This is a genomic window from Sanguibacter sp. Z6_81 (genome assembly GCF_057180625.1).
The window spans coordinates 57,672-114,964 of the sequence record NZ_JBXUFV010000005.1 but is presented as its reverse complement, the minus strand read 5'-3'; the positions used below and the strand labels follow the sequence as shown (position 1 = coordinate 114,964).

The following is a 57,293-nucleotide window of genomic DNA, read 5'->3' as shown; positions in this document are numbered from 1 at the left end:
CCCTCGCGCACCGGGCTGCCGCTGGTGACCGGCACCTGCTCGTCGTGTGCCCCGCGAGCGTCCTCGTCGGATGGCTGCGCGAGATCGCGACGCACTCGCACCTCGTCGCGCACCGCGTGCACGGCCCCGACCGGGAGGCGGCGGCCGCCGCATGGCTGGCGAGCGGCGGCGTCGCCGTGACGACGTTCGACGGGCTGCAGCACGTGCCCGAGCCCGGGCCGGACGACACCTGGGAGGTCGGCATGCTCGTCGTCGACGAGGCCCACCTCGTGAAGAACCCGGCCGCGCAGCGGTCCCAGGCTGTGGCGCGACGTGCCACGGCGTGCTGGCGGGTCCTGTTCCTCACCGGCACCCCCATGGAGAACCGGCTCGAGGAGTTCCTCGCGCTCGCGCGCTACCTCCAGCCCGGCCTCGTCGACCGGGTGCCGAGGCACCTCGCCCTCGTCGGCGCCGACCGGTTCCGTCAGGAGGTGGCACCGGTGTACCTGCGACGCAACGCCGAGGACGTCCTCGTGGAGCTCCCGGAGCTCGTGCGGGTGGACGAGTGGGAGGAGCTCACCGAGGTTCAGGAGGCGGCCTACCGGGCAGCGGTCGCCGGCGGGAACCTCATGGCGATGCGCCGCGCCGCCTACGCCGGGCACGGGGACCGCACGTCCGACGCAGCGACGTCTCCCGACGAGCCGTACGGCCCGGGGAAGCTCGGGCGGTTGCTCGAGATCGTCGCGGAGGCGCGCGACACCGGCCGCAAGACTCTCGTCTTCTCGTTCTTCCGTGACGTCGTCGACGTCGTGGCGGCTGCAGCCGCGGACGTGACGACCGTGCACGGCCCCCTCACGGGTTCTGTGCCGGCCGCACGACGGCAGGAGGTCGTCGATGCCTTCTCCGCGGCTCCGCCCGGCGCCGTGCTCGTCGCCCAGGTGCAGGCGGGCGGGGTCGGGCTCAACGTCCAGGCGGCCAGCGTCGTCGTCCTCTGCGAGCCGCAGCTCACCCCCACGACCGAGGCCCAGGCGGTCGCGCGCGCCCACCGGATGGGCCAGGTCCGCACCGTGCACGTCCACCGCCTGCTCGTCGAGGGCACCGTCGACGAGCGTCTCCTCGAGATCCTCGAGGAGAAGGAGCGGGTGTTCGACGAGTACGTGCGGGACTCCGACCTCGCGGCGAGCACCACCTCCGCGGTCGACGTGACCGAGGCGCAGCTCGCCCGCGAGGTCGTCGCTGCCGAGCAGGCACGCTGGGGATACGGCCCGGTCTGGGACGAGCTGCAGGCCTGAGCGCTCTACGATGGGGGCCATGGCCACCGCAGGAAACCCCGACTCCGCAGACCGGGGCGACGCCCCCAGCAGCCCCGCGTCGTTCTACCTGACGACCCCGATCTACTACGTCAACGACGCCCCGCACATCGGTCACGCGTACACGACCGTCGCGGCAGACGTCCTCACCCGGTGGCACCGGCAGCGCCAGGAGGACGTCTGGTTCCTCACCGGCACCGACGAGCACGGCCAGAAGGTCATGCGGACCGCCGAGGCGCACGGCGTGTCACCGCAGGAGTGGGCGGACCGGCTCGTCACGACGTCGTGGCAGCCCGTCCTCGGCACGCTCGACGTGCGCAACGACGACTTCATCCGCACGACGCAGGCGCGCCACACCACCCGGGTCCAGGCGTTCATCTCCGAGCTCTACGCCAAGGGCGAGATCTACGCGGGGTCCTACGAGGGTCCCTACTGCGTGGGCTGCGAGGAGTACAAGCTCCCCGGGGACCTCGTCGACGGCACCGGTGACCTCGCGGGGGAGAAGCTCTGCCCGGTCCACGGCCGTCCGGTCGAGATGCTCTCGGAGCAGAACTACTTCTTCCGCATGAGCGCCTACGCGGACCGCCTCCTGGCGCTCTACGAGGAGCACCCGGAGTTCGTGCAGCCCGCGAGCGCACGCAACGAGGTCATCGGGTTCGTCAAGCAAGGGCTGCAGGACCTGTCGATCTCCCGGTCGACGTTCGACTGGGGCATCCCGATCCCCTGGGACTCCGAGCACGTCCTGTACGTGTGGTTCGACGCTCTGCTCAACTACATGACGGCCGTCGGGCTCGGTGCGACGCCGGAGGACGACCCGGAGGCCGCTGCGCAGTTCGCCCGGCGCTGGCCCGCCGCGGTCCACCTCGTCGGCAAGGACATCCTGCGGTTCCACGCGGTCATCTGGCCGGCGATGCTCATGGCGGCGGGGCTGCCCCTGCCGGGCACGGTGTTCGCGCACGGCTGGCTGCTCGTGGGCGGCGAGAAGATGAGCAAGTCCAAGCTCACGGGTATCGCACCGAGCCAGATCATCGACCACTTCGGCTCCGACGCGTTCCGCTACTACTTCATGCGGGCGATCCCGTTCGGGTCGGACGGCTCGTTCTCGTGGGAGGACCTCTCCGCCCGGTACAACGCCGAGCTCGCCAACGGGTTCGGCAACCTCGCATCCCGCGTCGCGGCCATGATCGGCAAGAACTTCGGCGGGGTGCTGCCCACGGCTGGTCCGGCGACCCCCGCCGAGGAGGCGCTGCAGGCCGTCGCGGAGAAGGCCGTCGCCGACGCGGAGGCTGCCATCGACGCGATCTCGCCGAACGAGGCGATCAACGCCGTCTGGACGCTCGTCGACGCCACGAACATGTACCTCACGGAGACCGAGCCGTGGAAGGTCGCCAAGCAGCCCGGCGAGACGACGCCGGACGGCGGTGTCGACGGCGGGCGGCTCGCGACGATCCTCGTCACGGCTGCCGAGGCCCTGCGGGCGCTCGCGGTGCTCCTCAACCCGGTGGTGCCGCGCGCTGCGGAGCAGCTGTGGGTGCTGCTCGGCGCGGAGGAGCCGCTCGGCCCGCTCGGTGCTCAGCCCGTGGCGTCCGCGGCGCGGTTCGGGCTCCTGCCGCCGGGGACCCGGGTGACCAAGGGCGCTTCGCTCTTCCCGAGGCTCGAGGAGCCGGTGGACGCGACCGCACCTGCCGCGGACTGAGCGTGGGACGACGACGCGAGCGGGACCTCAGCTGGCCCCCGGCGCCCGACGCCCTGCCGCACCCGGTCGTCGACAACCACACCCACCTCGAGTCGATCAGCCACGTCCTGCCGGACACGGTGACCGCGCCGACGGTCGCGGAGCACGTCGCCGATGCGGCGGCCGTCGGGGTGACCCGCATGGTCCAGGTGGGGTGCGACCTGCCCTCGGCCCGGTGGACGGACGCGGTCGTCGGTGAGCACGGGGCGCTCCTGGGTGCCGTCGCGATCCACCCCAACGAGGCCCCGTTGCATGCTGGTGTCCGGGAGGTCGGCCCGGACGGGCTCGAGCCCGCGCCCGCCGAGCACCACACCACGGGGCTCGACGACGCGATCGCAGAGATCGCACGGATCGCTCGTGGCAACGATCGGGTGCGGGCGATCGGCGAGACGGGCATGGACCTGTTCCGTACGGGAGAGCGAGGTGCCCTGGTCCAGCGGGACGCCTTCCGTGCGCACATCGCCCTGGCGAAGGAGCTCGGACTGGCCCTGCAGATCCATGACCGCGAGGCCCACGCGGAGGTCCTCGACATCCTCGAGGCAGACGGAGCCCCCGAGCGGACCGTGTTCCACTGCTTCTCCGGCGACGCGCAGATGGCCGAGCACTGTGCCGCCCGCGGGTGGTACCTCTCCTTCGCGGGTCCCGTGACCTTCGCCTCGAACGACGGGCTGCGGGAGGCGCTGCGTCGCACGCCGCCCGGCCAGGTGCTCGTCGAGACCGATGCCCCGTACCTCACACCGCACCCGTTCCGGGGACGTCCGAACGCGCCCTATCTCGTCCCGCACACCGTGCGCACCGTGGCGGCCGTGCACGGCCGGCCCCTGCACGACGTGTGTGCGAGCCTGTGGCAGACCTCCCACGAGGTGTACGGCGAGTGGTGAGCCCTCCGCGGACCCCTCCGCAGGGCCCTGAGGGGGGAGCGTCGGGGGCGCTGTACCGGCTGGCCGGTCGTCGGTTACCTTAAAGTGCCGGCCGCACCCGCCGATGAACCGGTAGGCCCAGAGAGAAGAAAGGACACCAGCGCCCGTGAATCCGATGCGTCCTGCTCGACGCACCGTCGCCATCGCTACGCGGACGCTGGTGGTCGCAGCGCTCGTGTCGGGGACGGCAGCGTTCACCTCCCTGCACAAGGACATCATGATCGAGGTGGACGGCGAGGCTCGCACGGTGACGTCGTTCGGACGGACGGTCGACGACGTGCTCGCGAGCCACGACGTCCGGGTCGGGGAGCGGGACGAGGTGGTCCCGGCGCACGACGCCACCGTCGCGGACGGTGACGTCATCGTCGTCCGGACGGTGAAGGACATCTCGGTGGAGATCGACGGACGTTCCCAGACGATCGAATCGACGGCGCTCACGGTCGGTGAGGTGCTCGACGACCTCGGGCCGCGCGTCGAGGGCGCGAGCGTGTCAGCCTCCCGGTCGGACTCCGCCGGTCGCGAGCCCCTGAAGATCTCGACCGTCAAGAACGTCGTCGTGGCGGTGGACGGCCAGCAGATCCCGGTGACGAGCAGCGCGTCGACGGTCCGTGACATGCTCGCCGAGCTCGGGGTGGTGCTGGATCCGGGGGACACGGTGTCGAGCGACCTGGACAGCGTGCCCGTGGACGGCCAGACGGTGACGATCGGGCGTGCGGCCTTCGGCAGCACCTCCGTCACCGAGGTGATCCCCTTCGCCGTCGAGGAGGTCCAGGACCCCGAAGCCCTCGCCGGCACCCGCACCGTGACGCGCCCCGGCCGGGTCGGCCGCGCTGTGACGACCTACGACGTCACCGTCGTCGACGGCGTCGAGACCCAGCGCACGGTGACGGCGCAGAGCGTCATCGCGGAGCCCGTCAACGAGATCGTGGCCGTGGGCACGCTCGTCCTGCCGGACCCGGCGAGCGTCGTCGTCGACCCGGACTCGGCACGCCAGCTGGGCAGGTCCCTGGCGGCGGAGGCCGGCTGGGACGAGGCGCAGTTCCAGTGCCTCGACTCCTTGTGGACGAAGGAGAGCAACTGGCGCGTGACGGCGGACAACCCGTCGAGCAGCGCGTACGGGATCCCGCAGGCACTGCCGGGCAGCAAGATGGCGAGCGCCGGACCTGACTGGGAGACGAACGCCGCGACGCAGATCACGTGGGGCCTGGGGTACATCGAGTCGCGCTACGGCACGCCGTGCAGCGCGTGGGCACACTCGAAGGCCCACAACTGGTACTGAGGCGGGTGAAACCGCAGTGTGGTGAAGGCCACACCGCGGCGCCCGGGTGAGCAGAGGCGATCGGCGGTAGCGCTGTGGCCTGCACTGCTGGCCCGCACGACCGGTGCCTGCGCGCCGCCCGGACCCGCCCGTCGTGGTGCCGCCGGTGTGACCGGGACCGCTTCCCCCTTGGCTCATGGTCACAGATCGGTTACGGTCGATTGTCGGCCTGGCGCCCGTCTGTGCAGATCTGCAGAGCGGACGAGGGCGACACCGGTGTGGCCGCAGTCGCGGACGAGCACACCGCACGATGGCCGGATCAGGACTGTGGTGCCTCCGCCAGGAGGCCGCGGCGTGCCGCGACGACAGCCCTGTGCCCGGAAGGCTCCACGTCTGGACACCTGTGAAGAATCCTGTGAGCGCACTGCGCGCCAGTCTGACCCGCTCCACCCCCGCGCCCGCTGCAGGCGCGCCCGACGACGCGGACCTCGCGCCGGGCGCCACGCCGACCGCCGTTGCTGCGGCCGAGGACGCCGCGCTGCACGACGCGCCGTCCGGTGCCCACCGTCGTACCTCGCGCCGCGCCCTGCCCATCGTCCTCGGCGGCCTCGTCCTCGCGCTCGGCGCAGGCGGATCCGCCGTCTACGCGGACGCCCACAAGACCATCACGCTGGACGTCGACGGCCAGCTCACCACCGTGACGACGTTCGCCGGCTCCGTCGAGGGCATCCTCGACGAGCAGGGCGTCGCCGTGGACGACGGCGACGTCGTCGCACCGTCCCTCGACGCGGAGCTCACCGAGTCCTCGGACGTGGTGGTCCGGTACGCCCGTGACATCACGCTCCTCGAGGACGGCCAGCCCACGACCCTCACGACGACGGCCGTGGACGCCGACGAGCTCCTTGCCTCCTACAGCGGCCGCGGCACCGACGTGCGCCTCGTCGCCTCGCGGTCGGACGCCGCCGGTCGCACCGACCTCGGGCTGCGCCTGAGCGTCGATGGTCCTGTCAACCTCGACGTGGACGGCGAGACCCGCACGGTCGAGGACGGCTCCGTGGGGGTCGACACGATCCTCGAGGACGAGGGCATCGAGCTCGGCGAGCTCGACCGTGTCTCCGTCCAGCACCTGCCGACGCCTGAGGCGCTGCGCGCCCAGGAGCTCCTTGCCCAGCGTGAGGCGCAGGAGGCCGCCGCTGCGGCGGTGGACCCGGCCGCCCCTGCCGACCCCGCTGCGCCCGTCGACCCCGCCGCTCCTGTCGACCCCGCGACGCCCGCGGCCGACGAGCCCGCGGACGTCGTCGCCGACCCCCGCGTGAACGAGACCGCCCTGACGATCGTCGTCGACCGCGTCGCCGTCGTCGAGGAGGTCGTCACGACCCCGGTGCCGTTCGAGACGGTCACCCAGGAGGACCCGGAGCGGTTCAAGGACCTTCCGGTCGTCACTGCCACCGAGGGTGTCGAGGGCGTCCACACGACCGTCCACAGCGTGACGATGGTCGACGGGGTCGAGGAGTCCCGGACGCTCGTGTCCGATGCTCAGACGACGCCGCCCGTGGCCAAGGTCCTCGTGCAGGGCACCAAGGAGCGGCCGAAGCCCGCTCCCGCAACCCCGAAGCGCTCGACGACCAGTGACGCGACGACGGCTCCGTCGGGTGGCTCGTCCACCACGACCCCCACCCCGGCCGCTCCCGCCGAGCCTGCCCCGGTGAGCGGTGACGTGTGGTCGCAGCTCGCGCAGTGCGAGTCCGGTGGCCGCGCCGACGTCGTGAGCTCGAACGGCCTCTACCACGGCCTCTACCAGTTCTCGGTAGGCACGTGGAAGTCCGTCGGCGGCACGGGGCTGCCGTCCCAGGCGAGCGCTGCCGAGCAGACCCGCCTCGCCCAGGTCCTGCAGGCGCGTTCCGGCTGGGGCCAGTGGCCGCACTGCTCGTCGAAGCTCGGGCTGCGCTGACCCGCACCCCACGGTGATCGACGGGGGCATCGACCCTCTAGGCTCGTGACCATGAACGACACCCCAGGCGCCCTGCTCGGTCCGGTACAGATCCGCGACCTGGCAGGGCGTCTTGGCGTCCGACCCACGAAGACGCTGGGCCAGAACTTCGTGCACGACGCCGGGACGGTCCGCAAGATCGTGCGCTCCGCGGGGCTCCGGCCCGGCGAGCGCGTCGTCGAGGTGGGACCGGGACTGGGGTCGCTCACCCTCGGGCTCCTCGAGGCAGGAGCGAGCGTCGTCGCCGTCGAGATCGACCCGGTGCTGGCCGCCGAGCTGCCCACGACGGTCGCGCGCATGGCGCCTGCCGAGGCCGACCAGCTCACCGTCGTGCTGCAGGACGCGCTCACGGTGCGGGAGCTGCCCGGCCCGCCCCCGACCGCTCTCGTCGCGAACCTTCCCTACAACGTCGCCGTCCCGGTCCTGCTGACGTTCCTCGAGCACTTCACCTCGCTCGAGCGGGTTCTCGTCATGGTCCAGGCGGAGGTCGCGGACCGGCTGGCGGCCCCGCCCGGGAGCCGCACCTACGGCATCCCGTCGGTCAAGGCGGCGTGGTACGCATCCGCGCGGCGCACGTCGACGATCGGCCGCTCGGTGTTCTGGCCCGTGCCCAACGTCGACTCGGCGCTCGTGCTGCTCGAGGCACGACCGCACCCGACGACGACAGCCACGCGTGAGCAGGTGTTCCGCGTCGTCGACGCGGCGTTCGCCCAGCGGCGCAAGACGCTGCGCGGTGCGCTCGCGGGGATCGCGGGCTCGCCGGCGGCTGCCCAGGCCGCCCTCGAGGCGGCAGGCGTCGACCCGGGCGCCCGCGGAGAGCGACTGACGATCGAGGAGTTCGCCCGGGTGGCGGAGGCGCTGGCCGCCGCCGGGGCGCCCGCGACGGCCCGACCTGGCACAGTGGACCAGTGACCCCGCACCCGCACCTGACGAGCGTCGGGCCTCCGACGGTCCGGGTCCGCGCTCCCGGCAAGGTCAACCTCTCGCTCCACGTCGGATCGCCCGGGCCGGACGGGTACCACCCTCTGACGACCGTGTTCCAGGCGGTCTCGCTCTTCGAGGACGTCACGGTCGCCGAGGCGGACGACCTCACCGTGAGCGTCACGGGTCCCGGGGCGGACGACGTGCCGCTCGACGAGACGAACCTCGCGCTCCGCGCTGCTCGTGCGCTCCTCGAAGCGACGGGCGTCGAGCGTGGCGCCGCACTCGAGATCGTCAAGGGCGTGCCCGTCGCCGGGGGCATGGCAGGAGGCTCCGCGGACGCGGCCGCCACGCTCCTGGCGCTCGACGCGCTCTGGTCGACAGGTCTGGGGCGCGAGGAGCTCACCGAGATCGCCAGCACCCTCGGCGCGGACGTGCCGTTCGCGCTGCACGGGCACACCGCGGTGGGCACCGGTCGCGGCGACACGCTCACGGCGGCGATGGCCCGCGGCCAGTTCCACTGGGCGTTCGCCCTGCGCGCGCAGGGGCTGTCCACGCCCGAGGTGTTCCGGCACTTCGATGCGTCGGATCGCCGGCCCACGGAGCCGGACCCGAGCGCGGACACCGAGCTCATGGCGGCGTTGCGGGCAGGTGACGCCGTCCGGCTGGGGCTGGCCCTGTCCAACGATCTCCAGGAGTCCGCCGTGGATCTCGCACCCGACCTCGCCGACACGCTCGGCGTCGCACGCTCCGCCGGCGCGCTCGGTGCGATCGTCTCGGGCTCCGGCCCGACGGTCGCCGCTCTCGGGCGCACGAGGCAGCACGCGCTCGCCCTCGCGGCAGCCATGACCCTCGAGGGCGTCTGCGCGTCCGCGGTCTGTGCCGCGGGCCCCGTGCCGGGCGCCCGCATCCTCTGAACCGACCCATCCCCGCGCGCCTCCGGGCGCGCGCGACGAAAGAAGCACATGGCTCACCTCCTGGGCGCTGACGGCATCCGTGTCGTCGCGGGAACCCGCACCCTCCTCGACGACGTCAGCCTCGGTATCGACGACGGCGACCGCATCGGCGTCGTCGGACCCAACGGCGCGGGCAAGTCGACACTCATGCGGCTGCTCGCCGGCCACACGACACCCGATGCCGGCCGGGTCACCCAGGTCGGCGGGCTCAGCGTGGGCATGCTCGACCAGCGTGACGAGCTCGTCCCCGGCCGGTCGGTGCGTGACGTCGTGCACGGCGACGCGCCGGAGCACACCTGGGCGACGGACGCACGGATCCGCTCGGTGCACGCCGGTCTCCTCGCCGATCTCGACCTTGACCAGGACGCCGACGCCCTCTCCGGCGGCCAGCGCCGGCGCGTGGCGCTCGCGGCGCTGCTCGTCGCCGAGCACGACGTGATCTTCCTCGACGAGCCCACCAACCACCTCGACGTCGAGGGTGTGGCGTGGCTCGCCGAGCACCTGCGGGACCGGTTCTCGCGCCCCGGTGCTCGGGGCGCGCTCGTCGTCGTCACGCACGACCGCTGGTTCCTCGACGCCGTCTGCACGCGGATGTGGGAGGTCACCGGCGACGGGACCGGGGCCGTCGAGGGCTACGAGGGCGGATACGCGGCGTACGTGCTCACCCGGGCCGAGCGCGCCCGGGCGGCCGCGGTCACGGCCGACAAGCGCAACAACCTCCTGCGCAAGGAGCTGGCGTGGCTGCAGCGGGGTGCTCCGGCGCGGACGTCGAAGCCGAAGTTCCGCCTCGACGCCGCAGCGGCGCTCATCGCTGACGAGCCTGCTCCCCGGGATCCGCTCGAGCTCACCCGGATGGCCACGAAGCGCCTCGGCAAGGACGTCCTCGACCTCGAGGACGTCACTCTGCGCGTCCCGACCGCAGACGGGACGCCCGACCCGGACGGGCGGGTGCTGTTCGACCACGTCACGTGGCGCCTCGGACCGGGGGACCGGTACGGGATCGTCGGGGTCAACGGGGCCGGGAAGACGACTCTCCTCAAGCTCCTGTCCGGGCGGGCCGAGCCCGACGCGGGGCGCGTCAAGCGGGGCAAGACGATCGAGGTCGCCGAGCTCACGCAGGACGTCGACGAGCTCGACACGGTCGGCGGCATGCGGGTCCTCGAGGTCATCGAGAACGAGAAGCGGACCGTGGCTGTCGACGGCAAGGAGCTCACGGCTGCCCAGCTCGTCGAGCGCCTCGGCTTCACGCGGGACCGCGCATCGACCCTCGTCCGCGACCTCTCCGGTGGAGAGCGTCGACGACTCCAGCTCCTCCGGCTGCTGGTGGGGGAGCCCAACGTCCTGCTGCTCGACGAGCCGACGAACGACCTCGACACCGACACCCTCGCCTCGCTCGAGGACCTGCTCGACGGGTGGCCGGGCACCCTCATCGTCGTCTCCCACGACCGGTACCTGCTCGAGCGGGTGTGCGACCGGCAGGTCGCGCTCCTGGGTGACGGGACGATCCGGGACCTGCCGGGTGGCGTCGAGCAGTACCTCGAGCTGCGCCGCGGGGCGGCTCCGCGGGGTTCGGGCGGTCCGGGGAGCATGGGAGGCGCGTCCACCGGAGTCCCCGGTGCTGCGGCTCCGGCGTCCGGGGGCGGGGAGGGGACACCCGCGCCGGGTGGTGCCGAGGTGCGTGCGGCGAAGAAGGAGCTCAACCGGATCGAGCGCCGCCTGTCGAAGATCGCGGAGCTCGAGGCGAAGGTCCACGCGAAGATGGCTGCGCAGGCGACGGATCATGCCGCGGTAGCGGCGCTCGATGCGGAGCTGCGCACCCTCGCGGCGGAGAAGGACGACCTCGAGGCCGAATGGCTCGAGCACGCGGAGATCGCCGGCTGACCCTTCCGGGCGCCCGTGGGCGAGCGGTCAGCCGAGGGTGTCGAACTGGGCGACGAGGCGTCGCAGCAGGTCCGCGAGCGCGGGCTGGTCGCCGGGGGCCAGGGCGGCGAGGACCTGGTGCTCGACGTCGAGGAGGTCGCTCAGCGCGGCGTCGACCCGCTCGAGACCGCTGGGGGTCAGGCGGACGAGGACCCCGCGGCGGTCGTCCGGCGAGGGTTGACGCTCGACGAGCCCGCGGGCCTCGAGGCGGTCGATCCGGTTGGTCATGGTCCCGCTCGTCACCATCGTCTGGGTGACGAGGGCGCCGGGGGACAGGACGTGCGGGGGCCCCGTTCGTCGCAGCGCGGAGAGCACGTCGAACTCCCACGGCTCGAGCTGGTTGCCCGCGAAGGCGCCGCGGCGTGCGACGTCGAGGTGCCGGTCGAGGCGGCTCACCCGGGACAGGACGGCGAGCGGTGTGATGTCGAGGTCCGGGCGCACCCGTCCCCAGGCCGCGATGATGCGGTCGACCTCGTCCTCGTGCGTCGGCTCCATGGGTCGAGATTACTTGACGTCAAGACTCTTGATGGCCGATCCGGAGCGCGCGGCGCCCGCACCGTCAGCTGGCGCGCAGCGCATCCCGGATCGCGACCCTGCTCCCGGTGCGGAGCACGGCGTTGCCGTAGACGCGGCCGGCGAACCACACGAGCAGAGGGATCACCGCGACATTGACGGCGAGCACGGCGAGCACCTGCCAGCCCGGGACCGTGCCCGTCGCCACCCGGATCGGCATGATGAGGGGCGCGGTGAACGGCAGGCAGGAGAGCCACTCGACGAGGGGGTTGTCGGGGGCGTACGGCGCGATCGAGATGCCGACGATGTACGGCGCCATCATGAGGACCAGCACCGGCGAGGTCACGGCAGCCACCTCCTCCTGCCGGGAGACGAGCGCCCCGAGAGCCGCGTAGAGGAGCGCATACATCGTGAAGCCCACGACGAACCACGCGAGCGACCAGGCGGCCGTGGCGCCGAGGTGCACCTCGATGTCCTCCGCGAGGCCGAACCCGAGCACCCCCGCGAGGACTGCGCCGCCGAGGATGACGATCTGTGCGAGGCCGATCACGCCGATCCCGACGACCTTGCCAGCCATGAGCTGCCAGGGGCGGACGGTGGAGAGCAGCAGCTCCACGACCCGGCTCGTCTTCTCCTCGACCACACCCTGGGCGACCATCTGCCCGCAGATCTGGAGGGCGAGGAAGAGCAGGATCCCCGAGATCAGCCCGAACGCCGTCTGGGATCCGTCGACCTCGCGCGGGGGGTCGAGGCGCTCGACATCGAGCGCGACCGACGCCATCGCGGTCCCGACCGCGGTGGGGTCCCCGCCGAGCGCCTCGATCTCGTGCGCGAGAGCGGACTGCTGAGCGACCGCCGTCAGCACGGTCTCGAGGGACGGGTCGAGCTCGGAACGCGTGACCACGGTGACGTCCTCGGGGGTGCCGACGAGGAGCGCGTCGAGCTCCTCGTCGCTCACCATGTCCCGTCCCTCGTCCTCGGTCACGATCTCGGTCTTCACCGTGACCCCGAAGGCCTCCGCCGTGGACGTGAGCGCCTGGGTGAGCTCGCCGTCCTGGGTGACGCCGACCGCGAGGGTGTCCTCCGCGGACAGGATGAGCTTCGCCGCGAAGCTGCCGGCGAGGATGAGGGCGACGAGCACCACCGTCGTCCACAGGAGGGACTTCGTCCGGGCACGCTGGACGATCTCGCGCCCGGCGACGAGCCGGACCGAGGGCCACGCGTCGAGCGGGCGGCCTGCGCGGCTCATGAGCGGACCCCCTCGGTGGTGGTGTGCGCGGGACCTCCGGTGCTCACCACGTCGCGGTACAGCTCGGTCAGCCGGGGGCGCTGCCGGGAGAACTCCAGGACCGGGCCGGTCGCGAGGGCGCCGCGCAGCAGCACCTGCTCGGCGTGCGGGGCGGGCGCGACCTCCGCGACGGTACGGGAGCCGGTCTCGGACAGGACGGTCACGCCGGGCAGCGAGCGTGCCCAGCCGGCCTGCGCGCCGGGGGCGTCGACGACCCAGCGCGGTGCGCTCGTCGAGCGCAGCTCGTCGACGGAGCCGACCGCGACCATGGACCCGGCGGAGATGATCCCCACCCGGTCGCACAGGCGCTCCACGAGGTCGAGCTGGTGGGACGAGAAGATGACCGGCGCACCCGCGTCCGCGCGGCGCCGCAGGACCTCGCTCATGACGTCGACGGCGACGGGGTCCAGGCCGGAGAAGGGCTCGTCGAGGACGAGCACCTCGGGGTCGTGGACGAGGGCCGCGGCGAGCTGGACGCGCTGCTGGTTGCCGAGGGAGAGCTTCTGCACCTCGTCGTCGCGTCGGGCGGCGACGCCGAGCGTGTCGGTCCACGTCTCCATCGCTGACCGGGCCTGCGGCGCCCCCAGGCCGTGCAGGCGGGCGAGGTACACGAGCTGCTCGCCGACCTTCATCTTCGGGTAGAGACCCCGCTCCTCGGGCATGTACCCGACGCGCCGTCGTGCAGCGAGGTCGAGCGGCGTGCCGCCGAGCCGGACCTCGCCGGAGTCGGCTGCGAGGACCCCCAGGATGATGCGCATCGTCGTCGACTTGCCGGCGCCGTTGGAGCCGACGAAGCCGAAGATCTCCCCGGGAGCCACGGTGAAGGACACCGAGCGCAGGGCCTGCAGGGACCCGTAGGACTTCGTGACGCGGTCGACCTCGAGAGCGGGCACGGGCGTCCTCCCATCGGGGGTCGCTACAGAGCCAAGCGCACCGACGGGTCCCTGCGCAAGACCCTCCTCGGGGCGGGGCCGCGGGGTCAGCGCGTCGCGCCGGGCCGCAGGATGGGGTCGCGCTCGAGGCCGGCCAGCCCGTTCCAGGCGAGGTTGACGAGGTGCGCGGCGACCTCGGCCTTGTCCGGGCTGCGCGCGTCGAGCCAGTACTGACCTGTGAGCGCGACCATGCCTACGAGCATCTGTGCGTACAACGGCGCGATGCCGGGATCGAGGTCCCGTCGGTCGAACTGCTCGGCGAGCAGGTGCTCGACCTGGGTGGCGACGTCACCGATGAGGCTGGAGAAGGTTCCGGTGGCCTGGGCGACGGGGGAGTCACGGACGAGGATGCGGAACCCGTCCTCGGAGGACTCGATGTAGGCGAGCAGGGCGAGCGCGGTGCGCTCGACGAGCACCTTCGGGTGGCCCCCGGCGGTGAGCGCCCCGGTGAGCGCAGCCGTGAGCCCTTCGATCTCGCGGTCGACGATGACGGCGTAGATCCCTTCCTTGCCGCCGAAGTGCTCGTACACGACGGGCTTGGACACCTCGGCGCGAGCGGCGATCTCCTCGACGCTCGTCCCCTCGAAGCCCTTCATGGCGAACAGGGAGCGGCTGACGTCCAGCAGCTGTTCGCGGCGCTCCTTGGCTGTCATGCGGGCGCGGGGAGCGCGCTTGTTGTCCGGAGGCACGCATACATCATGCCGGACGTCGATCGATCCCGAGCGTTTGGACGGACCAAAAATCCTGGCAGAATGAGTGGCGGACCCTCGACGGGCGGTGCCCTCACGGCGTCCGGACCGCCACCTGATCGAAGGTCGTCCTTCCGCCTTGGTGTAATCGGCAGCACAAGGGTTTTTGGTGCCTTTAGTCCAGGTTCGAGTCCTGGGGGCGGAGCTGGCGTCGCGGTCGCGGCGCTTCCAGGCAGTTGATCTCGAGCACCCGGGAGTCCATTCGTGACCACCGCTCAACCGGCGGCAGTAGTCGTCCTCGCTGCAGGCGAAGGGACGCGGATGCGTTCCTCGATCCCCAAGGTCCTGCACACCCTCGGCGGCCGGAGCATGCTCGGCCACGCCCTCGCTGCCGCTCGCGGCCTCGACCCCGCCCGCGTCGCGGTCGTCGTCCGGCACGAGCGTGACGCCGTGGCCGAGCACGCCACCACGGTCGACCCGCAGGTCCTCGTCGTCGACCAGGACGACGTGCCCGGCACCGGCCGGGCCGTGCAGTGCGCGTTGAGCGTGCTCGACGCCGCCGCCCACGCGCAGGCTGCCCAGGCGGGAGTGCCTGAGGGGGCCGAGGGGCGCGGTCTCGGGGACGGCGTCGAGGGGCCGGTCGTCGTCATCGCGGGCGACATCCCGCTGCTCGACTCCGGCACGCTCGCGGAGCTGCTCGCCGCGCACGTCGCGGACGGCAACGCCGTCACCGTCCTGACGACCGAGGTCGACGACGCGACCGGGTACGGGCGCATCGTCCGCGACCCGCAGACCGGCGAGGTCCTGTCGATCGTCGAGCACCGGGACGCCAGCCCGGAGCAGCGCAGCATCCGTGAGATCAACTCGTCGATCTACGTCTTCGACGCGAAGGTCCTGCGCCACGGGCTCAGGGGCCTCGACCGGGACAACTCGCAGGGCGAGGTCTACCTCACCGACGTCCTCGCCATCGCCCGGGGCGAGGGCGGTGCGGTCCGCGCGGTCCGCACGGACGACCCGTTCGTCGTCGAAGGCGTCAACGACCGCGGACAGCTCGCCGTCCTGCGCGCCGAGCTCAACCGGCGTGTCCTCGCCGACTGGATGACGGCGGGTGTCACCGTCGTCGACCCCGGCACGACGTGGATCGACGTCGACGTCGAGCTCGAGCGTGACGTGACGATCCTGCCCGGCACCCAGCTGCTCGGCTCGACCGTCATCAGCGAGGGTGCGACCGTCGGACCCGACACGACCCTCACCGACGTCCGGGTGGGCGCCCACGCCACCGTCGTGCGCACCCACGCCACCGGCGCGGTCGTCGGTGACGACGCGAGCGTCGGCCCGTTCGCCTACCTGCGGCCGGGCACGGTGCTCGGGACGAGCGGCAAGATCGGCACCTTCGTGGAGACGAAGAACGCGACGATCGGCGACGGCTCCAAGGTCCCGCACCTGTCCTACGTCGGCGACGCGACCATCGGCGAGCACACGAACATCGGCGCGGCCACGATCTTCGTCAACTACGACGGCGTGAGCAAGCACCACTCGACCGTCGGGTCGTTCTCCCGGACGGGCGCGGACAACCTCTTCGTCGCCCCCGTACACATCGGCGACGGTGTCTACACGGCCGCCGGTTCGGTCATCCGCAACGACGTGCCCTCCGGGGCGCTCGCCGTCTCGGCCGGGACGCAGCGCAACATCGAGGGCTGGGTCGAGCGCCGTCGTCCCGGGACCGACGCTGCCCGGGCCGCGGAGCGCATGCGCGCCGAGATCGACGGTCCGGTCTCCGCCCTCGGAGCCCAGGCGCGCGCGGAGCGCGCCCAGGCGGACCACCAGGCGACCCTGCCCGTGCCCACCCCCCCGACCGCTACCCACGAGCAGGCGACGCCGTCGTCCGCGACCGGTGGCACCACAGAAGGACGCCGCGACTGATGGTCACCGGAATCACCTCTCCCGACGGCGAGAAGCGCCTCGTGTTCGTCTCCGGACGGGCCCACCTCGAGCTTGCCCAGGACGTCGCCCGCGAGCTCGGCACGGCGCTGCTCCCCACCACGGCCTACGACTTCGCGAACGGCGAGATCTACGTGCGGTTCGGCGAGAGCGTGCGCGGGGCGGACGCGTTCGTCCTGCAGTCGCACACAGCGCCGATCAACCAGTGGATCATGGAGCAGCTCATCATGGTCGACGCCCTCAAGCGGGCGTCCGCCAAGACCATCACCGTGGTGCAGCCCTTCTACGGCTATGCCCGCCAGGACAAGAAGCACCGTGGGCGCGAACCGATCTCGGCGCGACTCATGGCGGACCTGTTCAAGACGGCCGGGGCGGACCGGCTCATGAGCGTGGACCTGCACACCTCGCAGGCGCAGGGGTTCTTCGACGGCCCCGTCGACCACCTGTGGGCCATGCCGCTGCTCACCGACTACGTGCGCACCCGCGTCGATCTCGCGAACGTCGCGGTCGTGTCCCCGGATGCCGGACGCATCCGGGTGGCGGAGCAGTGGGCCGCGAAGCTCGGCGACGCCCCCCTCGCGTTCATCCACAAGACGCGCGACATCAACGTGCCGAACCAGTCCGCAGCGAACCGCGTCGTCGGTGAGGTCGAGGGGCGCAGCTGCGTCCTCGTCGACGACCTCATCGACACCGGCGGAACCATCGCTGCTGCCGTGCGGGTCCTGCTCGACGCGGGCGCCAAGGACGTCATCGTCGCCGCGACCCACGGCGTGCTCTCGGACCCGGCCGCGCAGCGCCTGAGCGAGTGCGGCGCCCGCGAGGTCATCGTCACGGACACGCTGCCGATCACCCCGGACAAGCAGTTCGACAAGCTCACCGTCCTGTCGATCGCGCCCCTGCTGGCCCGTGCTATCCGCGAGGTCTTCGACGACGGGTCGGTCACGTCGCTGTTCGAGGGCAACGCCTGACAGCTGCTGCCACGTGCGGTGACGCCGCACCGTCCCGCGCCGGGCTGTCCCGCCCCGTCCCCCTGCCGTCCGGAGTTCGACGACGCAGGGGCGGGGCGGGTACAGTGATGCGGTTGCCTCGGCGAGGGACGTCTGACGGGCAGGTGCTGCGAGCACCGCCACTGTCAGGACGGTGACGGCTCGACCGTCACGGATTCCGTAATCGACTGGGCGGTCGCATCCTGCGCGTCCGTCATGTGTCCCGCGCCGATGCAGCCGCCCACCATCGAGGGGCCCGGCGAGGACGTCGCGCACCCGCCCCCGAGCACCTTCCCGCTGTCAGTCGACGACCCCCCACCGGTGGTCCGCCCGTCCCACACTTCTTGGAGTTCCTGTGTCAGAGATCAAGCTCGTCGCCGAGGCCCGCACCGAGTTCGGCAAGGGCGCTGCGCGCCGCGTCCGCCGCAACAACCAGGTCCCCGCCGTCCTGTACGGCCACGGCACCGCGCCCCTGCACGTCGCCCTGCCCGGCCACCAGACGATGCTCGCGCTCAAGCACGCGAACGCCCTGTTCGAGATCGAGCTCGACGGCGCGGTCGAGCTGGCCATCGTCAAGGACGTCCAGCGTGACCCGGTCAAGTCGGTCATCGAGCACGTCGACCTCCTCATCGTCAAGCAGGGCGAGAAGGTCAACGTCGAGATCGCCGTGAACATCGTCGGTGAGGCCGCTCCCGGCACCATCCACATCGTCGAGATCCAGACGCTCCTCGTCGAGGCGCTCGCCACGAACCTCCCGGAGTCCATCGACCTGTCGATCGACGGCCTCGCCGCAGGCGCGCGCGTCCGCGCAGGGGATGTCGCGCTGCCCGAGGGCGCGGTCCTCATCGGCGACCCCGAGCAGACGATCGTCACCGTCACGGCACCGCAGGACAACTCGGCCGACGACGAGGCCGCTGCCGAGGTCGCCGCGACCCAGGCCGCTGCCTCCGCCTCCGCTGCCGAGACCGCTGCCGGCCTCTGATGCCAGCGGGCTGCCGCTGACCCCCGGGTCCGCAGCAACCCACCGCGGGGCGCGAGCCCCGGGATGATGCGCCCGGTGCCGATGGTGCCGGGCGCATCGTCGTCCTTGACGAGTGACGCGGGAGCAAGAACATGTCGGATGAGCTGTGGCTCGTCGTCGGGCTGGGGAACCCCGGTCCGCAGTACGCGGGCAACCGGCACAACGTGGGCCAGATGGTCCTGGACGTCCTCGCGGAGCGGTACGGGGCGCGGTTCGCCGCCCACCGGGCGCGGGCGCTCGTGGCCGACGCCCGGCTCGGCACGCTGCCGGGCGGTGCGCCGGGACCACGAGTGATCCTCGCCAAGCCGAGCACGTACATGAACACCTCGGGCGGTCCGGTGGCTGGCCTCGCCCAGTACTTCGACGTCGCTCCGGCGAACGTCCTCGTCGTCCACGACGAGGTCGACATCGGGTTCGGTGACATCAAGTGCAAGGTCGGCGGCGGCGAGGGCGGCCACAACGGTCTGCGGGACATCACGAAAGCGCTCGGGACGCGCGACTACGTGCGGGTCCGCGCCGGGGTCGGGCGACCACCCGGGCGCATGGACACCGCGGACTTCGTCCTCAAGGACTTCTCCGCGGTCGAGCGCAAGGAGCTCCCGTTCCTCCTCGACGATGCGGCGGACGCGGTCGAGATGATCCTCACGCAGGGGTTGCTGGCCGCGCAGGGGAAGTTCCACACGAAGGCGTGATCGGACGCACGGGGCGGCTGCTCGGAACCGCCGTGGCGCGTTCCGTCCGGCGGTGAAACGGAGTCCCACCGACCGCGTGCTGCAGGTCGGTGACCGGACGTAGGCTTGGACGAGAGCCGGGATCGATCGAGATCCGGGCTTCTTCGCGTGCCCGGACCGTCTGTCGTCGACCACAAGGACATCATGAACCTCACGGGAATCCTGCCGGCTCTCCTCGCTGACCCCGGCGCGGCCGCCGCCGTCGAGCAGGTGCCGGCGCGGGGCTTCCTCGACGTCGTCGGACCGGTCGGGGTGCGCCCGCCGCTGCTTGCGGCGATGGCCGGGGCGAGGGCGAGCGACGGCCCGGTCCCGGCTGCCGGGGCGGCCGGGTCGCGGCCGCTCGTCGTCGTCACCGCCACGGGGCGGGAGGCGGACGACCTCGCCGCTGCTCTGCGGTGCTACCTCCCGTACGACGACGTCGCGGTGCTGCCCGCCTGGGAGACGCTCCCGCACGAGCGGCTCTCGCCGCGGTCGGACACCGTGGCCCGGCGGCTCGCGGTCTTCCGGCGGCTCGCCCACCCCTCGGCCGACGGCGGCATGACGGGGGCGATCCGCGTGCTCGTCATGCCTGTGCGTGCGCTGCTGCAGCCGGTCGTCGGTGGGCTGGGCGACCTCGAGCCGGTGCGCCTGGAGGTCCGGGACCGAGCGGACCTGTCCGAGGTCGCGGACCGGCTCTCCGCGGCCGCCTACGCGCGCGTGGACATGGTCGAGCGGCGCGGCGAGTTCGCCGTGCGCGGTGGCATCCTCGACGTCTTCCCGCCGATCGAGGACCACCCGCTGCGCATCGAGTTCTGGGGCGAGGACGTCGAGGAGATCCGCTGGTTCGCGGTCGCGGACCAGCGCAGCCTCGAGGTCGCCGACCACGGGCTGTGGGCCCCGCCCTGCCGGGAGATGCTGCTCACGGACGAGGTGCGGGACCGGGCGGCGGCGCTCGTCGAGCAGCTCCCGGGGGCGGAGGAGATGCTCACGAAGATGGCCGCGGGCATCGCCGTGGAGGGCATGGAGTCGCTCGCGCCGGTGCTCGTCGACTCGATGGTCCCCGTCCTCGATCTCGTGAGCGACGAGAGCCTCGTCGTGATCTCCGAGCCCGAGAAGGTCCGGCGCCGTGCGTTCGACCTCGTCTCGACGACCGAGGAGTTCCTCGCCGCGGCCTGGACGGGCGCGGCCGCGGGCGGCAGCTCGCCCATCAACCTCGGCGCGGCGTCGTTCGCGACCATCGAGCAGGTGCGGGACACCGCTGCCCGGCGCGGGTTCGGCTGGTGGACGCTCAGCGCGTTCGCACTCGACGACCCCTCGGCGCCGGACGTCTCGGACGGCGCGGACGACCTGCGGCCCGGCCTCCAGGACGGCGCGCAGACGCTCCGGATCGCCGCCCGGGACGTCGAGAGCTACCGCGGCGACGTGCAGCGCGCGCTCGACGACATCCGCGGGCTGCAGAGCGCCGGTTGGCGCCTCGTGCTCACGACCGAGGGCCACGGCCCCGCCAAGCGCATGGTCGAGCAGCTCAGCGGGGCGGACACACCGGCGCGCCTCGTCGGCGAGATCACGGCCGAGCCCGAGGGCGGCGTCGTGCTCGTCACGCCCGCCCCGGTCGGACCCGGTTTCGTCGCACCCGAGCAGCGGCTCGCCGTGTTCTCCGAGTCCGACCTCACGGGGCGCTCGGGGTCCTCGACGCGGGACATGCGCAAGATGCCCTCGAAGCGGCGCAACGTCGTCGACCCCTTGCAGCTGCGGCCGGGCGACTTCGTCGTCCACGAGCAGCACGGCGTCGGCCGGTTCGTGGAGCTCGTGCAGCGCACGCTCGGCGCTGGTGCGAACGCGGCCGTGCGCGAATATCTCGTCATCGAGTACGCGCCGTCGCGCAGGGGGCACCCGGGGGACCGCCTCTATGTGCCGACGGACCAGCTCGACCAGGTGACGAAGTACACCGGTGGCGAGTCGCCGTCCCTCAACAAGATGGGGGGCTCCGACTGGGCGAAGACGAAGGGCCGGGCGAAGAAGGCGATCAAGGAGATCGCGAGCGAGCTCATCCGCCTGTACTCCGCGCGCATGGCGACGAAGGGGCACCCCTTCTCCCCGGACACCCCCTGGCAGCGTGAGCTCGAGGACGCCTTCGCGTACATCGAGACCCCCGACCAGCTCGCGACGATCGACGAGGTCAAGGCGGACATGGAGAAGACGGTCCCGATGGACCGTCTCGTGTGCGGTGACGTCGGCTACGGCAAGACGGAGATCGCGGTGCGCGCGGCGTTCAAGGCGGTGCAGGACGGCAAGCAGGTCGCCGTCCTCGTGCCGACGACGCTCCTCGTCCAGCAGCACTACGACACGTTCTCCGAGCGGTACGCGGGCTTCCCGGTCGTCGTCAAGGGACTGTCCCGCTTCCAGACCGACAAGGAGGCCAAGGAGGTCATCGACGGCCTCGCGGAGGGCACGGTGGACGTCGTCATCGGCACCCACCGCCTGCTGTCCGGGGCCATCCGCTTCAAGGACCTCGGCCTCGTCGTCGTCGACGAGGAGCAGCGGTTCGGCGTCGAGCACAAGGAGAAGCTCAAGCAGCTGCGGACCAACGTCGACGTCCTTGCGATGAGCGCGACGCCGATCCCGCGCACGCTCGAGATGGCCGTGACGGGTATCCGGGAGATGTCCACCCTCGCGACGCCACCCGAGGAGCGCCACCCGATCCTCACGTACGTCGGCGCGTACGACGAGAAGCAGATCAGCGCGGCCATCCGCCGCGAGCTGCTGCGCGAGGGTCAGGTGTTCTACGTCCACAACAAGGTCGAGTCGATCGACCGGACGGCCGCGCGCCTCCACGAGCTCGTCCCGGAGGCCCGCATCGAGGTGGCGCACGGGAAGATGGGCGAGCACCAGCTCGAGCGCGTGATCATGGACTTCTGGGAGAAGAAGTTCGACGTGCTCGTCTGCACGACGATCATCGAGACCGGGCTGGACATCTCCAACGCCAACACCCTCATCCTCGAGCGCGCCGACATGCTCGGCCTGTCACAGCTGCACCAGCTGCGCGGACGCGTCGGGCGCGGTCGGGACCGCGCGTACGCGTACTTCCTCTACCCGCCCGAGCGGCCTCTCACGGAGACCGCGCACGACCGCCTCGCGACGATCGCCGCGAACACCGACCTCGGGTCGGGCATGGCCGTCGCGCTCAAGGACCTCGAGATCCGCGGCGCGGGGAACCTGCTCGGTGGTGAGCAGTCGGGGCACATCGCGGGGGTCGGGTTCGACCTCTACATCCGCATGGTGGGGGAGGCCGTCGCGTCCTTCCGCGGGGAGGTCGAGGAGGAGGCGCCGGAGGTGACGATCGAGCTGCCCGTCGATGCACACCTGCCGCACGACTACATCGCGCACGAGCGGCTCCGCCTCGAGGCGTACCGCAAGATCGCTGCCGCGCAGGACGACGCGGCGCTCGCGGACATCCGCGCGGAGCTCGTCGACCGATACGGACCGGTCCCGGAGATGGTGGGGAACCTGTTCGACGTCGCGGCGTTCCGCAACCATGCGCGCGCGGCGGGCCTCTCGGACGTCACGTCCCAGGGGAAGTTCGTGCGGTTCGCGCCGGTCGATCTCGCGGAGTCGGCGGAGCTGCGCCTCAAGCGCCTCTACCCGGGCGCGATGGTCAAGCCAGCGACCCGGACGATCCTCGTGCCCTTCCCGACGACGGCGCGGATCGGTGGGCGACCGTTGCGCGGGGCGGAGATCCTCACCTGGGCGACCGAGCTCATCGATGCCGTCATCGTCGGGAAGGTGGGTGCCGCTGCGGCCGTCGGCACGCGGTAAGGCGGCGATGAACGTCGAACTGTCCGGTATGTGGTAGCAGAATCGAAGCGAAACTTTCGGGTTCGTCACGGGAGGGTCACGCGCTCTTGCGGGGGAGTTTTCACCCCCGTAAGGTGCCCCGTGTCCCCTTTTGGGCATCGGACTCGCAAAGGAGCGTGTGATGATCTCGCCCGCACAGATCGAAACTTTCGGAAAGGGTAGAGCTGAGCCGCGACACGCACGCGCTCAAGCCTCCTCCGGAAGAAGCAGGATCGCGGCCCTCGTGGCTGCCGCAGTCGTAGCAGCGCCCCTCGCAATCCTTCCCATCACCTCGGCGCAGGCTGCTGACGTCGACATCCTCTCCAACGACTTCGAGACCACCTACGAGCCGTGGGCACCACGGGGTGCCGCGAAGCTGGCACTCTCACCCGAGGCGCACACGGGCAGCAGCAGCCTGCTCGTCACGGACCGCGCCGACACATGGCAGGGCACCGCTACCTCCCTCACCGGTCTGCTCGCGCCCGGCGAGGAGTACGACGTCTCCGCCTGGGTCCGGCTGCCGGCCGGCTCCACCGCGGACACGCTGAAGTTCACCGTCGAGGAGACCCCCTCGGACTACGTCACGGTGGCCGAGGCCACGAACGTCGGCGACTCGTGGGTCGAGCTCTCCGGCACCTACACGATGCCCGCCACAGCGACCGGCGCGCTGCTCTACCTCGAGGCGGGCAGTGCAGCCACGTCGTTCATGGTGGACGACGTCGTCATCAACGGCCCCGAGCGTCCCGCCGGCGGCGGCGAGGCTCCCGCCGAGCCCACGAGCCCTGTCGTCACCCCGGTGACCGCCGCACGGGGCTCGGGCAACGTGTCCGCCCTGACGTTCGACGACGGTCCCAACGGCCAGACCACGGCTGACCTCCTCGACTTCCTCGAGACGCAAGACATCCAGGCGACGTTCTGCGTCATCGGCGAGAACATCCAGAAGCCGGGCGGCGCGGAGCTGCTCCAGCGGATGGTCGACGAGGGCCACGTCCTGTGCAACCACACGACCGGCTACGCCGACCTCGGCAGCGCGTCCGAGGCCGACATCGAGGCCGACCTCCGGGAGAACCTCGACATCATCCGCGAGGCGCTCGGCGACCCGACGGCGCCCGTACCGTTCTTCAGGGCGCCCAACGGCAGCTGGGGTGCGACCCCGGCCGTCGCCGTGCGCCTCGGCATGCAGCCGCTCGAGGTCACGAACACGATCAGCGACTGGGAGACCCAGGACCTCGCCACGCTGACCGCGAACCTCCGCGCCAGCATGAGGGCGGGCGAGATCGTGCTCGTGCACGACGGTGGCGGCGACCGGAACAACAGCGTCGCCGCGGTGCGGACCGTCGTGGCGGAGCGTCTCGCTCAGGACTGGGAGTTCACCCTCCCCGTCGGAGCCGACGCGACCGGAATCCCGGCCGAGCCGGAGACTCCCGTGGCAGACCCCGGGCTCAGCAACGACTTCGAGACCGGGCTCGGTGCCTGGGGCGTGCGCGGTGAGGGCGGCGACGCCCAGGCCGTCGCTGCGCTCGACGACGACGGCCGCAACGGTGGGCAGGCAGCCCTCGTGTCCGGTCGCACGAACCCCTGGAACGGCCTCCAGGCAGACGTCGTCGACGTCCTTCAGCCCGGAGCCTCCTACAGGGTCTCCGCCTGGGTGAAGATGGCGGCGGGGGCCAGTGCCGCCGACGTCAACCTCAGCCAGCAACGCGGTCTCGCGGACGCCACGACCTACTCGCAGGTCGCTTCCGCGACCAACGTCCAGAGCGGCGCGTGGCAGCAGATCTCCGCCACGTACACGGCCCCCTCCACCGCCGACCAGCTGCTGCTCTACTTCGAGACGGCGGCAGGGACGTCTTCGTTCCTCGTCGACGACATCGTCGTCACCGCGATCAACCCCGGCGACGAGACTCCCGTGCAGACGGACATCCCGTCCCTGAACGACCTCGACGACCCGCTCCCGTGGCCCCTCGGCGTCGCGATCGACGCTCGCGAGACCGACGGGCAGGGCGAGGTCCTCGTCACGAAGCACTTCGACCAGATCACGGCCGAGAACGCGATGAAGCCTGAGGCGATCCAGCCCACCGAGGGTGAGTTCAACTTCGCTGGCGCAGACGCGCTGGTGGACTTCGCGGTCGAGAACGACATGCGCGTCTACGGGCACACGCTCGTGTGGCACAGCCAGACGCCTGAGTGGTTCTTCAACAACGCTGCCGGTGAGCCCCTGACCAACAGCGCAGCAGACCAGGCGATCCTCCGTGACCGCATGAAGACGCACATCGACACCGTGGCGGACCACTACCGCACGAAGTACGGGGAGTTCGGCTCCGCCACCAACCCGATCGTCGCGTTCGACGTCGTCAACGAGGCGATCGACGAGTCCCAGTCCGACGGCCTGCGCAAGAGCCGCTGGTTCCAGGTGCTCGGCGAGCAGTACCTCGACCTCGCGTTCGAGTACGCGAGCGACGCGTTCAACGGCGGCCAGGTGGGCGGACCCGTCACCCTGTTCATCAACGACTACAACACCGAGCTGCCCGGCAAGCGCCAGGCGATGGTCAACGTCGTGGAGCGCATGCTCGAGCGTGGCGCGCCCGTCGACGGCATGGGACACCAGTTCCACGTCAGCCTCGCGACGCCGATCGCCCAGATGAAGGCCAGCATCGACGCCTTCGCCGAGACCGGCCTCGTGCAGGTCGTCACCGAGCTCGACGTCGGGGTCAACGGCGAGGCGACCCCCGAGCGGCTCGTCCAGCAGGGGTACTACTACGCGGATCTGTTCGACATGCTCCGTGAGTACCCCGACCTGTTCTCCGTCACTCTCTGGGGACCGGACGACGCGCGCACCTGGCGCACCGGGGAAGCCCCCCTGGTGTTCGACGAGGAGCGCCAGGCCAAGCCCGCCTTCTGGGGCATCGCCGACCGCAGCGAGCTGCCGGCTCTGACCCGCCAGGTCACCACCCACCAGGCCGACCTCACGGTCGAGCCCGGCGTGGTCGACGACATCGAGTGGGCGCTGCTCCCGCTGACGGAGATCGAATCGAGCGACGCGGGGACCACCGGCTTCCAGCTGCGCTGGGACGAGGGTCGACTTCTGGCCTACGTCCAGGTGCAGGACCCCACGGACGACGGCGCCGCCGACACGGTGACGCTGTTCGCCGGTGACACCTCGCTCGAGGTCGCGCGTGACGGATCCACCGCCGGCACCCAGGTGGTCAGCACGGAGACCGGGTACACCGTCGTCGCCGAGCTCGCCGTCGACGGCATCACCCGTGACTCCACCGTGCCGTTCGACGTCCGCATCGCGGACGGTGGCACCGGTGAGCTCGTGTCGTGGAACGACCTCACGCACAACCAGGAGGACGGTTCCGCGCTCGGCACCGCCGTGCTCGTCGAGCCCGTCGGCTACGTGGCCATCCCGCGTGCCGAGGGCGACGTGACCATCGACGGTGAGATCGAGGAGGCCTGGGCCGGTGCCGCTGTCGTGAGCACCGACACCCAGGTCGAGGGCGAAGCAGAGGGTGGAGCGACCGCCACGGTCCGCACCCTGTGGACGGAGGGCGTGCTGCACCTCCTCTTCGAGGTCACCGACGACGAGCTCGACAAGTCGGCCATCGACGCCTACCTGCAGGACTCGGTCGAGTTCTTCGTCGACCCGACCAACGCGAAGTCCGGTCCGCTCAACCCGGCGGACGGCCACTACCGGGTCAACTTCGACAACGAGCAGTCGTTCGGCGGTGACCCCACCGTCATCGGCGACAACCTCCAGAGCGCGACGGCGATCACGGACACGGGGTACATCGTCGAGGCGTCCGTCCAGCTCACCGAGCCGGAGGAGGTCGCCCTCGCCGCAGCGGCGGAGGACGGCCCGTTCATCGGTGTCGAGTTCCAGGTCAACGACGCGACGCCCGGCAACACGGCGCGCACCTCGGTGCGGTCGTGGAGCGACCCGACGGGCAACTCCTACCAGGACACGAGCCGTTGGGGGGTGGGGCAGCTCGTCGAGACCCTCGACGTCGTGGTCCCGACCGACCCGACCGACCCGACCGACCCGGTCGTGCCGCCGGAGGACCCGACCGACCCGGGCACGGCCCCTGCGGCGGGTCCTGCCGGCCCCGGAGCTGGCGACGCGCCGCGCTCGGGTGGATCGCTCGCCCTCACCGGTGCCGAGCTCACCGGGGCGCTCCTCGCCCTGGCGCTGCTCGTCGGTGTCGGCGCTGCCCTCGTCCGGTACCGACGTCGGGGGCTTGACGGCGCGTAGGTGGTGACACCTGCCCTGACCGAGTGACACCGCGGGCCCTGACCTCATCCGAGGTCAGGGCCCGCGGTGCGTCCGGAGGAGGGCTGCCGCGGGAACCACGGGACGAACATCCCGACGCTCCCGGCTGCGATCCAAGTACGCTGGGAAGGTAAACCCCAAGTCCTTCCCAAGGAGCATCTGTGGCCAGCATCGAAGTTGTGTACGCACGCGAGATCCTCGACTCGCGCGGAAACCCCACCGTCGAGGTCGAGGTCGTCCTCGATGACGGTTCCTCCGCCCGCGCGGGCGTCCCCTCCGGTGCGTCGACGGGTGCCTTCGAGGCCGTGGAGCGCCGCGACGGCGACAAGGGCCGCTACCTCGGCAAGGGCGTCCAGCAGGCTGTGGACGCGGTCAACGAGGAGATCGCCCCCGAGCTCATCGGCCTCGAGGCCGAGGAGCAGCGCGAGATCGACGCGACGCTCATCGAGCTCGACGGCACGCCCAACAAGGGCAAGCTCGGCGCCAACGCGATCCTCGGTGTCTCGCTCGCCGTCGCGCAGGCCGCTGCCGAGTCGGCCGGCCTGGAGCTCTTCCGCTACGTCGGTGGCCCCAACGCCCACGTGCTGCCCGTCCCCATGATGAACATCCTCAACGGTGGGTCGCACGCCGACTCCAACGTCGACATCCAGGAGTTCATGGTCGCCCCCATCGGCGCCACGACGTTCCGTGAGGCCCTGCGCACCGGCGCGGAGGTCTACCACTCCCTGAAGTCCGTCCTCAAGAGCGAGGGCCTGTCCACCGGCCTCGGCGACGAGGGCGGCTTCGCCCCCAACCTCTCGAGCAACCGCGCTGCGCTCGACCTCATCCTCGTGGCGATCGAGAAGGCCGGCTTCACGCCCGGCGTCGACGTGGGCCTCGCGCTCGACGTCGCAGCGACCGAGTTCTTCAAGGACGGCGCCTACCAGTTCGAGGGTGCCGCGAAGACCCCGGCCGAGATGGTCGAGTACTACCGCCAGCTCGTCGCCGACTACCCGCTCGTGTCCATCGAGGACCCGCTGAGCGAGGACGAGTGGGACAGCTGGGCCGAGCTCGTCGCGACCACCGGCGACAAGGTGCAGATCGTCGGCGACGACCTGTTCGTCACCAACCCCGAGCGCCTCGCCAAGGGCATCGCGCTGCGCAGCGCGAACTCGCTGCTCGTCAAGCTCAACCAGATCGGTACGCTCACCGAGACCCTCGAGGCTGTCGAGATGGCGCAGCGCGCCGGCTTCACCGCGATGGTGTCGCACCGCTCGGGCGAGACCGAGGACACGACGATCGCGGACCTGTCCGTCGCGACGAACGCCGGCCAGATCAAGACCGGTGCGCCCGCCCGCGGCGAGCGCATCAACAAGTACAACCAGCTCCTGCGCATCGAGGAGAGCCTCGGCGACTCCGCGCGCTACGCCGGCGCTGCAGCGTTCCCCCGCTGGAACCGCTGACCCGCTCGACCTGAGCCGTCCCGCACCACGTGCGGGACGGCACGCCAGAGCTGCCCGGTGGTCCCCGCGACCGCCGGGCAGCTCTGTGTCGTCTCCCGGTACGGCGAGTCCGTGTGTGTCGGCACGGTGGAGGCGGCGCGTCGTGGTCGGCGGGACCTGCGTGCCCGGGGGAGAATCAGGGCGTGGCTCCCGCATCCCGTCCTCCCGTCCCACGCCCCTCCGGCGCTGGGACGACGGGGCGCGCCACGCCGCGCACCCCGGCCCGCCCCGCGCCGCGGCAGGCGCCGACGGTGAAGCCCGCCACACAACCCGACCCGCGCCCGCGCCCGCGCGCGTCGACCGCCACGCCACCCGGTGGGACACCCGGGACCACCGGACCTGCCGGACGCTCCTCGCGCCGACGCCCCTCCACCCGCACCGCGTCGCCGCGCGTGCGCCGCTCGGCGGTCCGGGGTTCTGCCCGGCTCGGAGCCACCCAGGGCCGCCCCTCGGGCTGGGTGCGGATCCTCACCGTCCGTTCCGTCGTTCTCGTCCTCACGGCGCTCACGGGGTTCGTCCTCATCACCCCGACAGCGTTGCCGTTCATGAGCCAGCAGGCGGCCAACGAGGAGCTGCGCACCCAGCTCGCAGCGACGCGCGCGGCGAACGAGGAGATGCAGAACGAGCTGAGCCGGTGGCAGGACGACAAGTACGTCATCGCGCAGGCGCGCGGCAGGTTGACGTTCGTGTTCCCCGGCGAGACGCCCTACCGGGTGCTCGACCCCGAGTCCGCGGTCGAGGTCATCGACCCGGAGGCCGGCGAGGAGGTCGCCGACGGCCCGGTGACGACGGGGCTCGATGCCGACCAGACGTGGTACTCCACCGTGTGGGACTCCGTGCAGATTGCGGGCAACGCTCCGCAGTGACGGCACAATGGTTGCCGCGACAGGTTCCCGGAGGAACCCGCCCCCACCCTGATTGGACTGCTTGTGACTGACCCGGCCCCCGCCGCCGACATCGACCCGCGCGCCGTAACCCCGGCCGACCTCGAGGTGCTCGCCGAGCAGCTCGGCCGTCCGCCCCGCGGGGTCGTCGGCATCGCGGCCCGGTGCGTGTGCGGTCGCCCCCTCGTCGTGCGGACCGCGCCCCGGCTCGACGACGGCACGCCCTTCCCGACGACGTTCTACCTCACGAGTCCCGGCGCGGTCGCGGGCGCGAGCACCCTCGAGGCGAACGGTGTCATGCGAGAGATGTCCCAGCGGCTGCTGGAGGACGAGGACCTCGCAGCCCGGTACGCCGCGGCGCACGAGCACTACCTCGCCGAGCGTGAGGCGCTCGGTCATGTCGAGGAGATCGCGGGCATCTCCGCGGGCGGGATGCCTGTGCGAGTGAAGTGCCTGCACGTCCTCGTCGGCCACGCCCTGGCGGCGGGCCCCGGGGTGAACCCGCTGGGAGACGAGGTGCTCGAGCGCATGCGGGACACGTGGCGGCCGGACCGCTGCACCTGCTGAGCCCGGTCCGCTCTGCGGATCCGAGCAGGGGTGGCAGTCTTGTCCCCATGACATCGGCACCCGCTCCCCGGCTCTCCGACGCTTTCCCCGACTCCGCCGACGAGACCGCCACCGTGCGGGTCGCGGCGATCGACTGCGGTACCAACTCGATCCGTCTGCTCGTGGCGGACATCGACCCGGTGGCCGGCACGCTCGTCGACGTCGACCGCCGGATGGAGGTCGTCCGTCTCGGTCAGGGTGTGGACCTCACGGGCCGCCTCGCCCCTGACGCTCTCGAGAGGACCCTCGACGCCACGACGAGGTACGCGCAGATCTGCCGGGACCTCGGTGCCGAGCACATCCGCTTCGTCGCGACGTCCGCGTCCCGCGACGCGGAGAACCGCCAGGACTTCGTCGACGGCGTCGTCGCGGCGCTCGGTGTCGAGCCGGAGGTCGTCTCGGGGGAGGAGGAGGCAGCTCTGTCGTTCCGCGGCGCCACGGGAGTGCTCGGGACGGCGCACCCCGCGCCGTACCTCGTCGTCGACCTCGGTGGCGGGTCCACCGAGCTGGTGCTCGGGGTCGAGCAGCCCGAGGCGTCCTTCTCCATGGACGTGGGATGCGTGCGCATGACGGAGCGGCACCTCGTGCAGGACCCCCCGACGTCCGAGCAGGCCGACCGCGCCCGCGCGGACGTGCGGGCAGCTCTCGACGTCGCGGCGCAGACGGTGCCGCTCGGCCGGGCGGCGACGCTCGTCGGGCTGGCGGGGTCCGTCACGACGGTCACCGCGCACGCGCTGGGGCTCGACGAGTACGACCGGGAGCGGATCAACGGCGCCGTGCTCGACGTCGACGCGACGCTGGCGGCGTGCGAGGACCTGCTGGCGCGGACAGGCGCCGAGCGCGCGGAGCTCGGGTTCATGCACCCGGGCAGGGTCGACGTCATCGGCGCGGGTGCACTCGTCTGGTCAGAGGTCGTCGCGCGGGTCCGGGACGAGGTGGCCGCAGCGGGCGGGGAGCTCGCGACCGTCGTCACGAGCGAGCACGACATCCTCGACGGCATCGCCTGGAGCCTCGTGCCGACGAGCTAGTCGATCGGTTCCGCCAGGCGACGCGAGCGCCCCGGAGCGTCGGACCCCCGTCGAGCAGCCGTCGACGGGGGTCCTTCTGTACCCGTCCGTCTCCCTCCGGGTAGTGCGGTCTAGCCGGTAGTGCGCTGTGCGTAGTACTGTGTGTGCTGCACCACCGACCGTCCGTCCCGGATGGTCAGGACCCGGCACGGAGGATCGATGGATACCACCCAGCTGCTCAAGGGCGTGCTCGACGCGGCGGTCCTCGCCGTGGTCGCGGAGGCGGACGGTTACGGCTACGACGTCGTCCGCCGGTTGCGCGCCGCCGGCCTCGAGGGCGTGGGCGACGCGTCCGTGTACGGGACGCTCCGGCGCCTCTACTCGGCCGGGATGCTCTCGAGCTACGTCGTGCCCTCCGACGAGGGACCGCACCGCAAGTACTACGGGATCAACCCCCAGGGCCGGGCGATGCTCGAGACCCAGCGCAAGGAATGGCACGAGTTCTCGGGGGCCATGACAGCCCTCCTCGCGAGCGAAGGAGCGGCATGATGGCCACGACGATCTTCCTCTACGACCACGTGAGCGAGTACGCGACGCAGGTGCGTTCCCATCTCGCCGACCTCACCCCGGAGCAGGTGGACGACCTCACCGACGGGCTCGAGGCGGACCTCATGGAGGCTGTCGAGGATCCCGCGTCCCCGTCGGGCCCGATCCCCGTCGTCGTCCCCGCCGCCCCGCACGACGGGCAGGAACCCGGTGCCGGAGTGCCGGTCCTCGACCTCACCACCCGCTTCGGAACTCCGGCGGACTACGCCCAGGAGCTGCGCGCCGCGGCGGGGCTGCCCATGCTCGTTCCTACTCCGTCGGCGAAGCACGTGGGGCCGACCGGAGCGTTCCGGGCCGTGGGGGAGGGTCTGCGTGAGACGGCAGCGGACGCCCGACGGGCCGTCCTGCAGCACCCGCGATGGCCGGCCGTCAAGGACTTCCTCCTCGTGCTCCGGCCGGTCTGGTGGGTCGCGCGCGCCTGGGTCCTGGCCAGCATTCTCGGGGGCATGTTCGGGGGTGCGACGTTCGTGCTCGCACTCGTCGCCCTGACCGTCGTCAGCGTCCAGTACGGGCGCGGCCGGTGGACGGTCCCCGACCGGTGGTCGTGGGCCCCGACCCTGCTCAGCGCGCTGGCGCTCGTGCTCTTCCTCCCGTTCGCCGCGGCTGCCACCGACGGTGAGGGAGGGTCGAGCATCACCTCCTCCTACGACGTCCCGCCCGAGGACGGCGTGTACGTCGACGGCGAGCTCGTCGGCAACCTCTTCGTGTACGGCCCCGACGGCACCTTCCTCGACGGGGCGCAGATCGTCGACGACGAGGGCCGGCCCGTCCGCATCGGGCGGAGCGACATCTACGACGCGGAGTCCGGCTCCTCCCGCTACTTCGCGCCGCGCGAGGACGAGTACGGCCGCGCCGTCGAGAACGCCTATCCCGTCCCGAGCTTCCTCGAGGGGGACGGCTACTGGGAGGACGGGGTCGGGCGCGTGCTCCCGGAGGGCGCTGCACCCGACGTGCCCGCCCCGCCCGTCGCGCAGCTCGCGCCGCTCGCGGGAACCGGGGAGGGGGAGGTTTCCGACCCGACCGCGCCAGGGACCGACGACGCACCGGTGACGCAGGACCCCGAGCCGGTGCCCGATGCCCCTGCGCAGGACGGTGCTGAGCCTGCGCCCGAATCCCCGCCCGCGCCGCAGGGATGAGCCGGGCGGGCGCACGGTCGGCGATCCCCGGCGCGCCTGCGCCCCGGTGTGCTGGGGATCACGTCTGATGTGCCCGGGATCACGCAGACGATTGCTCGCTGGCCAAAGGTCCCGGTAATACGATGGCCGTATGCCTGATACTGACCTCTCCACGGACACGACAGACCAGACGGGCGCTGCCGTCTCCGCGAAGCCCGCGGCGCCGCGCCCTCGCAAGGTTCCCCGCATCGTCGTCCTCGGAGGCGGGTCCGTCGGCCTCTACTCGGCGCGTCGGCTCCGGCACCGCCTGGGTCGCCAGGAGGCGGCGATCGTCGTCATCGACCCGCGCCCGTACATGACGTACGCGCCGTTCCTCCCCGAGGTCGCCGCAGGCTCCATCTCGGACCGCGACGTCGTCGCTCCGCACCTCCGCGCGCTCAAGAACATCGACACCCTGCAGGGCCGCGTGACGAACATCAACCACGGCGCCCGCAAGATCGAGGTCACGCCCGAGGAGGGCGAGCCCTACGAGATCACGTACGACCACCTCATCGTCGGTCTGGGTTCCGTCGCGCGCACGCTGCCCATCCCCGGCCTCGCGGACCAGGCCATCGGGTTCAAGAACGTCGAGGAAGCCGTCGCCGTCCGTAACCAGGTGCTCAACCGCATCAACCTCGCGACCTCCACCTGGGACCAGGACGTGCGCAAGCGCATGCTCACGTTCACGTTCGTCGGAGGTGGCTTCGCCGGCGTCGAGGCGCTCGCGGAGACCGAGGACATGGCTCGCGCCGCCGTGAAGAACCTGCCGGGCGTCGAGCAGTCCGACCTCCGCTTCGTCATGATCGAGGGCACCGACCGCATCCTTCCGGAGCTCACGCTCGAGATGGCTCTCTACGCCCTCGAGCAGCTGAAGAAGCGGGGGATCGAATTCCACCTCTCCACGTTCCTCAGCTCCTGCGTCGACGGTCACGTCGTGACCTCGACGGGCGTCGAGTTCGACTCCGACACGATCGTGTGGACCGCAGGAGTCAAGGCGAACCCCGTGCTCGGTACGTCGGACCTGCCGCTCGACAAGATGGGCCGCCTCATGGTGCTCCCGACCCTCCAGGTCGCCGACGCCGACGGCAACGTCGTGCCGGACGCCTGGGGAGCGGGCGACTGCGCCGCCGTCCCGGACCTCTACAACGAGGGCAAGTTCTGCCCGCCCAACGCGCAGCACGCCATCCGCGAGGCGAAGGTCCTGGCGGACAACCTCTTCGCGGTGCTGCGCAGCGGCGAGGTCAAGGAGTACAAGCACAAGAACGTCGGGACCGTCGCGTCCCTCGGGCTGCACAAGGGCGTCGCGATCCTCTTCGGCAAGATCAAGCTCCGTGGGATGCCCGCATGGCTCATGCACCGGGCGTACCACGTCTCCGCGATGCCGACCATCAGCCGCAAGGTCCGGATCACCACCGGGTGGGTGGGTGCCTACCTGTTCCGTCGTGAGCTCGTCTCGGTCGGGGCGATCCACGACCCGCGCGCCGAGTTCCGTGCGGCGTCCGCCCCGCCCAAGCAGGCGAAGAAGCCCGAGCACGACGGATCGGCGGCCGGCGGGCCGCAGGACTCCGCGGTCCTCCCCGGCGGCAAGCCCTCCGAGGTCGCGGGCTGATCGTCCTGCGATGACGTGACGAAGGAGACGTACCCTGTGGGTGCGTCTCCTTCGTCGTTCCCGGGTCCGCCGTGGGTCCGTGCTCGCGTCGCAGGTCAACGCCGCCCCCGTAGCCCAATTGGCAGAGGCAGCCGACTTAAAATCGGCACAGTCAGGGTTCGAGTCCCTGCGGGGGCACGCTCGGTCGACCAGACCGCAGGACATGCCGCCACCGTCGGCGCACCTCGTCCAGAGATCACAGGAGATCACCATGACGACCGCCCCCACCCGTCACCCGTCGCCCGTCGTCATCGACGGCGAGACACCAGAAGCAACGGCGCTCCGGCACGTGTGGAGCTACTGCGCCGGTGCCGGACGGGCGAACGAGGCCCTCCGTGCCGACTGGCAGGGCCAGTTCCGGGAGGCCGTCGACCGGCTCGGGTTCCAGTTCGTCCGGTTCCACGGCGTGTTCCACGACGACATGTTCGTCTACCGCGGTTCCTACGGCGGCGGCTTCGGGCCGGACGTCCCCCTCGACACGCCTCAGTACACCTACTCCTACGTCGACAAGGTCTTCGACTTCCTCCTCGATCTCGGGGTGCGACCGTTCGTCGAGCTCGGGTTCATGCCCCGGGAGCTCGCCACCCAGACCGAGACCGTGTTCTGGTGGGGCGCCCACTGCAGCCCGCCCAAGGACATGGACCGGTGGGTCGAGCTCGTCGTCCGCACCGTGGAGCACTGGATCGAGCGGTACGGGCTCGAAGAGGTGCGTGAGTGGCGCTTCGAGGTGTGGAACGAGCCGAACCTCGTCCCGCACTTCTGGACCGGCACGAAGACGGAGTACTTCGAGCTCTACGCCCGCACCGTGACCGCGATCAAGGCGATCGACGCCGGGCTCAAGGTGGGTGGACCCTCGACGAGCGTGTTCGTCCCCGACGCGCGGTACGCGGGCGAGACGGAGGACCGCGCCGCAGAGGCCGCCACAGCGGCAGCGGAAGACATCGACGCCCTGGACTGGCGGCCGGTGTGGATCGAGGAGTTCCTCGTCTGGTGCGCGGAGCGCGAACTGCCCGTGGACTTCGTCACGACCCACCTCTACCCGACCGACTTCGCGTTCGACTCCAACGGGCAGGGCGTGCACCTGAGCAGGCACGCGGACGCCACGGCCGACGACCTCACCCTTCTGCGGGACCTCATCGGTGCCAGCGCCTACCCGGACGCGGAGGTCCACATCACCGAGTGGTCGAGCTCGCCCTCGAGCCGCGACCGCATGCACGACACGGTGTACGCAGCCACGTACATCACGCGCAGCTACCTGCGCTGCACTGAGCTCGCGGACTCCATCTCCTACTGGACCTTCACCGACATCTTCGAGGAGGGGGGCGCGGGTCTCGGCCCGTTCCACGGGGGATTCGGCCTCGTCAACGAGCAGGGGATCCACAAGCCGACGTTCCACGCGTTCTCGATGCTCGCGCGCCTCGGCGACCGCCTGCTCGTGGCGACCCCGCACGGGGTCATCTCCCAGGACTCGGCGACGTCGCGCGTCGCGGCGGTCTTCTACAACTACCCGGAGGAGATGGGGACGCGGTCGGTGGGATCGCGCAACTCGTTCCGCGAGACCCGGGACCTCGCGGAGCTGGGACCCGAGCGCCGTGTCCGGCACACGATCGGCGGCCTGACACCTGGCGCCGTGTTCGCGATCGAGGTGCTCGACGCCGACCACGGGAACGTCGCCGAGGCGTGGGACGCCATGGGGGCGCCGCTCAACCTCACGCGGGAGCAGACCCGGTTCCTCAGCGAGCACGCCGACGCGCTCCTGCGCCGCACGGCCGTCGTCGGCCAGGACGGCGTCCTCGACCTCGATCTCACGCTCGCCCCCTGGGCGGTGGCGTCCGTCGTCGAGCTGTGACGTGCCCTGGCGCAGGCCGACAGGACCGAGAATCGGGTGGGAACAAGCGCATGTGCTCGTCCGTTGACTACTGTGAGCACGTGTGATGATCCGGCCAGCGAGATCCCCTCGGCCGGCGTCGCAGACGTCGGACCGGAACCGCGACCAGGAGGCAGGAATGGGAAGCCCAGTATTTTCGAAGAGCGACGCGTTCAGTGCGAACGCGCGCCCCGCGCAGTATGCCGGTGCACAGCAGTACGGCCAGCCCCAGCAGTACGGGCAGCCGCAGTTCGGTCAGTACGGCGCGGCCCAGGCGGGCATGGACGCGGCGACGATGAACTCGATGTACAACGCCCCGTCCGCGACGCCGGTCCAGACGGGCCGGCTGACGTACGACGACGTCATCATCAAGACGTCGGGCCTCCTCGCGATCATCGTCGTCGTCGGTGCCATCACCTGGGTCACGGTTCCCCAACTCTTCTTCGTCGGGGCGATCGTCGGCCTCGTGCTCGGTCTCGTCAACGCCTTCAAGCGCGAGCCCAGCCCGGCCCTCATCGTCGCGTACGCGGTCGCCGAGGGTGTCTTTCTCGGGGGGATCAGCAAGTTCTTCGAGAACCAGTGGAACGGCATCGTGCTGCAGGCCGTCGTCGCGACAGTCGCAACCTTCGCCGCCTGCCTCTTCCTCTTCCGCTCGGGTCGCGTGCGGGTGACGCCGCGGTTCACGCGGTGGTTGCTGTTCTCGATGGTCGGGTACCTCGCGTTCTCGCTCATCAACCTCGTCGTCGTCCTCGCCGGTGGTGGCGGTGACTTCGGGCTGCGCAGCGGTCCGCTGGGGATCATCGTCGGCCTCATCGCCGTCGGCCTCGCGTCCGCGTCGCTCATCGTCGACTTCGACGCCGTGCAGCGGGGCGTCCGCAACGGCGTCCCGGCGAAGTTCGCGTGGACCGCGGCGTTCGGTCTCGTCGTCACCCTCGTGTGGCTGTACCTCGAGTTCCTGCGCCTCATCGCGATCTTCCAGAGCGAGTGACCGCCCGCTAGACACGGCACGGCCACGAGGGCCACGTACGTCCGACGGACGTACGTGGCCCTCGTCGCGTCCTCGCCCTAGGGTGAAGGTTCCCCACCAACACACGAGAGGTCTCTCCATGACGAACGAGCTTCCCCAGGCATCCGGCGGATTCGGCGACAAGCCGACGCTGACCTTCCCCGACACCGCAGCCCCCGAGGGCCTGCAGGTCAAGGTCCTCGTCCAGGGCAGCGGCGACGAGGTGTCCGCCGGCGACACCATCGTCGTGCACTACCTCGGACAGTCGTGGAACGGCGGGGTGTTCGACAACTCCTACGACCGCGGCGCGACCATCGACTTCCCCATCGGCGTGGGTGCTGTCATCGGCGGCTGGGACCAGGGGCTCGTCGGGCAGCTCGTCGGCTCCCGCGTCCTGCTGTCCATCCCGCCGGAGCTCGGCTACGGCCAGCGAGGCGTCCCCCAGGCGGGCATCGAGGGCGGCGCGACCCTCGTGTTCGTCGTGGACGTCGTCGGAGTCTCCTGACCGCATCCCACGATGCGACGCTCCCGCGCTGCCCGCTGCCGACGGCCGCTCCCCACGGGGTGCGGCCGTCGGCGCGTCTCCACCCATCGGAGGAGCGACCGGGACATATCTCCGCCCCCGGACGGATGTCGAGGTCACCTACTGCGGGCCACGCTTGGAGGGTGACCAACCTTCGCGCACGGAGCATGTGGCTGGCAGCAGCAGCCCTCACCAGCCTGCTGGCGGCGTGCTCGTCGGCGACCTACGCGATCCTCCCGAGCGTCGATGGAGCGGACGACGACGTGGCCGTGGCCCAGGCGGAGCGCCTCGTCACGCTCATCGAGCAGGTCGAGCTCCGGTATGCCGTCGACCCACCGCCGCGCGCTGACGTCGTGCTGCCACCCGGGCTCGCCGTCGCCGACGTCGCAGGCCGGCTGTCCGAGCACCTGTACCTGTCGAACCAGTCGCGCGCCTATGCCACCGCGCACGCCGCGTACCTCGTCGAGCAGTGGACCGGCGTGGAACGTCCCGCAGACGTGTCGGTGACGGCGTCGGACGTCTCCGTCGTGGGTCGCACGTCGAGCGACGACCCTGTCGTCGGCGTGACGATCGACGTCACCTACGAGCGCGCGGACGGCGTCGACACGTCGGTGAGCACCCGGTACGCGACGACCTGGATGCAGACGGACGAGCCTGGCGTCGACGCGGAGGGCAGGGCGGTGACCGGCGAGAACTTCGACGGCGTCCGCATGCTCGAGGTCTACCCGCTCTACGACGAGGACGGCAGGCCGGCGCTCGACAGCGGCAACGGCTCACGGTCTCCCAGCGGCGTCGTCACCGAGTACCTCCGCGCGGTCGCGACCGGGAGGGCGAGCACCGTCGATCGGCTCGAGGGGTCGATCCACACGTCCGACGAGGTCCGCTCGGCCCTCCGGTCGCTCCTCCAGCGGTTCCCGAGGTACACGCTCATCGAGATCCCCTCGGCCAGGCTCGGGGACCAGCACACCCTCTACGCGGTGCAGGAGGGGGGCGATGCGGTCCGGGGTTTCGACGTCCGCGTCGGACCCGACGGCCCGGTGGTCACCCCCCGGCTCTGAGGTGGTGGCTACAGTGTGCAGGACGACGACGAGCTGGAGCAGAGCATGACGCAGCCCACAGCCCTTCCCACCCCTGAGCCGACGGTGACGACGGCGGGTGCACGCACGAGCGTGACCGGCCGCGCCCTCCCGCGCGTGGCGATCACCTACTGCACGCAGTGCCGATGGCTCATGCGGGCCGCGTGGATGGCCCAGGAGATCCTCACGACGTTCCAGGACGACGTGGGTGAGGTGGCTCTTGTCCCGGCCACCGGTGGGATCTTCCGTGTCGCGGTCGACGGCGAGACGATCTGGAACCGCAAGGTCGACGGTGGGTTCCCGGAGATCACCGAGCTCAAGCGCCGGGTCCGGGACCGGGTGGCTCCGGGCCGTTCGCTCGGCCACGCGGACGCCGGCGCCCCCGCGTCCTGACGAGCGGTCAGTCGCGTCGTTCGTTCTTCTGCGCGAGCTTCTCGTCACGCGCGCGGATGCGGTCCTCCTCGGCTCGCACCTGCGCCTGGACCGCGCGCTCACGGACGAGCCACTCCGGCTCCTCCTCGCGCAGCTCGTTGATCTGCTCCGTGGTGAGAGCCTCGGTGATGCCCCCGCGAGCCAGGCCGGCGATCGAGACACCGAGCCGGGCCGCCACCGTCGGTCGGGGGTGCGGGCCGTTGCGGCGCAGCTCGACGAGCCACTCCGGCGGATTCGTCTGCAGGGCATCGAGCTCGTCACGGGTGATCGACGAGTGCTGGAACTCCTCGGGTGCGGCAGGCAGGTACACGCCGAGCTTCTTCGCCGCGGTCGCGGGCTTCATGGACTGGGGCGTCTTCGGCGGGGTCATGGACCAAGGATATCGGCCGCGCGACCGGTAGCCTGACTGACGTGAACAACGAGACGCCGCCCGACGGGCCAGCGGAGCCAGACCTTCCGGCGCCGCCGACCTTCCGTCTCGGCTACGTCCCCGGCGTCACTCCGGCGAAGTGGGTCGGAGTGTGGCGGGACCGCCTGCCACAGGTGCGTCTCGAGCTCGTTCCCCTGCCCGTCCTCGAGGCCCGGGGAGCAGTTCGCTCCGGTGACGTGGACGCAGCGCTCCTGCGCCTGCCGGTGGACACGACCGAGCTCAGCGCCATCGGGCTCTACAGCGAGGTTCCCGTCGTCCTCGTCCCCACCGACCACGTCGTCAGTGCCGTGGACGAGGTGCGCGCGGACGATCTCGCCGACGAGACCGTGCTCCACCCGCTCGACGACCTCCTCGAGTGGGAGACCCGTCCGGGAGTTCCCGCGCGCGAGCGCCCGGAGACCATCGCCGACGCCGTCGAGCTCGTCGCCGCCGGTGCCGGGCTCCTCGTCGTCCCGCAGTCCCTGGCACGGCTCCACCACCGCAGGGACGTCGTGTACCGACCGGTCAGTGACGGTCCGACGTCCTCGGTCGCCCTGGCGTGGCACGTGGACCGCACGACGGAGCTCGTCGAGGAGTTCATCGGGATCGTGCGGGGCCGCACGGCGAACAGCTCCCGAGGGCGCGGCGCCGCTTCTCAGGCCGCCGTTCCGCAAGCCGGGGCTTCGGCGGAGCCCGTCGTCTCGAAGGCGACCGCGGCGAAGCGGGCTGCGGCGCGGGCGGCCGCGGATCGGAAGGCGGCTGCCGAGCGGAAGGCCGCCGCGAGGGGCGGGGTTCGCTCTAGCGGCCGGAAGCCCGGGAAGTCCGGGGGAAAGCGCGGGCACCGCTGACGCCACGCAGCGTGAGCGCGGCGACGAGCAGGACCCCTACCGCGGCGCCTGCTGTGTTGAGCACGACGTCCTGGACGGTGGACACCCGCCCGGGCAGGATGCGCTGGACCGTCTCGACGGCTGCGGAGAAGCATCCCGCTCCGGCGACGACGAGCGTCGCCGTCCGGGTCGTCGGGCGGCCGCCCCCAGCACCCCGACGATCGTCGCTGCCTCCCGTCGGCGCATGCCGCGCCTCGCCCCCGGTGGGGCGCACGAGCAGCAGCACGAGGACACCGAACGGCACGAACATGACGACGTTCCCCAGCGCCTCGGCGGCGTCGAACGTCAGCGGGACGCCACGCGCAGCGCACCAGGCCAGCGCGGTCTCGATCCACCGGGGGGCGGCGGACTGCTCAGGTGACGGCCAGCACGTGACGACGAGGACGAGCCCGAGATAGAGGGCGGTGACGATCCGCAGGGCGTGTCGCACGGTCCGAGCCTACCGACCGGACCACCACGTCTCAGACGGGGACGGGGCAGGAGACGCCCGTGGAGTGCACCGGGCAGTAGCCCGCGGGGTTCTTGTGCAGGTACTGCTGGTGGTAGCCCTCGGCGTAGTAGAACGTCCCGGCCTCCTCCGCCGGGCGCAGGTCGGTCGTGATCTCACCGAAGCCCCGCTCCGACAGGCTCGTCTGGAAGGCCTCGAGCGTGGACCGGGTGATCTGCTCCTGCTCGGGCGTGGTCCAGTACACGGCCGACCGGTACTGCGTCCCGACGTCGTTGCCCTGGCGGAAGCCCTGCGTCGGGTCGTGCGACTCCCAGAACGTCTTGAGCAGCTGTGCGTCGCTGAGCACGGTCGGGTCGTACGCGACCATGACCGCCTCGGTGTGCCCGGTCATCGCGGTGCACACCTCCTCGTAGGTGGGGTTCGGCGTGAAGCCACCCTGGTAGCCCGCTGCTGTCGTCACGACGCCCGGGAGCTGCCAGAACTCCTTCTCGGCACCCCAGAAGCACCCGAGCCCGAGGTAGATGACACGCGTCCCCTCCGGCCACGGTCCGGCGAGCGGCGTGCCGAGCACCGCGTGGAGTGCGGGCACCGTGTACGTCGGGAGGGGGCGGCCCGCGAGTGCGCGGTCGGCAGTGACCATCGTCGTCGTGCGGGGCGACCCGAACAGTGATCCGAACATGTGACCTCCTGGATGGTCCGCCCGGGTGCGGACGGGGATGATTCTCTCCGGCGTCAACACACGGGGGGTCCGCGCTGTTCCCGGTCCGCGCCCCGTAACCTAGCGGCAGCGCCGCACGACACACCGGGCGGCAGCGCCGCACGACACACCGGGCGGCAGCACCGCACGACAACCTAACGGCAGCACCGCACGACAACCTGCCACGACGAGAGGGCAGCACGTATGAGCACGGAACCGGGTGCGCGCACCCCGCAGGCTGACCGCCCCGCGGCGGTCGAGGGCCACGCGGTCCGCGTGAGCAGCGAGACGTTGGGCACGGCTGCGCACGCCAAGGCGCGCCCCGTCGGGGCCGAGAGCGTCGCGCCGAGCGTGCAGACCGCCGCGGCCTGGTCGTGGCGGCTCGTCGCCATCGCGCTCGGCGTGGCGCTGCTCTTCTACGTCGTGGCGTACCTCAAGGTCATCGTCATCCCCGTCGCCGTCGCCCTCCTGCTCACGGTGCTCCTCCAGCCGCTCGCGCGGTTCCTGCGCACCCGCCTGCGGTTCTCCAACGCGCTCGCGGCTGCGACGTCCGTCCTCGCGCTCGTCGCCGCCGTCGTCGCGCTCGCGGTCGTGGCGGGACGGGAGATCGCCAGCGGTCTCAGCGAGCTGAGCGACCAGGCGGTCAAGGGGTTCGAGCAGCTGCTCGGATGGCTCTCGGACGGCCCGCTGCACATCGAGAGCGCGAGCCTCGAGGTCTACTGGGACGAGCTCGTCGCGACGGCGCAGACGAACTCCTCGACGCTGGTCTCGGGGGCACTGTCGGTGACGACGACGGTCGGGCAGGTGCTCGCCGGGACGGTCATCGCGTTGTTCTGCACGTTGTTCTTCCTCATCGACGGACGTCGGATCTGGACGTGGAGCGTGGGGCTCCTGCCGCGGCACACCCGCGAGCGCACGCACCAGGCGGGCCGTCGGGGGCTCGTCACTCTTGCGTCGTACGCGCGGACGCAGATCCTCGTGGCGTTCATCGACGCGGTGGGCATCAGCGTCGGTGCCGCGATCATCGGTGTGCCGTTGGCGCTGCCGCTCGGGGTGCTCGTGTTCATCGGCTCGTTCATCCCGTTCGTCGGGGCGATCATCACGGGGTCGATCGCGATCCTCGTGGCGCTCGTCGCGAACGGGTGGGTGGCCGCGCTCATCATGCTCGGCGTCGTCCTGCTCGTCCAGCAGATCGAGGGCAACGTCCTGCAGCCCTGGCTCATGGGGCACGCCGTCTCCCTGCACCCCGTGGCCGTCCTCCTCGTCGTCACGGGCGGGACCCTCGTGGCGGGCATCGTCGGTGCGTTGTTCGCCGTGCCCATCGTCGCCGTGCTCAACACCGTGGTGCTGTACTTCCACGGTCACGACAAGTTCCCCGAGCTCGGGTTCGAGGACCACATCACGATGCGACCCAACGCCCGGCGGGCGATCATGATCACGAGCGCCGAACGCCACATCGGGGACGACAAGGGCTGGCAGCCGCAGGACCGTACGCCGGACGAGGCCGGCCAGCCACCGCAGCTGCTCACGTCGACGGCCGAGGCTGGCCGCGCCGCCCTCGAGAAGCTCCGCGCGCGACGCAACCGTGCGCGCGAGAACGGCACGGACGAGAAGGGCACGGGCGCGTGAGTGCCACGCTCGCGGACGCGTCGGCACACGGGGTCGACCTCGCCGCGATCCGCGCTGCGGCGGCGATGCTCGACGGGGTGGCCCAGGTGACACCGGTCGAGTCGAGCCGTGCGCTCAGCGAGCTCGCCGGCACCCGGGTGCTGCTCAAGTGCGAGAACCTCCAGCGCTCGGGGTCGTTCAAGATCCGGGGTGCATACGTGCGCATGGCCCGCCTGTCGCCCGAGGAGAAGGTCCGGGGCGTCGTGGCGGCGAGCGCGGGCAACCACGCCCAGGGCGTGGCCCTCGGCGCTCATCTCCTCGGTCTGCGTTCCGTCGTGTACATGCCGACGGACGCCGCGCTGCCGAAGATCGCGGCGACCCGGGAGTACGGTGCCGAGGTCCGGCTCGTGGGGACGAGCGTCGACGACGTCCTCGCCGCGGCACGCGAGGAGTCCGCCCGGTCGGGCGCGGTGCTCATCCATCCGTTCGACCACCCCGACGTCATCGCCGGACAGGCGACCGTGGCGCTCGAGATCCTCGAGCAGGTGCCCGACGTGCGGACGGTGCTCGTGCCGGTCGGCGGGGGAGGACTCTTCGCGGGTGTCGTCGCGGCCATGGCGGCGCTGGCGCCGCACGTACGTGTCGTGGGTGTGCAGGCTGCGCGTGCCGCCGGATATCCGGCGTCCCTGGCCGGTGGTGCGCCCATGCAGACCGTGCCGTTGTCCACCATGGCCGACGGGATCGCCGTGAGCACCCCGGGGCGGCTCCCCTTCGAGATCGTGCACCGTTCCGGCGCGCAGGTGCGGACCGTGACAGAAGAAGACCTCTCGCGGGCCCTGCTGTTCGTGGCCGAGCGGGCGAAGCTCGTCGTGGAGCCGGCCGGCGTCGCCGGTGTCGCCGCCCTCATGGCGCACGGCGAGGCGTATCCGGGTCCGGTCGTCGTCGTGCTGTCGGGCGGCAACGTGGACCCGCTCGTGCTCCTGCGGCTGCTGCGGCACGGGCTCGCGTCAGCGGGCCGGTACCTGCAGGTCCGGGTGCGCCTCATCGACCGGCCCGGTGCCCTCGCCGGGCTGCTGCAGGATCTCGCGCGATCGGGCGGCAACGTCATGCACGTGGATCACGTGCGGACGGGGGTCGACCTCGCGATCGACGAGGTCGAGGTGACGATGCAGGTCGAGACGAAGGGGCCCGATCACTGCGCCGCGCTGCTCGACCATCTGCGGAGCCAGGGGTACAACCTCGCGGAGCACTGAGCACTCGTCGAGGCCCGGGCGCCGCGGCGCGGCGGGAACCGCGCCGCGGGCCGTCAGCCCGTGTAGGGCGTGGCTGCCGTGACCTCGACGGAGATCTCGACGCCGGAGGGTGCGGTGTAGCTGGCCTTCTCGCCGACGCGCTTGCCGTTGATGGCTGCACCCAGCGGGGAGCGCTCGGAGTACACGTCGATGTCCGCCGTCTCCGCGATCTCTCGCGAGCCGAGCAGGAACACCATCTCGTCACCGCCCACGAGCGCGGTGACGACCATGCCAGGCTCGACCACCCCGTCGTCGGACGGCGAGCCGATCCGCACGTTGCGCAGCTTCTCGGTGAGCTCGCGGATGCGGGCCTCGTTCTTGGCCTGCTCCTCGCGAGCTGCGTGGTATCCGCCGTTCTCCTTGAGGTCGCCCTCGTCACGTGCCGCGGCGATGCGGTCCGTGATGTCGGCGCGTCCGGGTCCGCTGAGGTGTGCGAGCTCGGCCTGGAGTCGGTCGTGAGCCTCCTGGGTCAGCCAGGTGACGTTCGTCTCGGTCACAGGTCGCTCCTTCCTTGCCTGACGGGCGCACCGTGCGCGCGTCGTGGGTGTCACGTGCTGTCCGTCCCCGGTCCGGTCTCGTCCGAACGCCACCGAGCCCGTCCTGCACGAGCTCGTCGGTGGGTCCGACGGCTCGTGCCGGGACGGGCTCGACAGTTCTCGACCGGTCCGGGTCTGACAGAGATGGTCAGCAGGCCGGCGTCGCCGACCGCTGAATAGGCCAGTATATCAAGGGAGGAGCCACGGGCGGAGCCGCGTCCGTCCCGCTCAACCCTGTGTCGTGAATCCGTTGACCTTGTGCGTGCCGTCGCAGAACGGCTTGATCGCTGATGCACCGCAGCGGCACAACGCCATCGTCGACCTGCGTCCGGGGACGGGCAGCCCGTCGGCGTCCACGAGCGTCACGGCGCCCCGGACAAGAAGTGGGCCGTCTGGGCAGAGGGTGATCTCCACGTCGTCCTCGCCGACGATCGTCGTCCGGTCGTTCATCGGTTCCCCGTTCTTCGTGGTGAGTCCTCATCATGGTGTGCGTCGCAGGGATCCGCGCGACGGCGACGCAGCTCCCGCATGCCGTGGGCGGCGACCGCCAGGCGGGACCCCGCGTACGGGACGCCACCGCGCAGGCGGTAGCCGAGCGCGAGCCACGCGCACACCGCCCGTTCGGTGAGCCACAACGGCGCGAGCGCCGACGAGGACGCGGGAAAGACGGTCCTGCCCCCGGCGCGACGTCGGCCGGTCTCGGCGAGGACGACGGCTGCCCCGAGTCCTGCGGCGAGCCAGCCCGGCCGCCGGGTGCCGACGGCGAGGAGCGGCAGCAGCGCGAGCTCGGCCGCGAGCCGGGTCGGTTGGGCGAGGCTGTCGTAGGCCTGCCGGACCCGCTGCTCCCAGAAGTGTCGGGCACGAGGGGGTCGCCGCGCGACATAGACGCCGTACGCTCGCACCTCCCGCCCGCCGCCCGCACGCACGGTACGGATGAGCTCGAGGTTCTCGAAGAGGACGTCGGCGGCGTAGCCGTGGGCGGGCAGCGCCGTGCGTCGTACGGCGAGCGTGCCGGGGTAGTCGGCGCCGAGCGCCCGGTTGACGAGCGTGCGTGAGGTGTCCCACCGGGCGTGCCAGGGGAGCGTGTCGAAGAAGTTCTGCGGTCGGACGAGCTCGGCCGCGTCGAGCAGCCCGACGACCCGCTCGAGGGACTCGCGCGTGTAGCGGACGTCGTCGTCCGCGACGACAAGGCGGTCCGTGGTCGCCAGACGCATGCCCGTGACGACTCCGCGGACCTTCCCGTTCGTCCCAGGCAGGCGCGGGTCGACGCGCACGTGCTGGACGACGTCCCGCCACAGCTCGTCATGCCGTGCGAAGACGTCCGGCGCGGAACCGTCGACGACGATGACGTCGATCCACCTGCTCAGGCGGCGGAGGTATGCCGTGAGCTCCCAGGCCGGCTCCGGGCGGGACCAGCGCAGGGGCAGGATGTACGTCGCTCCGTCAGGAGGCTGTCGCACTCGTCCGTCCTGCCGCGTCGTGGGGCCGGAGCGCCGACTCTCCCCGGTTCCACGCAGCCATGAGGTGCCCGCCGGCCCATCCGTCGACCGCGAGGCACGCGGCGGCCCCGAAGAGGATGTCGTCGAGGAGCGACGGGTCCTGCTCCGCGAGCCGCCCGGCGAGGTCGCGTCCGGCGATCTGCTCGTGGACGGCGTCCGCCTCGACGTGCTCGTCGAAGTACTCGGTCGCGCTCGCGTCGAACCCGTTGCGCCGGAACCCGTTGCCGTAGAGCCGGTTGGGGATCGACGACGTCATCTCGAAGGCGGCGAGGTGCCCCACGGCAGCGCCGCGCAGGCGACGGTGCAGACCGAACAGCGACATGACGTTGAGGGAGGCCAACGAGGGCGCAGGGACCTCGTCGACGTACGCCCCGTAGGAGTCGTCGAGACCGAGCGCGCGCATCGTCGTCGCGAACAGTGCGGCGTGCATGCGCTCGGGTCGGCCCGCGCCGTACTCGTCCGACTGGATCTCGACGAGGGCAGCCTTCGGCGCACCGCCGAGGCGCGGGATGGCCCAGGTGTGCGGGTCGGCCTCTTTCAGCTGGTAGAGCGACCGGCTCGTGATGAGCTCCCGGAGCTGGTCCACGGTGGCACTGCGTGCGACGAACCGCGAGAGGCTCGGGCCGCTCTCCTGCCCGGCGAGGTCGAACAGCGCGGCGGCGACGGCGGCACGCACGGGCCGTGGCGCCGGTGGGACGACGACGTGGGCGCGTACCGCGGCCTCCAGCTCGGCTTCGAGCGTGCTGCGCACGGCGAGCAGTCCCGGGTGCCACTCCCACCGGTCGTCCACCCCCGCGATGCCGCGGTAGTGCAGCTCGTACAGGCAGGTCAGCGTGAGCTGCGCGTCCTCGTCGAGGACGATCGCCGGTGGGCCGCCCGCTGGTGCCGGCACGGGGACGCGAGCCGCGACCGCGCGCTCGACCTCTCGGGCGGAGGTCGCGTCGTCGAACGCATCCCCCACGAGGAGCGTGAGGAGGGCCGTGCTCACCGGCCCGCGCGGGGTCGGCAACGGCATGGTCCCGTGCCGGTCGTCAGCGGGGCTGGACTCCGGACGGCCGTGCGGGGCCGGGCGGTGCACGAGGTCGAGGGGAGCCGGCATGAGGTCTCCGTGGGGATCAGGGCTCGGCTGGGCGGACCAGCCGCGCGGTGTGCGCTGGCGCGCCCACCGTGGCGGTACGGGACCGGTGTCCCGGGCTCGCTCTGCCGCGGCTGCGCGGATGTCACGCTAACCCAGCGGTCGCCGCACGGCGCGTCGAACGCCGGGTCAGTCCTGCAGGCGGCAGGAGTCGACGACGGCGGTCACGGCCTCCTCCGAGGTGGCGATCTCCGTCCGGATCCGCTGCTCGGTGACGTCCGCCGGGCCCACCGTGACGTCCTTGGTGCCGACCTGCGCGTAGTTCGTGCTCAGCGCCTCGAGCGTGCACACGACCGTCGCATCCTTGGGCTTCGCGACGTCGAAGGTCATGACGACGCTCTCCGGTCCGAGGACCTCGAAGCCGACCTCCTTCCCGCGGACGTCCTTCGACGTCGATCCGAAGGCGAACCACGCAGCGACGACGACGGCTGCCGCGAGGAGGAGGACCGCGCCGACGACCGCGACCGGGCGCCGGACGGGCGGCCGCTGCGGGCCGTAGCGGCCGGGCGGCAGGGGCGGGGGTGTGCGCGGCTGGGCCTGCGGCTCAGGATCGTGCATGTGGGCGCCTCCGGACGATCTGCTCAGCGTAGGACGTGGCGCGGCGCCACGTAGGGGATCATGGGTCTCAGACCATTATCGTCGTGTCCGTGACGCAGCTGTGACAGCGTCACGGGCCGTGACCCGAGGAGAACCAGGTGACCACGTCGCCCCTGCGGCTCTTGGCCGTGCACGCACATCCGGACGACGAGTCGAGCAAGGGAGCGGCCACGACGGCGCGCTACGCGGCGCAGGGCGTCGAGGTCCTCGTGGTGAGCTGCACCGGCGGAGAGGCCGGGAGCATCCTCAACCCCGCGTACGGCCGCGAGGTCACAGACCCGGCAGAGATGCACGAGATCCGGACGGCGGAGATGGCCGCGGCGGTCCGCGCCCTGGGGGTCCAGCACCGATGGCTCGGCTTCGTCGACTCGGGTCTGCCCGAGGGTGACCCGCTTCCCCCGCTGCCCCCCGGATGCTTCGCGCTCGAGGCGCTCGAGGACGCGGCGGCCCCCCTCGTCGAGATCGTCCGCGACTTCCGGCCGCACGTCATGACGACGTACGACCCGAGCGGTGGGTACCCGCACCCCGACCACATCATGTGCCACCGGATCTCTGTCGAGGCGTTCGCCGCGGCGGGCGACCCTGAGCGGTACCGGGGCCGGGGGGAGGCATGGACCCCGTCGAAGCTCTACTACAACCACGACTTCTCCATGGCGCGCATCCGCACGATGCACGAGGCGATGATCGACGCCGGCCTCGTCTCACCGTTCGGCGACTGGGTGGAGTCGCGAGCCGCGAGGGAGATCCCCGAGCGCCAGGTCACCACCCGGATCGAGTGTGCCGAGTACTTCCCGGCCCGCGACGCTGCGCTGCGCGCGCACGCCACACAGATCGACCCCGACGGCTTCTTCTTCGCGATCCCCCGTGAGCTGGAGATCGACGTGTGGCCGTACGAGGAGTACGAGCTCGCGGAGTCCCGCGTGACGACGACCCTCCCGGAGGACGACCTGTTCGCAGGCGTCACGACGCACGAGGAGACAACCCGATGAATGAGCCCACCACCGCCACGTCCCCGGCACCCCTGCGGGTCGGCGAGCTCGTGCTCGCCGACGACCCGACGGGGGACCCGACCCCGCAGGAGTCGACGACGCAGGACCCGATGCGCGATGACCTCCAGCCCACGGACGTCTCACCCGGCCTCGAGGGCTTCCTCGCGATCTTCGCGGTCGTCGTCGTGACGATCTTCCTCATCCTGTCGATGACGAGGAAGCTGCGCCGGGTGGCGCACCGTACCGGCACGGAGACCCGCGTGGACGGGCAGTTCTCCGACCGTGCCCCCAGCACGGCGGACGGTGACCCCGAGACGGGCACCGGGGACGACGGCCGGGCCTGAGGTGCGCGTCACGATCGCTCAGATCGAGGTCAGCCCTGACCGCGCCGCGAACCTCCTCGTCGCGCGCCAGGCGGTGACCGAGGCGCTCCGCCTGGGCAGCGACCTGCTCGTGCTGCCCGAGTACGCGAGCGCGTACGAGGCGGCCGGATCCGGGGCCGCGCAGGCGGAGGCGCTCGACGGACCGTTTGTCCGGGCGCTGCGCGGGGCGACGGCGGGCACGGGCCTGACGGTGCTCGCCGGCACCGTGCTGCCAGGGGACGCCCCGGGGACGGCGAGCAACGTCGTCGTGGCCGTCGCTGCCGGGGAGCTCGTCGGGACCTACCGCAAGGTCCACCTCTACGACGCGTTCGGTCACCGTGAGTCGGAGCGGCTCGAGGCGGGGGACCCGGCGGCACCGCCGCTCGTCGTCGACGTCGCCGGAACCCGCGTCGGGGTGCTCACGTGCTACGACCTCCGGTTCCCGGAGTCAGCGCGCCGGCTGGTCGACGCCGGGGCGGAGATCCTCGTCGTCCCCGCGGCGTGGGCGGCAGGGCCGGGCAAGGTGGACCAGTGGCGGGTGCTCGCGCAGGCCCGGGCCATCGAGAACACCTGCGCTGTCGTCGGCGTCGGGCAGTCGGGCCGGGGTGTGTGCGGGCACTCGGTGCTCGTGGGGCCGGACGGTCGCGTCGAGATGGAGCTCGGGGACCGTGCCGAGCTGCGCACCGCCGACGTCGACCCGGCGGGCATCCGCGCGGAGCGGGAACGCAACCCGTCGCTCGCCAACCGCCGGTATCGCGTCGTCCCCGCGGAGGTCGGCGGTCCTGCAGCGTCCGGCTGACCGGCTGCTCGCCCGGGTGGCCGTCGCAGGTGTCAGCGGGCGGCGAGCGTCGCCACGAGGATCGCCGCGTAGTGGCACCAGAACCCGACGACCGTGAGCACGTGGAAGATCTCGTGGAACCCGAACCACCGCGGGCGCGGGTCCGGGCGCCGGGTCGCGTACACGATCGCTCCCAGCGTGTACGCGAGCCCGCCGACAGCGACGAGCCACACGATGAGCGGCCCGTCGGGAGCCTGCCAGAACTGTGGCATGTAGCCGACGGCGACCCACCCGAGCGCGAGGTAGATGGGGACGTACACCCAGCGCGGGGCGTCGAGCCAGACGACACGGGCGACGAGCCCGACGACGGCGCCCGTCCACACGATGACGAGCAGCACGGTCGCCGTGGACGGCTTGAGCAGGAGGACCGCCAGCGGCGTGTACGTCCCGGCGATGATGAGGAAGATGTTGGAGTGGTCCGCGCGGCGCAGGCGGGCGGCCGTCCGCGGCGACCAGTTGCCGATGTGGTAGACGGCGCTGGTGCCGAACAGCAGGACCGCGCTCAGGCCGAACACGACGGTGGACACCCGACCTGCGACGGGGGGCGCGAGGACGACGAGCACGATGCACGCGGCGAGGGCGAACGGTGCCGTGCCGGCGTGGATCCAGCCCCGTAGCCTCGGCTTGACCGCCTCGGCGACCGCAGACGCGGCATCGGCGACGTGATCGGCGGCGTCCGCCAGGTGGTCGGCGGGCCCGGTCGGTCCAGGTTCTCCTCGGGCCACAGTGCTTCTCCTCGGTCGGTGGTGGGTCGCCTCGAGCGTAACTTACGCCTCCGTAGGTTATGCCTACGTCGGAGGAGTGCTCGACATCGAGCGGTGGACACGCCTGCTCGGGCGCGTGGTGAGCGGTAGCGTGTGAACTCTCACCGATCACCTCGAAAGGCACTCCCGTGCGCATGCCTGACCTGCTCTACGGGCTCTATGCACAGCGCCTCGCCGACTCGCTGCCCCGCGACGCCACGCCGCGGCACGTCGGCGTGATCCTCGACGGCAACAGGCGCTGGGCGCGGTCCTCCGGCGCGCCCGCGGCGACGGGCCACCGCCGCGGTGCGGACAAGATCGAGGAGTTCCTCGCCTGGAGCGAAGAGCTCGGCATCGAGGTCGTCACGCTCTGGATGCTCTCCACCGACAACCTGTCCAGGAGCGCGGAGGAGCTGGCCGACCTCCTGGGCATCATCGAGGAGTCCGTCACGGCTCTCGCCGAGGCGCGGCGCTGGCGGCTGCGGGTCGTCGGGCGGCTCGACCTCCTGCCCGACGACGTCGCCGCGACGCTCCGGCGTGCCCAGTCCCAGACCGCGTCCGTCGAGGGGATGCACGTCAACGTGGCCGTGGGCTACGGCGGGCGCCACGAGATCGCCGACGCGGTCCGTGACCTCCTGCGCGAGCGTGCCGCGGCGGGGGAGACGATCGAGGAGATCGCCGCGAACATCGACGTCGAGCACATCGCCGAGCACCTCTACACCAAGGGGCAACCGGACCCCGAGCTCGTCATCCGCACGTCGGGCGAGCAGCGCCTCGGCGGCTTCCTCCTGTGGCAGAGCGCCCACTCGGAGTTCTACTTCTGCGAGGCGTACTGGCCGGACTTCCGCAGGGTGGACTACCTGCGTGCACTGCGCTCCTACGCAGCCCGCGAGCGACGCCTCGGTCGGTGACCGCCGACCGGGGTGGAACGTCACATCTCACGACCCCACGTACCCAGGAACCTCTGCGCCGAGGGTGGGATGATGGTGGGCATGCTCACCAGCGCCACGACCGGGTCAGCCGGCACGCCTGCCACGCCGTACGACGCTCTGCTTCTCTACTCCTTCGGGGGGCCGAACCGGCCGGAGGACGTCGTGCCGTTCCTCCGCAACGTCACGGCCGGGAAGGGCATCCCTGACGAGCGGCTCGAAGCGGTGGGCGAGCACTACTACGGCTTCGGCGGGAAGAGCCCCATCAACGAGCAGAACCTCGCGCTCAAGGCGGCGCTGGAGGCCGAGCTCGCCGCCCGCGGCATCGACCTGCCCGTCGTGTGGGGCAACCGCAACTGGGAGCCGTACACCCGGGACGCGCTCGACGAGCTCAAGGCGCGGGGGGCCGAGCGGGCCGTCGTGCTCGTCACGAGCGCGTACTCGTCCTATTCGGGCTGCCGTCAGTACCGCGAGGACCTCGCGGTCACCCTCGACGCGGCCGGGGAGCTCGGCCCGCAGGGGTCGACGAGCGTCCAGTTCGACAAGATCCGGTCGTACTTCAACCACCCCGGGTTCGCGCAGGCCAACATCGACGCGGTCGTGGAGGGGTACCGGGCGCTCGCAGCCCGCCCCGACGGCGACCCGGCGCAGGCGCGGCTCGTGTTCGTCACGCACTCCATCCCCGACACGATGGAGGCCGCGTCCGCCGTCTCGGGTGCCACGTACTCCGCGCAGCACCTGGACCTCGCGGCCGTCGTCGCCGCGGGCGTCGCGACCGAGCTCGGCCACGAGGTCCCGTGGTCCCTCGCCTACTGCTCGCGATCCGGCCCCCCGAGCCAGCCGTGGCTTGAGCCCGACGTCAACGACCACCTCGGTGAGCTCGCCGAGGCGGGGGTGCGGTCCGTCGTGCTCTCACCGATCGGGTTCGTCTCCGACCACATGGAGGTCGCGTACGACCTCGACACCGAGGCGCTCGCCACCGCCCGGGACCTCGGCATGGCGGCGGTGCGGGCCGGGACGGTGAGCACCCGGGCCCCGTTCATCGCCGGCCTCGTCGACCTCGTGCTCGAGCGCGCCGCCCTCGCGCGGGGCGAGGACGTCACCGAGGCCACCGTAGGGACGCTCCCCGCGTTCCGGTCGGTGTGCCGAGCGGGTTGCTGCCGGCGCCGTGACGGTGAGGACAGCGGCATCCCGGCGCTGTGCAGCGTCGACCTCATGAGTTGATCCACCGACGCGTCCACCCCCATCTGCAGAGAGCTGACCTCACATGACCGACAGTGCCCACGTCCACCACCGCCCCGACACGGGTGACGTCATCGAGACCTCCGACATCAACGCGACGGTGCGGTACGTCATGTGGTCGGTCTTCTCGACCGTGCAGACGCTGCCCGCCGACGACGCGGCGCGCAGGACGCTCGTCGACGACGCGCTCGCCGCGGTGGGCGGTGCCAGCGCAGGCACCGACACCGAGCTCACGGTCCGTGGGTGGTACGACGTCGGTGGCCTGCGTTCCGACGCGGACCTCATGGTGTGGTGGCACGGACCGAGCATCGAGTCGGTGCAGGGCGCCTACCAGCGCCTTCGCGCGTCCGAGCTCGGTCGACACCTCGAGCCCGTGTGGTCCGTCGCTGCGTTGCACAGGCCCGCCGAGTTCAACCGGGGGCACATCCCGGCGTTCATGGCCGACGAAGCCCCCGAGGCGTACATCTGCGTGTACCCGTTCGTCCGCTCCTACGACTGGTACCTGCTGCCCCCCGCCGAGCGGTCGACGATGCTCCGCGACCACGGGATGGCTGCGGCGGGGTACGCGGACGTGCGTGCGAACACCGTCTCAGCGTTCGCGCTGGGAGACTACGAGTGGATCCTCGCGTTCGAGGCGTCACGGCTCGAACGGATCGTCGACCTCATGCGGGACCTGCGCGCGACCGAGGCCCGTCGGCACGTCCGGGAAGAGGTGCCCTTCTTCACCGGTCCGCGCACCGACCTGCACGCGTGGGCCGACCGCCAGCCGCTGGCAGACGAGGACTGACGAGGACTGACGAGCGCCGCTCGGATCCGCGGTCAGGGATACAGGCCGCGGATCTGGTGGGCCTCCGCGACGCGCCGCACGCCGATGGCCAGCGCGGCGTCGCGCAGGGTGAGGCCCTGGTCGCGGGCGAGCTGCGCGACGTCCGCGTACGCGGACCGCATGCGGCGTGCGAGCTTCTCCTCGATCTCGGTGACCGTCCACCAGTAGGCCTGGTTCGCCTGGACCCATTCGAAGTACGACACGATGACGCCGCCGGCGTTCGCGAGGATGTCCGGGACGACCACCACCCCACGTGACGCGAGGATCGCGTCGGCCTCGGCCGTCGTCGGTCCGTTGGCGCCCTCGACGACGATCCGGGCGCGCACGTCGGGCGCTGTGCGGGCATCGAGGACCCCGTCGACCGCCGCGGGAACGAGGACGTCGACGTCGAGCGCGAGGAGCGTGCGGTTGTCGATCGGATCGGCGGCGTCGAAGCCGACGACGGACCCCGTCGCGGCGACGTGCTGGAGCAGACGCTGGACGTCGAGGCCGGCGGGGTCGGTGACGCCGCCGTACTCGTCGCTCACGGCCACGACGCGGGCGCCCTCCTCGACGAAGATCGCGGCCGCGTGCGAGCCCACCTTCCCGAAGCCCTGGATGGCGATCGTCGCACCGCGCACGGCGCCCCCCGCCGCCGAGAGTGCCGCAGCCGTCACATGGACCACGCCGCGGGAGGTGGCCGTCGTGCGCCCCAGGGACCCGCCGACCGCGAGCGGCTTGCCCGTGACGACGCCGGGGATCGTGTACCCCTGGCTGACCGAGTACGTGTCCATGACCCACGCCATGGTCTGCTCGTTCGTCCCCATGTCCGGGGCCATGACGTCGCGCTCGGGGCCGATCACCGGGATGATCTCGCTCGTGTAGCGGCGGGTCACCCGTTCGAGCTCGGACTGGCTGTACGCGTGCGGATCGATCCCGACGCCGCCCTTCGCACCACCGTAGGGAAGTTCGACGATCGCGCACTTCCACGTCATGAGCATGGCGAGTGCGCGGACGTCGTCGATGTGCACGTCACGGTGGTACCGCAGTCCGCCCTTCCCGGGGCCCCGGGAGACGTTGTGCTGCACCCGGTACCCCTGGAAGAGCTCCGTGCGACCGTCGTCGCGACGCAGGGGTACCGCGACGGCGATCTCCCGACGAGGGGTGGCGAGCATCTCGTGCAGCCCCTCGTCGTACCCGAGGATCTCGATCGCGCCCGCAAGCTGGCCGAGAGCGTTCGCCCACGGGCTCACGTGCGGGGGCGTCGTCGCGCGGACGCGGCTCGTCATCGTCGTCTCTCCTCGTGGTGCTGCACGGAGCTCGTCGGCCGGGGCGCCGACCGCTAGGGCTCCTCGACCTCGCCGGCGCCGCCCAGCGCGTCGATCCGGGCGATCTCGTCGGCGCCGAGCGTGAGATCGAGCGCCCGGAAGTTGGACTCGATGCGCGCGGGGGTCACCGACTTCGGGATGACGACGAACCCGTGGTCGATGTGCCAGCGCAGGACGACGTGGGTGGGATCGACCCCGTGGGCGTGCGCGATCTCGGCGAGCACGGGGTCGTCCAGATCGGTCCGCTTGAACGGGCTGTATCCCTCGAGGACCACGTTGCGTGCCCCGAGGGTCGCGGCGAGCGTCGCGTCGTAGTCGTTCGGGCCCCAGGGGATCTGGTTGACCGCGGGGGCTTCCCCCGTGGCGTCGACGAGCTCGTCGATCTGCGCGGTGGAGTAGTTGCTCACGCCGATGGACGAGGCGAGTCCCTCGTCCCGGAGCAGGCGCAGCTGCTCCCAGACCTGGGGGCTGGCCTGCTTGTTCGGCGGCCAGTGGATGAGCCAGAGGTCGACATGGTCCAGCCCGAGCTTCGTGAGGGAGCGCTCGAGGGTCTCCCGCTCCTTGCCAGCGTGGTCCGGCGGCAGCTTCGTGGTCACGAAGATCTCGTCGCGGGGGACGCCGGACTCGGCGATCGCCCGGCCGACCTGGTCCTCGTTGCCGTAGGCGGTGGCCGTGTCGATGTGCCGATATCCGGTGCGCAGGGCGTGCAGGACGGACGTGAAGGCGTCGTCGCCCTCCGACTGCCACGTGCCGAAGCCGAGGAGCGGGATGGCCCCTCCGGGCAGGGGGGCTGTGGGAATGTCTGCTGAGGTCATCGCCCCAGTCTGCCCTCGACCGGCCGTGGCTGCAGGTCGTGCCGCGTCCGGTCCTCAGCTGGAGGCGCGCCGACGGAGCTCCGGGCGCAGGACGAGGTGCCCGTCCGCGTGGACGGACGGTCGCGCCCGATCCAGGAGGTCCTCGTCCCTGTCGTCCAGGCGGTAGCCGAGCATCGTGAGAAGCTCTTCTGCCGCGTACTGCGCCATGCGGACGGCCGGGTTCGTGATGGTCGTCAGGGGCGGGACGGTGCCCTCGCTCACGCCGAGGTCGTCGTATCCCACGACGGCGACGTCGCCCGGCACAGAGCGTCCGTGCTTCGCGAGGACGCGGAGCGCACCGAGCGCCATGAGGTCCGACGCGACGAACACGGCGTCGATCGCCGGGTCCTCGCGGAGGATCGCCTCCATCGCGTGCACACCCGCGGCCGTCGTGAAGTCTCCTCGCGCGAGAGGGCCTTCCTCCAGGCCTGCGCGCTCCAGTGCCTCACGCCATCCCGAGAGGCGGTCCTCACCCGCTGTCATGTCGCTCGGCCCGGCGATGTGGGCGATCCGACGACGTCCGGTCTCGATGAGGTGCTCTGTCGCGAGGCGACCGCCGGCGTGGTTGTCGACCCCGACGAACCGGACACCTGGGGGGAGCGTGAAGGGGCGCCCCACGAACATGGCGGGCAGCC

At 71.6% G+C, this 57,293-nt stretch carries 51 protein-coding genes and 2 tRNA genes (2 of these 53 cut by a window edge); 37 read left to right on the top strand and 16 right to left on the bottom strand.

Annotated features, from left to right (window positions below; genetic code table 11):
- From AC2AXK_RS13195 to AC2AXK_RS13160, 8 genes are all read left to right on the top strand, one after another.
- A protein-coding gene (locus tag AC2AXK_RS13195; protein WP_484345845.1) for a DEAD/DEAH box helicase crosses the window boundary here: on the top strand, positions 1-1,271 show its 3' portion. The gene continues 868 nt to the left of window position 1, outside the view; only the last 1,271 of its 2,139 coding nucleotides appear in the window; its start codon lies off the left edge, out of view; the stop codon is at positions 1,269-1,271.
- 19 nt (positions 1,272-1,290) lie between these two features.
- Positions 1,291-2,985, top strand: a complete 1,695-nt coding sequence (metG, locus tag AC2AXK_RS13190; protein WP_484345844.1) for a methionine--tRNA ligase — start codon at positions 1,291-1,293, stop codon at positions 2,983-2,985.
- A 2-nt stretch (positions 2,986-2,987) separates the two neighbouring features.
- Positions 2,988-3,905 carry a TatD family hydrolase gene (locus AC2AXK_RS13185; RefSeq protein WP_484345843.1) on the top strand — a complete coding sequence of 306 codons (918 nt, stop codon included), beginning with the start codon at positions 2,988-2,990 and terminating at the stop codon, positions 3,903-3,905.
- A 199-nt stretch (positions 3,906-4,104) separates the two neighbouring features.
- Complete coding sequence (locus AC2AXK_RS13180; RefSeq protein WP_484345842.1) at positions 4,105-5,223, top strand: aggregation-promoting factor C-terminal-like domain-containing protein; 1,119 nt, start codon at positions 4,105-4,107, stop codon at positions 5,221-5,223.
- A gap of 394 nt (positions 5,224-5,617) precedes the next feature.
- Positions 5,618-7,153, top strand: a complete 1,536-nt coding sequence (locus tag AC2AXK_RS13175) for a transglycosylase family protein (RefSeq protein ID WP_484345841.1) — start codon at positions 5,618-5,620, stop codon at positions 7,151-7,153.
- A 51-nt stretch (positions 7,154-7,204) separates the two neighbouring features.
- Positions 7,205-8,104, top strand: a complete 900-nt coding sequence (gene rsmA / locus AC2AXK_RS13170) for a 16S rRNA (adenine(1518)-N(6)/adenine(1519)-N(6))-dimethyltransferase RsmA (RefSeq protein ID WP_484345840.1) — start codon at positions 7,205-7,207, stop codon at positions 8,102-8,104.
- Positions 8,101-9,030: a 4-(cytidine 5'-diphospho)-2-C-methyl-D-erythritol kinase gene (locus AC2AXK_RS13165; RefSeq protein WP_484345839.1), complete on the top strand. Its 930-nt coding sequence runs from the start codon at positions 8,101-8,103 to the stop codon at positions 9,028-9,030. Before rsmA ends, AC2AXK_RS13165 begins: the two co-directional genes overlap by 4 nt.
- Before the next feature lie 48 nt (positions 9,031-9,078).
- Positions 9,079-10,950, top strand: a complete 1,872-nt coding sequence (locus AC2AXK_RS13160; RefSeq protein WP_484345838.1) for an ABC-F family ATP-binding cassette domain-containing protein — start codon at positions 9,079-9,081, stop codon at positions 10,948-10,950.
- Between the two features lie 27 nt (positions 10,951-10,977).
- Here the strand turns inward: AC2AXK_RS13160 and AC2AXK_RS13155 are convergent, their stop codons facing one another.
- From AC2AXK_RS13155 to AC2AXK_RS13140, 4 genes are all read right to left on the bottom strand, one after another.
- Positions 10,978-11,484: a MarR family winged helix-turn-helix transcriptional regulator gene (locus tag AC2AXK_RS13155; protein WP_484345837.1), complete on the bottom strand. Its 507-nt coding sequence runs from the start codon at positions 11,482-11,484 to the stop codon at positions 10,978-10,980.
- 64 nt (positions 11,485-11,548) lie between these two features.
- Positions 11,549-12,751: an ABC transporter permease gene (locus tag AC2AXK_RS13150; RefSeq protein ID WP_484345836.1), complete on the bottom strand. Its 1,203-nt coding sequence runs from the start codon at positions 12,749-12,751 to the stop codon at positions 11,549-11,551.
- On the bottom strand, positions 12,748-13,683 hold the full coding sequence (locus AC2AXK_RS13145) for an ABC transporter ATP-binding protein (RefSeq protein WP_484345835.1): 936 nt from the start codon (positions 13,681-13,683) through the stop codon (positions 12,748-12,750). Before AC2AXK_RS13145 ends, AC2AXK_RS13150 begins: the two co-directional genes overlap by 4 nt.
- A gap of 86 nt (positions 13,684-13,769) precedes the next feature.
- Complete coding sequence (locus AC2AXK_RS13140; RefSeq protein ID WP_484345936.1) at positions 13,770-14,375, bottom strand: TetR/AcrR family transcriptional regulator; 606 nt, start codon at positions 14,373-14,375, stop codon at positions 13,770-13,772.
- A gap of 169 nt (positions 14,376-14,544) precedes the next feature.
- Between AC2AXK_RS13140 and AC2AXK_RS13135 the strand changes: the two genes are divergently transcribed.
- From AC2AXK_RS13135 to AC2AXK_RS13040, 20 genes are all read left to right on the top strand, one after another.
- Positions 14,545-14,616 (top strand) — tRNA-Gln (locus AC2AXK_RS13135).
- Positions 14,617-14,675: 59 nt separating this feature from the next.
- Positions 14,676-16,334 carry a bifunctional UDP-N-acetylglucosamine diphosphorylase/glucosamine-1-phosphate N-acetyltransferase GlmU gene (glmU, locus tag AC2AXK_RS13130; protein ID WP_484345834.1) on the top strand — a complete coding sequence of 553 codons (1,659 nt, stop codon included), beginning with the start codon at positions 14,676-14,678 and terminating at the stop codon, positions 16,332-16,334.
- On the top strand, positions 16,334-17,320 hold the full coding sequence (locus AC2AXK_RS13125; RefSeq protein ID WP_484345833.1) for a ribose-phosphate diphosphokinase: 987 nt from the start codon (positions 16,334-16,336) through the stop codon (positions 17,318-17,320). Before glmU ends, AC2AXK_RS13125 begins: the two co-directional genes overlap by 1 nt.
- 373 nt (positions 17,321-17,693) lie before the next feature.
- Positions 17,694-18,320 (top strand): 50S ribosomal protein L25/general stress protein Ctc, encoded by a 627-nt coding sequence (locus tag AC2AXK_RS13120; protein ID WP_484345832.1) that lies wholly within the window; start codon positions 17,694-17,696, stop codon positions 18,318-18,320.
- A 131-nt stretch (positions 18,321-18,451) separates the two neighbouring features.
- Positions 18,452-19,051, top strand: a complete 600-nt coding sequence (pth, locus tag AC2AXK_RS13115; protein ID WP_484345831.1) for an aminoacyl-tRNA hydrolase — start codon at positions 18,452-18,454, stop codon at positions 19,049-19,051.
- 183 nt (positions 19,052-19,234) lie between these two features.
- Positions 19,235-22,885 carry a transcription-repair coupling factor gene (gene mfd, locus AC2AXK_RS13110; RefSeq protein WP_484345935.1) on the top strand — a complete coding sequence of 1,217 codons (3,651 nt, stop codon included), beginning with the start codon at positions 19,235-19,237 and terminating at the stop codon, positions 22,883-22,885.
- A gap of 262 nt (positions 22,886-23,147) precedes the next feature.
- Positions 23,148-27,152: an endo-1,4-beta-xylanase gene (locus AC2AXK_RS13105; protein WP_484345830.1), complete on the top strand. Its 4,005-nt coding sequence runs from the start codon at positions 23,148-23,150 to the stop codon at positions 27,150-27,152.
- Between the two features lie 179 nt (positions 27,153-27,331).
- The gene (eno, locus tag AC2AXK_RS13100) at positions 27,332-28,612 is read left to right on the top strand and encodes a phosphopyruvate hydratase (protein ID WP_484345829.1); all 1,281 of its coding nucleotides are present in this window, start codon (positions 27,332-27,334) and stop codon (positions 28,610-28,612) included.
- Positions 28,613-28,902: 290 nt separating this feature from the next.
- Positions 28,903-29,517 (top strand): FtsB family cell division protein, encoded by a 615-nt coding sequence (locus AC2AXK_RS13095; RefSeq protein ID WP_484345828.1) that lies wholly within the window; start codon positions 28,903-28,905, stop codon positions 29,515-29,517.
- A gap of 63 nt (positions 29,518-29,580) precedes the next feature.
- A complete protein-coding gene (locus AC2AXK_RS13090) occupies positions 29,581-30,102 on the top strand; it encodes a DUF501 domain-containing protein (RefSeq protein WP_484345827.1) in 522 nt (173 codons plus the stop codon).
- A gap of 47 nt (positions 30,103-30,149) precedes the next feature.
- On the top strand, positions 30,150-31,169 hold the full coding sequence (locus AC2AXK_RS13085; RefSeq protein ID WP_484345826.1) for a Ppx/GppA phosphatase family protein: 1,020 nt from the start codon (positions 30,150-30,152) through the stop codon (positions 31,167-31,169).
- Positions 31,170-31,367: 198 nt separating this feature from the next.
- Positions 31,368-31,697 (top strand): PadR family transcriptional regulator, encoded by a 330-nt coding sequence (locus tag AC2AXK_RS13080; RefSeq protein WP_484345825.1) that lies wholly within the window; start codon positions 31,368-31,370, stop codon positions 31,695-31,697.
- A complete protein-coding gene (locus AC2AXK_RS13075) occupies positions 31,697-32,890 on the top strand; it encodes an HAAS signaling domain-containing protein (protein WP_484345824.1) in 1,194 nt (397 codons plus the stop codon). The genes AC2AXK_RS13080 and AC2AXK_RS13075 overlap by 1 nt, the downstream gene beginning before the upstream one ends.
- Positions 32,891-33,020: 130 nt before the next feature.
- A complete protein-coding gene (locus AC2AXK_RS13070; protein ID WP_484345823.1) occupies positions 33,021-34,517 on the top strand; it encodes an NAD(P)/FAD-dependent oxidoreductase in 1,497 nt (498 codons plus the stop codon).
- A gap of 103 nt (positions 34,518-34,620) precedes the next feature.
- Positions 34,621-34,694: transfer RNA gene (locus AC2AXK_RS13065), tRNA-Leu, on the top strand.
- Between the two features lie 73 nt (positions 34,695-34,767).
- The gene (locus AC2AXK_RS13060) at positions 34,768-36,405 is read left to right on the top strand and encodes a GH39 family glycosyl hydrolase (RefSeq protein WP_484345822.1); all 1,638 of its coding nucleotides are present in this window, start codon (positions 34,768-34,770) and stop codon (positions 36,403-36,405) included.
- A gap of 157 nt (positions 36,406-36,562) precedes the next feature.
- Positions 36,563-37,411 (top strand): Bax inhibitor-1/YccA family protein, encoded by an 849-nt coding sequence (locus tag AC2AXK_RS13055; RefSeq protein WP_484345821.1) that lies wholly within the window; start codon positions 36,563-36,565, stop codon positions 37,409-37,411.
- 118 nt (positions 37,412-37,529) lie between these two features.
- Complete coding sequence (locus AC2AXK_RS13050; RefSeq protein WP_484345820.1) at positions 37,530-37,934, top strand: FKBP-type peptidyl-prolyl cis-trans isomerase; 405 nt, start codon at positions 37,530-37,532, stop codon at positions 37,932-37,934.
- A 161-nt stretch (positions 37,935-38,095) separates the two neighbouring features.
- Positions 38,096-39,010 (top strand): hypothetical protein, encoded by a 915-nt coding sequence (locus tag AC2AXK_RS13045; protein ID WP_484345819.1) that lies wholly within the window; start codon positions 38,096-38,098, stop codon positions 39,008-39,010.
- A gap of 45 nt (positions 39,011-39,055) precedes the next feature.
- Complete coding sequence (locus AC2AXK_RS13040; RefSeq protein ID WP_484345818.1) at positions 39,056-39,421, top strand: Rdx family protein; 366 nt, start codon at positions 39,056-39,058, stop codon at positions 39,419-39,421.
- 7 nt (positions 39,422-39,428) lie between these two features.
- On the opposite strand, the gene AC2AXK_RS13035 is transcribed toward AC2AXK_RS13040, so the two are convergent.
- Positions 39,429-39,830 carry a DUF5997 family protein gene (locus tag AC2AXK_RS13035; protein WP_484345817.1) on the bottom strand — a complete coding sequence of 134 codons (402 nt, stop codon included), beginning with the start codon at positions 39,828-39,830 and terminating at the stop codon, positions 39,429-39,431.
- A 41-nt stretch (positions 39,831-39,871) separates the two neighbouring features.
- Between AC2AXK_RS13035 and AC2AXK_RS13030 the strand changes: the two genes are divergently transcribed.
- Positions 39,872-40,717, top strand: coding sequence for a LysR family substrate-binding domain-containing protein (locus AC2AXK_RS13030; protein WP_484345816.1), 846 nt, complete (start codon positions 39,872-39,874; stop codon positions 40,715-40,717).
- Here AC2AXK_RS13030 and AC2AXK_RS13025 read toward each other — a convergent pair.
- Together AC2AXK_RS13025 and msrA are read right to left on the bottom strand one after the other, a co-directional pair.
- Complete coding sequence (locus tag AC2AXK_RS13025; RefSeq protein WP_484345815.1) at positions 40,668-41,186, bottom strand: VanZ family protein; 519 nt, start codon at positions 41,184-41,186, stop codon at positions 40,668-40,670. The genes AC2AXK_RS13030 and AC2AXK_RS13025 overlap by 50 nt on opposite strands.
- A gap of 31 nt (positions 41,187-41,217) precedes the next feature.
- Positions 41,218-41,883, bottom strand: a complete 666-nt coding sequence (msrA, locus tag AC2AXK_RS13020) for a peptide-methionine (S)-S-oxide reductase MsrA (protein ID WP_484345814.1) — start codon at positions 41,881-41,883, stop codon at positions 41,218-41,220.
- 222 nt (positions 41,884-42,105) lie between these two features.
- Here msrA and AC2AXK_RS13015 point away from each other — a divergent pair, with 222 nt between their 5' ends.
- Both AC2AXK_RS13015 and ilvA read left to right on the top strand, forming a co-directional pair.
- Positions 42,106-43,530 carry an AI-2E family transporter gene (locus tag AC2AXK_RS13015; RefSeq protein WP_484345813.1) on the top strand — a complete coding sequence of 475 codons (1,425 nt, stop codon included), beginning with the start codon at positions 42,106-42,108 and terminating at the stop codon, positions 43,528-43,530.
- A gap of 65 nt (positions 43,531-43,595) precedes the next feature.
- A complete protein-coding gene (gene ilvA / locus AC2AXK_RS13010; protein WP_484345934.1) occupies positions 43,596-44,762 on the top strand; it encodes a threonine ammonia-lyase in 1,167 nt (388 codons plus the stop codon).
- 53 nt (positions 44,763-44,815) lie between these two features.
- On the opposite strand, the gene greA is transcribed toward ilvA, so the two are convergent.
- From greA to AC2AXK_RS12985, 5 genes are all read right to left on the bottom strand, one after another.
- Complete coding sequence (gene greA, locus AC2AXK_RS13005) at positions 44,816-45,298, bottom strand: transcription elongation factor GreA (RefSeq protein ID WP_484345812.1); 483 nt, start codon at positions 45,296-45,298, stop codon at positions 44,816-44,818.
- A gap of 267 nt (positions 45,299-45,565) precedes the next feature.
- Positions 45,566-45,787, bottom strand: a complete 222-nt coding sequence (locus tag AC2AXK_RS13000; protein ID WP_484345811.1) for a CDGSH iron-sulfur domain-containing protein — start codon at positions 45,785-45,787, stop codon at positions 45,566-45,568.
- Complete coding sequence (locus AC2AXK_RS12995) at positions 45,784-46,797, bottom strand: glycosyltransferase family 2 protein (protein ID WP_484345810.1); 1,014 nt, start codon at positions 46,795-46,797, stop codon at positions 45,784-45,786. Before AC2AXK_RS12995 ends, AC2AXK_RS13000 begins: the two co-directional genes overlap by 4 nt.
- Entirely contained in the window at positions 46,781-47,851 is a 1,071-nt protein-coding gene (locus AC2AXK_RS12990) for an iron-containing redox enzyme family protein (RefSeq protein ID WP_484345933.1), read from the bottom strand. The genes AC2AXK_RS12995 and AC2AXK_RS12990 overlap by 17 nt, the downstream gene beginning before the upstream one ends.
- Positions 47,852-48,100: 249 nt before the next feature.
- Entirely contained in the window at positions 48,101-48,529 is a 429-nt protein-coding gene (locus AC2AXK_RS12985) for a DUF4307 domain-containing protein (protein WP_484345809.1), read from the bottom strand.
- 137 nt (positions 48,530-48,666) lie between these two features.
- Here AC2AXK_RS12985 and mca point away from each other — a divergent pair, with 137 nt between their 5' ends.
- The 3 genes from mca to AC2AXK_RS12970 are packed head-to-tail and all read left to right on the top strand — an operon-like array spanning position 48,667 to position 50,718.
- Positions 48,667-49,557, top strand: coding sequence for a mycothiol conjugate amidase Mca (mca, locus tag AC2AXK_RS12980; RefSeq protein ID WP_484345808.1), 891 nt, complete (start codon positions 48,667-48,669; stop codon positions 49,555-49,557).
- A complete protein-coding gene (locus AC2AXK_RS12975) occupies positions 49,554-49,901 on the top strand; it encodes a hypothetical protein (protein ID WP_484345807.1) in 348 nt (115 codons plus the stop codon). Before mca ends, AC2AXK_RS12975 begins: the two co-directional genes overlap by 4 nt.
- The gene (locus tag AC2AXK_RS12970; protein ID WP_484345806.1) at positions 49,861-50,718 is read left to right on the top strand and encodes a carbon-nitrogen hydrolase family protein; all 858 of its coding nucleotides are present in this window, start codon (positions 49,861-49,863) and stop codon (positions 50,716-50,718) included. Before AC2AXK_RS12975 ends, AC2AXK_RS12970 begins: the two co-directional genes overlap by 41 nt.
- Before the next feature lie 32 nt (positions 50,719-50,750).
- Here AC2AXK_RS12970 and trhA read toward each other — a convergent pair whose 3' ends face one another.
- Positions 50,751-51,440 carry a PAQR family membrane homeostasis protein TrhA gene (gene trhA / locus AC2AXK_RS12965; RefSeq protein ID WP_484345932.1) on the bottom strand — a complete coding sequence of 230 codons (690 nt, stop codon included), beginning with the start codon at positions 51,438-51,440 and terminating at the stop codon, positions 50,751-50,753.
- Between the two features lie 215 nt (positions 51,441-51,655).
- On the opposite strand from trhA, the gene AC2AXK_RS12960 reads away from it, so the two are divergent.
- The 3 genes from AC2AXK_RS12960 (at position 51,656) to hemQ (ending at position 54,458) form a co-directional block, all read left to right on the top strand.
- Positions 51,656-52,411, top strand: a complete 756-nt coding sequence (locus tag AC2AXK_RS12960; RefSeq protein ID WP_484345931.1) for an isoprenyl transferase — start codon at positions 51,656-51,658, stop codon at positions 52,409-52,411.
- 81 nt (positions 52,412-52,492) lie between these two features.
- A complete protein-coding gene (locus tag AC2AXK_RS12955) occupies positions 52,493-53,653 on the top strand; it encodes a ferrochelatase (protein ID WP_484345805.1) in 1,161 nt (386 codons plus the stop codon).
- A 43-nt stretch (positions 53,654-53,696) separates the two neighbouring features.
- Entirely contained in the window at positions 53,697-54,458 is a 762-nt protein-coding gene (gene hemQ, locus AC2AXK_RS12950) for a hydrogen peroxide-dependent heme synthase (protein WP_484345804.1), read from the top strand.
- 32 nt (positions 54,459-54,490) lie between these two features.
- On the opposite strand, the gene AC2AXK_RS12945 is transcribed toward hemQ, so the two are convergent.
- The 3 genes in view from AC2AXK_RS12945 to AC2AXK_RS12935 are tightly spaced (at most 54 nt apart) and all read right to left on the bottom strand, a layout consistent with a single transcriptional unit that may run on beyond the window.
- Positions 54,491-55,765: a Glu/Leu/Phe/Val family dehydrogenase gene (locus AC2AXK_RS12945; RefSeq protein WP_484345803.1), complete on the bottom strand. Its 1,275-nt coding sequence runs from the start codon at positions 55,763-55,765 to the stop codon at positions 54,491-54,493.
- Positions 55,766-55,818: 53 nt separating this feature from the next.
- Entirely contained in the window at positions 55,819-56,619 is an 801-nt protein-coding gene (locus AC2AXK_RS12940) for an aldo/keto reductase (RefSeq protein ID WP_484345802.1), read from the bottom strand.
- A gap of 54 nt (positions 56,620-56,673) precedes the next feature.
- Positions 56,674-57,293: the 3' portion of a LacI family DNA-binding transcriptional regulator gene (locus AC2AXK_RS12935; RefSeq protein WP_484345801.1), read on the bottom strand. 436 nt of this gene lie beyond the right edge of the window; 620 of the gene's 1,056 nt are visible here — the last part of the coding sequence; its start codon lies beyond the right edge, outside the window; it ends in the stop codon at positions 56,674-56,676.

What these genes read in the sequence shown, in the direction of transcription:
- AC2AXK_RS13000 (WP_484345811.1), bottom strand. Translation starts at nt 45,787, where the DNA reads ATGAACGACCGGACGACGATCGTCGGCGAGGACGACGTGGAGATCACC.
- AC2AXK_RS12955 (WP_484345805.1), top strand. Translation starts at nt 52,493, where the DNA reads ATGCTCACCAGCGCCACGACCGGGTCAGCCGGCACGCCTGCCACGCCG.
- AC2AXK_RS13070 (WP_484345823.1), top strand. Translation starts at nt 33,021, where the DNA reads ATGCCTGATACTGACCTCTCCACGGACACGACAGACCAGACGGGCGCT.
- AC2AXK_RS12945 (WP_484345803.1), bottom strand. Translation starts at nt 55,765, where the DNA reads ATGACGAGCCGCGTCCGCGCGACGACGCCCCCGCACGTGAGCCCGTGG.
- rsmA (WP_484345840.1), top strand. Translation starts at nt 7,205, where the DNA reads ATGAACGACACCCCAGGCGCCCTGCTCGGTCCGGTACAGATCCGCGAC.
- ilvA (WP_484345934.1), top strand. Translation starts at nt 43,596, where the DNA reads ATGCTCGACGGGGTGGCCCAGGTGACACCGGTCGAGTCGAGCCGTGCG.
- AC2AXK_RS13050 (WP_484345820.1), top strand. Translation starts at nt 37,530, where the DNA reads ATGACGAACGAGCTTCCCCAGGCATCCGGCGGATTCGGCGACAAGCCG.
- AC2AXK_RS12990 (WP_484345933.1), bottom strand. Translation starts at nt 47,851, where the DNA reads ATGCCGTTGCCGACCCCGCGCGGGCCGGTGAGCACGGCCCTCCTCACG.
- AC2AXK_RS13085 (WP_484345826.1), top strand. Translation starts at nt 30,150, where the DNA reads ATGACATCGGCACCCGCTCCCCGGCTCTCCGACGCTTTCCCCGACTCC.
- AC2AXK_RS13125 (WP_484345833.1), top strand. Translation starts at nt 16,334, where the DNA reads ATGGTCACCGGAATCACCTCTCCCGACGGCGAGAAGCGCCTCGTGTTC.
- hemQ (WP_484345804.1), top strand. Translation starts at nt 53,697, where the DNA reads ATGACCGACAGTGCCCACGTCCACCACCGCCCCGACACGGGTGACGTC.
- AC2AXK_RS13160 (WP_484345838.1), top strand. Translation starts at nt 9,079, where the DNA reads ATGGCTCACCTCCTGGGCGCTGACGGCATCCGTGTCGTCGCGGGAACC.
- AC2AXK_RS13040 (WP_484345818.1), top strand. Translation starts at nt 39,056, where the DNA reads ATGACGCAGCCCACAGCCCTTCCCACCCCTGAGCCGACGGTGACGACG.
- AC2AXK_RS12940 (WP_484345802.1), bottom strand. Translation starts at nt 56,619, where the DNA reads ATGACCTCAGCAGACATTCCCACAGCCCCCCTGCCCGGAGGGGCCATC.
- AC2AXK_RS13060 (WP_484345822.1), top strand. Translation starts at nt 34,768, where the DNA reads ATGACGACCGCCCCCACCCGTCACCCGTCGCCCGTCGTCATCGACGGC.
- AC2AXK_RS13155 (WP_484345837.1), bottom strand. Translation starts at nt 11,484, where the DNA reads ATGGAGCCGACGCACGAGGACGAGGTCGACCGCATCATCGCGGCCTGG.
- AC2AXK_RS12985 (WP_484345809.1), bottom strand. Translation starts at nt 48,529, where the DNA reads ATGCACGATCCTGAGCCGCAGGCCCAGCCGCGCACACCCCCGCCCCTG.
- metG (WP_484345844.1), top strand. Translation starts at nt 1,291, where the DNA reads ATGGCCACCGCAGGAAACCCCGACTCCGCAGACCGGGGCGACGCCCCC.
- AC2AXK_RS13035 (WP_484345817.1), bottom strand. Translation starts at nt 39,830, where the DNA reads ATGACCCCGCCGAAGACGCCCCAGTCCATGAAGCCCGCGACCGCGGCG.
- AC2AXK_RS13015 (WP_484345813.1), top strand. Translation starts at nt 42,106, where the DNA reads ATGAGCACGGAACCGGGTGCGCGCACCCCGCAGGCTGACCGCCCCGCG.
- AC2AXK_RS13140 (WP_484345936.1), bottom strand. Translation starts at nt 14,375, where the DNA reads ATGACAGCCAAGGAGCGCCGCGAACAGCTGCTGGACGTCAGCCGCTCC.
- AC2AXK_RS13075 (WP_484345824.1), top strand. Translation starts at nt 31,697, where the DNA reads ATGGCCACGACGATCTTCCTCTACGACCACGTGAGCGAGTACGCGACG.
- mfd (WP_484345935.1), top strand. Translation starts at nt 19,235, where the DNA reads ATGAACCTCACGGGAATCCTGCCGGCTCTCCTCGCTGACCCCGGCGCG.
- AC2AXK_RS13150 (WP_484345836.1), bottom strand. Translation starts at nt 12,751, where the DNA reads ATGAGCCGCGCAGGCCGCCCGCTCGACGCGTGGCCCTCGGTCCGGCTC.
- AC2AXK_RS13055 (WP_484345821.1), top strand. Translation starts at nt 36,563, where the DNA reads ATGGGAAGCCCAGTATTTTCGAAGAGCGACGCGTTCAGTGCGAACGCG.
- msrA (WP_484345814.1), bottom strand. Translation starts at nt 41,883, where the DNA reads ATGTTCGGATCACTGTTCGGGTCGCCCCGCACGACGACGATGGTCACT.
- AC2AXK_RS12960 (WP_484345931.1), top strand. Translation starts at nt 51,656, where the DNA reads ATGCCTGACCTGCTCTACGGGCTCTATGCACAGCGCCTCGCCGACTCG.
- AC2AXK_RS12975 (WP_484345807.1), top strand. Translation starts at nt 49,554, where the DNA reads ATGAATGAGCCCACCACCGCCACGTCCCCGGCACCCCTGCGGGTCGGC.
- pth (WP_484345831.1), top strand. Translation starts at nt 18,452, where the DNA reads ATGTCGGATGAGCTGTGGCTCGTCGTCGGGCTGGGGAACCCCGGTCCG.
- AC2AXK_RS13080 (WP_484345825.1), top strand. Translation starts at nt 31,368, where the DNA reads ATGGATACCACCCAGCTGCTCAAGGGCGTGCTCGACGCGGCGGTCCTC.